The sequence below is a fragment of the Hyunsoonleella sp. 2307UL5-6 genome, from assembly GCF_047345485.1.
Classification (GTDB): domain Bacteria; phylum Bacteroidota; class Bacteroidia; order Flavobacteriales; family Flavobacteriaceae; genus Jejuia.
In genome coordinates this window covers 206801-250434 of record NZ_JBLFEN010000006.1, presented here as the reverse complement: position 1 = coordinate 250434, position 43634 = coordinate 206801, and the positions used below count along the sequence as shown (strand labels likewise).

Sequence of the window (43634 nt, the reverse complement as noted above, 5' to 3'; positions counted from 1 at the left end):
ATAAAAAGACTATTTTGGGTGGTTTAACTGTGGTTTAACTGTGGTTTATTAAGATACTAAAATAAATTCAATACAAAAAAGATATAGCGGATAGCCCGACCCCTTGGGGGAACGCCATGGAAATTTTATAGAAAGAAATTCCATACTAAACCGAAGCGTATTGTAAAGTCTCTATAAGGATAATTTGGTGCGGAGTAATAGTTGTAGCCTGTAAATGCTGAATTAAAATGTTCGGCCTTGAAAAAGATACGGGTTTGTCGGATTTTAGCATTAATAAAAAAGTCTAACCTTGGAAACTCGCCAAATTCTCTTTCGTTTTGCACGAAGAATTCTGCAAGGACAGGATTGTAACCATTCATATAATACTTTGTGAAATAATTTAAGGTTACCCCTGTTTGTAGATGCATGGCTTTTTTAAATAGCTCTGAGCTAAAATACAGGGTGTTTCTTGTGGTGAGTTGCGGTACATTTAATACATTATTATCGTCTTGTACGTTTTGATACAGCACCGTATTGTTTAGAGCAAACTTACCTACACTTATCTCGTTTTCTAACTTAGCTCTTAAGTAATTTATTGTATTGTTATTTTGAAATACACGTATGGATTGACTTTCTGTAACTGTTTCGTCTTGCTTAAAATATACGTAATCTGAAATAGTAGAGTAATCTACCGAGAGATTTACTAGTTGTTTGTATTTTAATTGAAAGGCTACTTGTTGAGTTTCTGTATTATTGAAATTATTTTGCCAATTGTAATCTTGGTAGTTACTTTGATATAAAAGCATATTAAAATTTGGTGCTTTAGAACTGTGATTGATTTTTACTTTTGCAAAAATATCATCTGTTATATTGTATGATGCTTGTCCTATAATATAATTACCTGTAAAATCGCCAATGAGGTTTACGCCAGCTTCTCCTTGAATATTAAAGCCTTTGTAAAACTTACGGTATTTACCTCCTGCTGCGTATATGTTTCCTTTTAAGCGGTTGGTAATGGTATTATTTTGTTGCACCACAATCCTGTTATAGCCATAGTTGTAATGCGTACCACTTATATTTACGCTAAAATTTCCTAACTCATTATTAATATAATTTAAGGCTAATTGATTGTGCAATCTTTCTAAAGTTACGCGATCTCTTAGGTTGGAGCTTCTAAATGCGTCTCCAAATATTGCATTTTGTCTTGTTTGATCGTATTGAAATGATTTATCTTCGAACGAAATTATATGATTTATTGAGAGTTTATAAGTAGATGTTGAATCGTTTAAGGTTTTTGGTAATGCCTTTTTTACCACTTTGTTGAACAAATTATAACCATGGTCTAGATGAAAACGTTTACCTCTAAGTGTATTTTCTGCATCTTCGAAATTGGGGTCGAAAATAGCTCTGTCTAGAAAATCTGGTTCTCCGTTTTCAAAATTAACTATGTCGTCGTCTTGCAACCCTCCATTTTCTTCATTTAGCAAATCTTGCATTACTATATGCCCACGCATATAATAGCGCTTATTTTTTGTTGTATAGTTTGTAGTAAATCTAAAATTTCCTGTACTAGTTAAAATGTGCTGATATTGCCCTAGAGAGCGTTCGCCTTTATAGGCTATTGAAAAATTAAATTGCGGTGATGTGTTTATTGTGAAAAAAGAATCTGCTAATTGCCCCTGCTCAAATGCAGTTTTGTAGAAGAGTTCTGTTAACGGTGTTGGTACTTTATAATAGAAAACATCTTCAATTTCCATATAATTGAAGTGTCTTGCTCTGGCCCCGAATTGCGGTAGGAGAGTTGTGTTTTGAAAGTTATAGGTTAGACTATTATAGCTTTGTCCTAAGTTAGCAAATGGCATTAAACCAAAATTATCTTTACGTAAGTAGTTAAATTTATATTCTTTTTGAATTGATAATGTGGTATCAACAAAGGTGGTATCACTTTCATGAGAAATGATTAAGTACTCTTGGATTTTGGCTTTTTTATCATCGGCATCTCCTTTGGTTAACTTTCCTAATAAACTTTTGGTAGATGTATTTTTACTATTTATTAGTGTAGCAGTACTGTCTTGAGTTTGTTCTGAAGTAGTAGGCTTGGAAACTTTACGAAATGGAGAGTTTTCTGGGTTACCTTGCCCAAAAGCTACCGTAGCGTAAAACACAAAACATAAAACAAAGATTAACTTCTGCATAGATATTTAAAAACGTTGCAAATGTAAATACAAAATATGATAACGTCGTAAAATGAAAAAATTATATTAAATTTTATTTTATTGAGTGTTTTGTATTGCATAAAAAATCCCTACACTGGATATGAGTAGGGATTATATTTATTGTAAACGTAAAATTTTATTTGGTTTTTTTTATCCGAAAAATAGACCGTAAACTCTTATACCACTGTCACTATTAGTGAATGATCCTGATGGATTACTAAAGTTAAAGGTATCACTACTAAATGCTCCATGCCTTGCGAATGTTAAACCGTTTGGTGTTGCAAAAAACTCTATTAATGGTAATATTAGTGGCTCTACTTGACCAGAGGCTCCTCCACCTGGACCATCATAAGTTAAAAATAATCTTCCGTCGCTTATATCACCTCTTAAGAAACAATAAAATAGATTAAATGCTGCACCATCTGCTCTAACTATTTGAACAAACAAAAATGTATCACAATCGTCACTTTCAAAATCTATTGACAGCTGGTATTGAGCTACTTGCCATGTACTACCGAAGGCAGCACCTAAATTAGCCTCTATTTGAGCTAGCATATCATCGTGTGAACCAGAGGTTAGAGGATTATCGCCTAAACTTCTTCTGTATAAAAAGCCTGTAGGACCTAGTTCTTCTAACTCTATTAAATCATTAGGGTTTATAAAAGCAGGTGCATTACTGTAGTAAATACTGGCAGTAGTTCCATCAACAGTAGATACAAACCTTTCTGTAGTCTCATCGTAGATAAAATCTGAATATGAAACGCCTTCGAATTCTAAAGCAGGACTAATAGTTATACCCTCTTCTGTGTAAGCGACACCAAAAGTTAGATTAATAATTTCTGTTTCAGAAAACCCAGATAAATTTGTAAAACGACGTGTTTCATTGTATAACATATCGTACTTAATACCACCATTAGCATTTTCTATTTCAAAAACCTGATATAATTCTGGTTCTGCAATTCTTGGAATTTGATTTCGTAATTGATTAACAGCAGATATACTTTCTGTATCAAAATCTGTAAAATTAGTTGGATATAACACCATTAATGCTGTATCACTGTTTCTTATATCTCTAAAGGTTAATACACCATTATCATTACTAAAAAATTGAAAAACTGAGGTCCCAAAAAAGCCTAAACCTGTTGGAAATCCGTTTATAACTTCGGTAATAGCAGTTGGATCAGTTCCTTTTGTAATGTGATTACGTGTTGTGAATACCAATTCTATAGAAGTACCTAATCGTACTTCATAACTAGAATTTTGTAAATCGATATCATCATTGAAGTCTGATGTTTGCCTTACCGTACCATCTGCATTAAATTGCATGAAAGTTGTAAAGCCACCTCTTTCGTCATTTTTCGTGAAATATACTGCTTTGTAACCGTTAGGTTGAGCCAGCAATAACTCTTGTAATTCATTAATAGCTTGATCTACTCTCTCAGAGGGTGTTTGATCAAAAATATTTTGATCTTCATCATCGCTACACGAGGAGAATACCAAAAAGGATAAAAATAATAGTTTTAAAAAACTATTTTTAGTGATAAGTTTCATATGTAATTTTTTAGTTATTTAACTATATTTCTAATAATGCTTGAAACGACAATTCTTGTAATTCGTAAAAATTTATATTAAATTTTTCTTGATAGTAGTCTACAATGATTCTCTCTTTTTCTCTTATAGATGCTATGGCTTGAGGGTTTGCTATACTGTTTACCAAGTTCTCCCACCTTGTATTAGAACGTGTTAACATGTATGCTACCATTTCAACAAAATCTTCACTAGGTTGACTTGACGCGTAAGCTGAAATATACCCCAACTCTCTAGCCTCTTCATTACTTCTATCTGCCCAAGAAGATGTATAGTTATTTGGATTTACTATATCAAAAACAGGGTCGTAAGGTTCTATTTGATTTAGTATATGTCCATATTCGTGATGAATTGTAGATAACGGGCCAATTATTGAAAACTGTACATCGAAATCATTTGGTATATCTTCCTCATATAAAATACTGTCAAAATCTAGAAGATCTACATTGAATAGTGTTATCCTAGCTCCTTGTTCTGCTATACCTAAAGTGATGGTGTTGCCACCAGGATTAAAATTGAAACCTCCTGCTAAAATAAATTCTCTAGGAGCAATATTTTTAATAAAATTTTCTCCACCTAATTGATTATGTGGCTCTATCCAAACCTTCTTAAGTATCTCTGTTAGTGGTCTAACATTAGCTTCAAAAGGAGGATGTAAAAATCTATCAACATCAGTGTCATTAATATCCCATTTATATTGTATTTCGATATTGTAGGGTTCGACAAAATTATCTCTTAGCCACACATCTAACTCATTAAGCATTGGCGTTGATGTATCAATTTGAGAATCGGTTAGTGATGGCTCATTTTCACATGCTGTAAATGTTAGAGTAAACGCAGCACATAAAAATAAAATACCTGTTACTTTGAAATATATATTTTTCATAGATTAAAAATTTTTAAATAATGTTATCTTGGGTTTGCCTCAATATCAAATGCTTGAGCATCTGGCGGAATTTGTACTGCTCTTCTATTATCGTCTTTTGGTAAAACAATAACATCTATGGTGTTACCACTAACGTTGGCAATTCTGTGCTGCACTTCGATATTATGTCTTTTAATATCAAACCAGCGTAACCCTTCATTATAGAATATTGATTTTCGCATTGTTAATACTAAATTAATATATGATAGACTGTTTGCTGGTAGTGCATAAAAAGGTGTATAAAAATTCTCATCAGTAAAAGCAAAGTCTCCATCTATATCTTCAATATCTGAAGTGGTTAACTCATCAGCACTTGTATACCCTTCAGTTTTTGTAGAAAACATAAGATTTATGTCAGATACGGCATTATCGTATTGTTCCAACATAATATAAGCCTCAGCTCTGTTTAACAAAACTTCATCAGTTGTTAATATCATGAATGTTACGAATGGCAAACCAATACCTGCAGCTTGATTAGTAAACCTAAAATATTCGTTATATTTAATAAGAGTAAGTCCTATATCTCCGCCAAAGGTGAATGTAGGATATGCCCAATCTAATCCTATTGGACTTTCACCAAATAAAGATCGCTCAAGGTTTCTTGTTAATTGATATCTTGCAAGACCTGAGAAAAAAGCTCTGGAATACACTGAACCTCCAGCTACTAATAATAAATTTGAAGGATCGGTAGCTGATGAATATTGCAACCTTACAGCTGCTCCAGGTATATTACTATACAATCCATTAATGTCTCTTAATATAGCTGCTCCCGAACCTCCCAAAGCAGCATTGCTATGTTCTATAACTTTTTGCCATTCTGCGGTATGTAAATAAAACCTAGAAGCAAAAGCATTGGCAGCTTGTTTTGTAAAATGAAAGGTTGGAACATCATAATTATTTTCTATAAGAGGTAAACCTTCCTCTATATCTTGAGCAATTTGCTCGTATACATCAGCTACACTGCCTCGATTGTATTCTTCTATTAAGACTGTTTCTGGAGTAGTAACATAAGGAATACCTAAATCTGTACTAGCAGTATCAGGATTATATCTTTTAGAAAATACACTTACTAGCATAAAATGTGCATAAGCTCTACACAAAAGCGCCTCACCCTTTTGAGTATTAAATTCATCACCTCCACCTAATTCTTCTATAGAAGCTAAAGCTTGATTAGCATTGGCTATTGCCCCATAAGTATCATTCCAATAGTTAGTAGGGGTATCATCATCATCATCATTTAAATCTCTCCAAAAGTACATTTCTTCATTAATCCTAACATCTGATTCAGAGGCTGGACCTTTATCATCTGCATTATCAGACATAGGCTCTAGAAACGAAACATAAGCTGCTTCTGGGTATGCTCCAACTAAAAGTTCAGAAATTTTTTCAGCAGAATCTATTTCAGTTCTATTATCTGGTACTTCTGAAAGCACATCATCACAACTACAAACCAATACAAGTAGTAATAATGGTATTAATTTTAAATATTTTTTCATATTATTTTTTTTTAAAAACCAACATTTAGTGTAAACGTGTAAGAACGTGTAATAGGTGATGCTACACCACCACTATTAAAAAACTCTGGATCTTGACCTCCTAATTTATCATCAGAGTATAATAAAAATAAATTAGTACCCTGTAAATTTAAACGTAAAGAAGATAATCCAATGTTTTTTACTGCGTTACCATTAAAAGTATATCCTATTGATATATTTTTCATTCTAATAAAATCCCCATCAGCAACCCTAGCTGTTGAGAAGTTGTATGCATTATAGGCCCTTGTTATAGCTGTATTACCTACAGATTCTATTAATGATCTCGAGGCAATTGCAGGGATATCAGTAATATTTTCATCTCCTGGTTGTTGCCAACGGTTTACAAATTCTCTTGGAAACACACTTAAATCTGTATAGACAGAAGAATATGATGGATCTAGGCGTATTTTATTTCCTGCAGAAAACGACATAAAGAAACTGAAATTCCAATTTTTATAATTAAAATTATTAGCAAGTCCTCCTGTTATGGTTGGTAGTGAAGGGCCTTCGTACACTAAAAAATCAAGTATATCTTCTGTAGCTTGAAAATCTATACCAGATATAGGATCTACATCTTCGCCAAGATTGAAAGTTGGTACCCCAAATTCGTTTAGGCCTGCAAAATCAAATGAATATAACGCATTACGTTCGGTTCCTATTGCATTACCAGTACCGTTAACTAAAGAGAAAACATTTGGTCTTTGCTGTAAACTTGTTATCTCTTGTTCTATGAAAGAGATGTTAAAGCCTGAGCGCCATTGAAAATCACTTGTATTAACATTAACTGAGTTTAATTGAAACTCTATACCATTGGTAGTCATTTCTGCATTGTTACCTAATTTAACAGACTGTCCCCCAATTCCTGAAGTTCTCACAAAATCTAATAAATCAATACCTCTTCTAGAATAAACATCAAAAATTGCTCTAATACGTTCGTTAAAGAATCCAACTTCTAAACCTAAGTTTAATTCTCTAGTTTGCTCATAAGTAAGCTCAGAGTTTTGTAGATCAGAGATGTTTATGAAGTTTTCTCTATCGTCCAAATTAAATCTATCTGTTATTTCATTCAAAAATATTGCTCTATTATTACTAGCAGCGTCGTTCAATAATCCTGTAACACCATAACTTGGTCTAAATACTAAACTAGAAATTACATCAGAATCTTGAAGAAAACTTTCTTTATGTACATTCCAACGTCCACCAATAGAATACGTTGGCAACCATCTTGAGCTAGAGGATTCTCCAGCTCTATTTGAGCCTTCATAATTACCCGTTACACTTAACACATATTTTCTATCAAAATCGTAGTTAACTTGCATTGCTAAAGACACCTCTCTAGAACGTGTATCTTGAGAAAAGAAATAATCGTTGCCCTCTAAAATGTCTTTTGTAAGAATACCAGGATCTGTAAATATTGCACCACCTCTATCAAATTGGTAGCCGTAACCTGTAAATGATGACGACGATCTGTCTGCGTGTCTATATTCCTGATTAAAATATACGTTCAGGTTATGCACATCATTAAATGTATTATCGTATTGTAATGAGTTCCTGAAAGTATATGCGGTAAGCGTGTTTTTTGTTTCAGTTAAAATACCACCAACAGGCAACACAACACGAGGTAATGCTACAGGATTGTCTGGGTCATTAAATAAAAAGGTATTTGCATTTCTTACTATAGCATTTTCTGCTGCTCTGTAAGCAGATACTCTGTTTGAACTTTCCCTTGCAGAATTTTCACCTATATTTTGTACAAATCTAGCAGAACCCAAAAAGTTATAAGTTAACTTATCATTTAACTCATATTTTATTTGCCCTTGAAATTTAATATCTGTTCTATTAATTTCTAATGAATTATTTTCAACTTCGTTTAAAATATTTATAGGCGCCCAATTTGCTCTGTAAAACTCTAAATCACCATTACCATCTCTAGGGCGTAATGCTCTACTAGTAGTTAAAGAATAGTTGAATGGATTTAAATCGAACTCTCTATTAAAAGCTCCGAAAAAGGTATCATTTTGTCTTGCTAAAGTACCTGGTGCTTTTTGATTTACAACATTGGCACTACCAAGTAAAGTAAATACTAGTTTGTCATCATTAAAATGAAAAGAATTTCTATAATTAGCTGTAACACGTCTTACTCTATCAGCAATTGTCCAACCACCATCAGTAAAATAACCTAATGACGCATAAGTTCTTGTAGTTTTTGAACCGCTAGAAAAACTTATGTTATGGTTTTGAGTAGGTGTCATGTTATATAGCTCTTTAAACCAATCTGTATTTGCTAATTCAAACTGTTGTAAAAAAGATGCTCTTGCCTCGTCTGTATTAGGTATTCCAAATGCACCATTAGATTCTGAAAAATCATTAATTGCATTTGCTCTTATATTATAGATACCACCATTTCGTCCAAATAAAACATCTGGAAACTGTAAAAACCCTTTAGATTCTAGTTCGTTGTAAATTGATACAGTTTCTTGTGAATTAAGAAGGTTGAATTGAGCATATCTAGGTCTATCTCTCATTAAGAAGTCACCATTATAACTAAACGTTGGAGCTTGATCTGCTCCACCTGATTTAGTAGTAATTACGATTACTCCATTTTGAGCTCTAGCACCATACAGAGAAGTAGCTGAGGCATCTCTCAAAATTTCAAAACTTTCAATATCATTAGCATTCAAACCAGCGATAGCTGAACTTAATAAGGTATTAGGATCGCCCGAAACTAAATCAGCAAAAGATACATTTACAATTTGTTCTTGTATTACACCATCTACAATCCATATAGGATCAGCATTTCCTAAAATAGATGCAGACCCTCTAATAGTAATCCTAGGTGCAGCACCAAATGTACCTGTTACGTTTTGCACACTAACACCAGCAGCACGACCTTCTAAAGATTGCGTAATATCAGGTAATCCTGCTAGTTCGATATCTTTGGCTTTAACAGATTGAGACGCTCCCGTAAAGACCTCTCTAGCAATATTTTGATACCCTGTAATAACAACAGTATCTAAAGCTTCTAGATCTTCTTGCATTGTAACATTAACAGTAGTACTAGAGCCAACAGTAATTTGCGCAGTTTTCATACCTACATAGCTGAATTGTAGAACTTCACCCTGATTAGCTTTAATAGCATAATTACCATCAAAATCTGAAATAACACCCCTGTTTGTTCCTGCCACTTGAACAGTAACACCAGTCATAGGCAAGCCAGTTTGGTCTATAATAGTACCTGATACTGTCTTTTCTTGCGCCATGGACAATTGTGTTGTTAACGATAAAAATACCGTCAAAATCCACAGTAATCTAATTTTCATAGAATATAAATTTGAATTAGTTAAGGAGCGAATTTCTTAATATTATCTTAAAGTAGCAAAATTTTGAATTAAAAAATGTTAGGATAATTGAATTTTAACATTTAAAATGTTAGCTTTTTTCAAGAAAACACAGAATTCATTATCATTTTTTTTGCAATAATTACAAAATTGTAATTATTTAATAAAATAAATTAAATTTTTAATAAATAAACACATATAAATACTATGTATGCATAATATTTATAACTAATGCTCTTTTTTATACTTTTACCCCATGTTACAGTTAAAAAAATCAAAATATACAAATGAATGCGGCACAGACGAAGCTGGCCGAGGTTGTTTAGCAGGTCCTGTTACAGCAGCTGCTGTTATATTATCTGATAATTTTAAAAATAAAATTCTTAATGACTCAAAAAAATTGAGCGAATTAAAACGTGATATTTTAAAACCAATTATTGAGACCGAAGCTGTATGCTTTGGTGTTTCTCATGTTTTTGAAAAAGATATAGATAAAATAAACATACTTAATGCCTCTATTTTAGCCATGCATAAAGCTATTGATTTATTGAGCACAACCCCAGAATTTATAATTGTTGATGGCAATAAGTTTAAACCTTACCGTAATATACCCTACGAAACTATAATTAAAGGAGATGGTAAATATTTAAGCATTGCAGCGGCCTCTGTTTTAGCCAAAACATATCGGGATACTTATATGCTTAAAATTCATGAAGAATACCCCATGTATAATTGGAAGAGAAATAAAGGCTACCCTACAAAAGAGCATCGTGAAGCTATTAAAAAGTATGGTGCTACTAAATACCATAGAACATCTTTTAAATTATTACCCGAACAATTAAAGTTAAATTTGTGAGTTTGATTTACCATTCTTTAGGGTTTTGAGTAATGACACAAACTAAATAACATACGTTGCATACTTATTTTTACAACTCATTTTATATTTTAGCTTAAATTTAATGACGCCATGAGATTTTTTTTGTGTTCCCTCCTACTTTTAGTCGCATTAAGTTGTTCCAATTCTAAAAATAAGCAACCTCAACTTATTGATGTTATTCCAAGCAATTCAGAAGTTGTTTTTAAAAGTTCTAATATTGAAAGTTTAAAAACTGCTATTATTAACAATACCTTTATTAACTCATTATCTGATACTAAAGCTTATAAAAATTTAAAGCATCTTTTAAATCCTCTAAAAAAAATTAGCATTGACGGAAACATCTTATTATGCTTTTCTAAGTCTGAATTAGATAGTTTACAATACACCTTAATTACCAAATTTTCAAGTGTAGTATTTCAAACGGATTCATTAAAAAATTATACTGAAGAAAACCTTAAGTATACATCTTATGATATTACAAAATCGACTTTAAATACTCATGAGTTTTATAGTGTAATGGTAGATAGTATTTTTGTTGTATCCTCTTCAAAAGAAATAGTAACAAAAGTTTTTAATAACAAAAGCAATACCTCGCCTTTCAAAAAATTACACAATGTTGTATCTGATAGTGATAACGTATCTGTTTTACTAAAAACTAATAGTGCATTAGCACCTTCCTTTTTTATGGAAAGTGATTTAAAATCGACTCATTTAACTGATTTTATTACGCTAGATGTCGAATTATCTCAAGATGCTATTTTTTTTGACGGTATTGCAAAATCTTTAGATTTATCAACAAAAGTTATTGATATTTTTAAAAACACTATTCCGCAAGAGCATAAAATACAACACATTACACCAGGCAATAGTGATGGTTATTTAAGTTTTACTTTTGATGATTTTAATATTATACACAAAAATATATCTGTATTTCACAATAAAGATTCTACCTCCATTGATGAAACCCTCTTTAATTCTATCATAGAAATAGGTGTTATTTATGAAGATGATAAAAGAGCAGTAGTATTAAACTCGATTGATGCAATTGCAACGCAGGAAGCACTACTAAGCGAACAAAACATTATAGATACTTATAGAAATATTTCTCTATTTGAATTTTCTAAACCTAATCTTTTTCAAGACACTTTTAATCCACTCCTTAATAATATTACGGTTTCAAAATACTGTGTTATTGACAGTTACTTTGTATTTGCTAATAGTATTGAAGCGCTTCAAAATATTATTGCCAATTATAAAAACAAAACTACATTTAGTAGTAAGAGTTCTTTTAAAGAGTTAAGTACAAACTTAAGTAGCGAAAGCTCTTTGGTATTTGTTGCAAAACCTCAGCTTTTAAAACAGGTAATTAAAGATAACTTAAACAAATTGTATGATATAGACTTAAAGCCTTATAACATATCTGCAATACAATTTGTTTATGACACCAATTTTGCGCATATACATGGTGGTATTATTAAAGGGAATAAAAAGCGTGTACAACATTCAATATCTGAGCGTTTTAGCTTAAAACTAGACGCCGACTTGTTAAATACTCCGCAAATAGTAACAAACCACATTACTAACCAGAAGGAAATTATTGTACAAGATATTAATAACAATCTCTACTTAATTTCTAACAAAGGGAACGTAATTTGGAAAAAACAACTTAAAGGTGCATTACTAGGAGAAATATCTCAAATTGACATGTATAAAAACGGAAGGTTACAGCTTGCTTTTGCAACTACAAACAGGGTTTATATTGTAGATAGAAAAGGTAGAGATGTTACACCATTTCCTTTAAAATTTAAAGATGATGTAACACAACCGCTTTCTGTGTTTGATTACGATAAAAACAAAAACTATAGGCTTTTAGTCACTCAAGGTAAAAATGTATTAATGTATGATATTAAAGGAAAAATTGTATCTGGTTTCTCATTTAAATCAACAAAAAACGATATAATAAGTTGCCCCAAACATTTTAGAATTGGCACTAAGGATTATATTGTATTAAAAACAAAAAGCAAGCTATACATTTTAGATAGAGTTGGTAAAACGAGAGTGTCTCCAAAAACTAAAAACATATTTTCTGATGAACCCGTTTTTCTATATCAAAATAAATTTACCACTACAGATAGTAACGGACAATTAATTAGTATAGACACCAGAGGCAATGTATCAAGCATTAATTTAAAACTATCTGCTGCTCATAATTTAGAGACCACCAGTAAAACACGAGTAACATTACATGGTAATAAATTGGGTATAAAAAGCAGAATAATAGAACTAGATTATGGTAATTATACTAGGCCACGTATTTTTTATTTAAATGATAAAATTTATGTTACGATAACCGATTTACAATCCAAAAAGGTGTTTTTATATGATAGCCAAGGAAAATTAATACCAAATTTTCCTGTTTATGGCAACTCTTTAATTACTTTAGATAATATTGATGGAGACCGAAATTTAGAATTCGTTACCAAAGGCGATACTAATTCTATAATATTATATAAGATTAACTAGTTTATTTACAAGTATTTAATTAACATTTAAATGTTAATTAAATTATTTAAAGTCTTTTAATTCTTAGAAACAAATTTTTATATTTATAACACATTTTTAATGAAGCTAAGTTGCTAGATATACACAATTATTATTTTTAATTTAAGTATGATGTGTACTAATTAAAGGCAAAAAACCTGTTTTAATTTAAATATATAACCACCAAAAATACAAGTCCTCGAATCTGGCGTCAAAGTGTTCATGCTTTGGCGCCTTTTTTTTGTGCTCATATCAACTTAATTTAATAGTATTGTAGTAATAATAATTAATATATGATTTCTAGAAAAAACGCTTCTATTTCAAAATTTATAATTCATAAAGTAGGTAATAAATTTAACGATACTAAAAATGCATTCTCAAACAAAACTGTAGATTTTGATGAAGCCAGTTACGATTTAATGCTCCCTTTTCTATTAAGACCTTTTAGCAGTTTAGTGCAAAGTTATCGTTTTGGCCATCATGCCGATATTTCCTTAAACGAAATTAATACCTATTGCACACAACTATTTAATGATGAAGATGTTTTTGAAGATGTTTCAAAACATATAGTAATGCATCTTTATGAGCAGTCTAATTCTGCAAACATTAAAACAGGAGATGTATTAATTGTGATGTTTGAAGGTATAGAATATCGAGATATGACAACTAATGCTATTGGTATTTTTAAAATTGAAAACAAGGTTAATTTCTTTCAAACATATTTAGAAAATAATAGTTATGATGTACTTGTACAAAAAGGCATTAACTCTAAAAAGGTAGATAAAGGCTGTTTAATTTTAAACCAAAGTGATACAGAAGGCAATATTATTTTTAGTATTGATAATAATAGTTATGATGCGCAATACTGGATTAATCATTTCTTAAATATTAAATATGCTGATGATGCAAACAGCCACACGCAACAATATATAGAACTTTGCAAAGACTTCTCTTCAGAAATTATTAAAACATCATACGGTGCTAAAGAACAAAACACATTTTTAGCCAAAACCATTGACTTCTTTAAAGAAAATGAGGTTGTAAATATTGAACGTTTTAAAGATGATTTATTTGAAGAAGATAAACATAAGCGCGAATTTGACAATTACAAAAAGGAATTTGAAGGTGAACAGAATTTAGTAATTAGAAATCAGTTTGATGTTGCTGAGGCAGTAGTAACAAAAGAAAAGCGAAAAATAAAAACTGATATAAAACTAGACACTAATATACAGATTAAACTAGACATTGATGCCCCAGATGCCTCAACCGAATATTTAGAACGTGGTTATGATGACGAAAAAAAGATGAACTACTATAAGGTATTTTTTAATACTGAAAACTAAAATTTAATTTACCTCATTCGCCTTGATGCCCTTTAATATCATCTATGGAATCAATATAATTTTGTGCTTCTTGGTTTAAAATTCTTTTATAAAGTACGCTTATTTCAATAGCTAAAAACACAGCTACAACTAATATTACAACTACAGCTACAAGCGCAATTATTACATTAACAGGAACGTCGCCCTTAAAATTATCAAAGTTTATATAAATAAAATACAAGAAGTAAAGCGAGAAACAAAACAAGATTAACGAGAAAAACAGATTTCCTATCCAAAATAGTTTTCCTGTTAACTCCAAGGTATTAGTTTTCAAACTATAAAATCTCAAGGTTTTTATTTGATAAACAATACTAAGTGCGCCTCCTAAAATTATACCTACTAAAAATAGCATTTCATACTCAAACTTAGCACTTTCAATAACCAGAATACTATAAGTAACTACAGATACAAATGAAACAATCAAAAAACTTAAAATCAATAATGCTATTTTAATCCCTTTTTTTAGTTTCATTTAGATGTCATTGAAAAGTCAGCTTCAAAAAGCGTAGTGAAGTGTTTTAATAACTTATTTTTTATATCTGTTTCATCTACCTTCTCAACACCCAATTCAACATTTAAAGAGGTTACTGCTTTACCCCGAATACCACATGGAATAATATTATCAAAATACCCTAAGTCTGCATTTACATTTAATGCAAAACCATGCATGGTTACCCATCTACTAGCACGCACACCCATAGCGCATATTTTTCGTGCAAAAGGTGTACCTACATCCAACCAAACCCCTGTTTCTCCCGCACTACGTTTTGCGTTTAAACCATATTCTTCTAAAGTAAGAATTATCATTTCTTCTAAAAATCTCAGATACTTATGTATATCTGTAAAAAAATTATCTAAATCTAAAATAGGATAACCCACAATTTGCCCAGGACCATGATACGTTATATCGCCACCTCTATTTATTTTATAAAAGCTTGCGCCTTTACGTTTAAGTTGTGCCTCATTTAATAACAAATTAGTCATATCACCGCTTTTACCTAATGTATACACATGTGGGTGTTCTACAAATAAAAAATGATTTTTAGTTTCTAAATTAGCATCTTCTCGCCTATTTTTTATTTTACTATCAACTATAGCTTTAAACAAAGCTTCTTGGTAATCCCAAGTTTCCTTGTAATCTTTTAATCCTAAGTCTTGTAACGCTATAGTTTTATTCATAGCCTGTAAAATTACGATAATTTTAAATTTTAATTATTAGGATTATTTAAGATTACCAACGCAGCAATAACACCGGGAACCCAGCCACAAAGCCACAATAGAAAAACAATAATTATAGAGCCACAACCTTTACCTATAACTGCTAATGGCGGACAAATGATAGAAAGTATAACTCTCCAAATACTCATAGTGATTTTTTTTAATGATTGATACTATACGTATTTGACGTTACCTTATCTATTTTGTTACATTATCGGCACAACAGATTTTAATTTTACAATACCATAAATTATAGTAGCCTAGTGCTGTGAGGTTATTAATTTACATACTTGTTTTTATATGCTTTTGAATTTCGTGGTTTCGCGCAGCACAACTTCAATAGGTTTGTTGATACTAAACTTTGGCAAAACAACGTATATTTATTACTAAATCGATTAAAAAACACTAAAGATTAAAGGTACAACTGTAGCAATAAACTAAACATAAAAGCTAACTAAGTCCTGAGCCTCTAAAGATTATTAATAATCCATAGAGGTCTTTGTTTTATTCTTAGGTTAAATAATGTAATTTTGCACCTCAAAACAAAAAAAGTAGCATGCAGCTTTCAGAACAAGAATTGGTAAGACGCGACAAACTCGCAAAATTAAAAGACTTAGGCATAAACCCTTATCCTGCAGATTTATTTCCTGTAAAACAAACATCAAAAGATGTTAAAACAAATTTTGATGAGGGTAAAAAAGTAATTATTGCAGGTAGATTAATGTCTCGTCGTATTCAAGGTAATGCAAGTTTTGCAGAATTACAAGATAGCGAAGGAAGAATACAACTTTATTTTAATCGTGATGAAATTTGTAGTGGAGATGATAAAAGCAAATACAATACTATTTATAAAAAGCTTTTAGATATTGGGGATTTTATTGGTGTTGAAGGAGAGCTATTTACAACCAAAGTAGGTGAAAAAACAGTTATGGTAAAAGATTTTACACTATTAAGTAAAGCTTTAAAACCATTACCTCAACCGCGTGTAGATGCAGACGGTAAAGTTCATGATGCATTTACTGACCCAGAACAGCGCTACAGACAACGCTATGCAGATTTAGTGGTAAATCCTCATGTAAAAGATGTTTTTGTAAAGCGTACAAAACTATTTAACGCGATGCGTTCGTTTTTTAATGATGCAGGCTATTTTGAAGTAGAAACCCCTGTATTACAACCTATTGCAGGTGGTGCTGCTGCACGCCCATTTATCACGCATCACAACGCTTTAGATATTCCTTTATATATGCGAATTGCTAACGAGTTGTATTTAAAACGCTTAATTGTTGGCGGTTTTGATGGCGTTTATGAGTTTTCTAAAAACTTTAGAAACGAAGGGATGGACCGTACACACAACCCAGAGTTTACAGCTATGGAAATTTACGTAGCCTATAAGGATTACAACTGGATGATGGATTTCTGTGAGCAGCTTTTAGAACATTGTGCTATTGCTGTAAACGGCACTACTGAAGCTATTTTTGGTGAACATAAGGTAAATTTTAAAGCGCCTTATGTAAGAATAACTATGGCAGACTCTATAAAACATTTTACTGGTTTTGATATCACTGGAAAATCTGAAACTGAAATAAGACAAGCTGCAAAAGACTTAGGTATTGAAGTGGATGATAGTATGGGTAAAGGGAAATTAATAGATGAAATTTTTGGCGAAAAATGTGAAGGCAACTATATACAGCCTACCTTTATTACCGACTACCCCAAAGAAATGAGCCCTTTATGTAAAGAACATCGTGAAAACCCTGAGCTAACAGAACGTTTTGAACTTATGGTTTGTGGTAAAGAAATTGCTAACGCCTACAGTGAACTTAACGACCCAATTGACCAACGTGAGCGTTTTGAGCATCAATTAGAGTTGGCTAAAAAGGGAGACGACGAGGCTACAGCAACCATAGATTATGATTTTTTACGTGCACTAGAATACGGTATGCCTCCAACATCGGGAATGGGTATTGGTATGGATAGGTTAATTATGTTTTTAACCAACAACCAATCTATACAAGAAGTATTGTTTTTCCCGCAAATGAAGCCAGAGAAAAAACCTTTGGCCATAAGCGATGATGCCAAAGCAGTTTTAGAACTACTAACTAAAGCTGAAAAATTAGAATTGGTAAACTTAAAATCACAATCGGGGTTATCTAACAAAAAATGGGATAAAACTATTAAAGAATTAACTAAAAATAGTTTGGCTAAAGTTGAGAAGACTGATGATGGGTTGTTTGTTGAAATACAATAATAAAAAAGTTTACAAAAAATGGCTTATACTTCTACGTATAAGCCATTTTTAAATACTATTTATCCTGAGTTAATGAGTTAATGAGTTAATGAGTTAATGAGTTAATGAGTTAATGAGTTAATCATTGAAAAATTATTTATTTTTTTCATAAAACTTTACCCACCTTTGATAAAGTATATCCTCAGATTTACTAGCCAATTTAACACTTGATTGTTTAGGTAAATTATCTTTTTCTAACTTCAATTCAAATAAAGCTGGCTTTTCCAACTCTACATCTTCTAATAAAAAAACCAATATTACATCACAATAAGCATCAGACAACGTATTGTAAGTATCAACCTCATTGGTTTCTAAATTATGGAAGTCAAATTTTAGTGTATTATCATTTACATAATAAATTCCAGCATATTTAATATTACTTTTATCTACCAACCAATTATTATCATACTCGCTATACTCAACACAAAAAGATGCTGAAATAATAGTATCATAATTGAAGTTTCTTAGAGTCTTTTTTAAGATGTTTTTACCTTCCATTTGAGAAACAAAAACTGAAGCCATAGGGATTGTATCAATACCCACCTTTACTTTTGTAAACTTTTTAGCGGTTGCCAATGTGTCTTTAATAATTATTAATTGTGATTTTCTGTGTATAACTTGACGTCCACTATTAACTTTAGTTTTACACGATATCAGAAAAATAAAAAAAAAGAATATAAACTTATGTAACATTCTAATTAAAAATTACGTTTTGTTTTATGGTTAGCGAGATTATTAAACTCTTGAACACAAAAAAATTGTTTAGTTAATTAAAGCCTGTAAAATACTAAATCCTATCTGTTTTTATAGTATAAAACTTATTTCAAATATTCTTTATTAAAAAGAATATAATCTTCTGAGAAAATATTAAATGATTCTTATAAGTTAGTGATTTTTCGCTAAATAATTGAGCATAAACAAACTTAAAATAATCCTTTTATGGATATAAACACTTCTTGCATATAACAAATCAATAATGACTATTTTAGTTGAAAATAAATCTTAAAATAACCAGATGACGTAATTAAAAAGAAGGAGGGGTTTTTATAATTACGTGTGTTTTAAAATCAATAATTAAATTATTTAACAAAAACAAAGCCGATAGTTTTATGAAGATACTATCGGCTTTTTGTCTTAACTAAACTAAACTTAAACTAAACTCACATAAATAGACGATATATTTTCAAATTCCTTACATATATTTAGAAATATTTAACTTTTTTTATTAAAAATCACCATTTATGTGTTTTATTTCATTAAAACAAGAGTCAATATCTAGAATATACTATTTATGAATTCAATTATTCTTTATAGAAAATAGCAAAAAATTATAGTTTGCAATTAGTATCGTAAATCTTTTATGTAGTTATACTTATAGTAAAAGACACTTACTCATTCACCTAATTTTTTAATTAAATTTTAAAGCCTCGTAATCAATATAATTACGAGGCTTTGGGTTACTAACCAATCATCAAAACAACCCTTAGTGTTTTTTTGATTTTTAATATCCTTTAAAATTATTTCTCCTCACTTTCCTGTCTGTCTATAAATTGCACATCTCTTGTGTTTTTTTGAACCGCAATAGCTGCGAAAAGACTGAGTAGGAATGACATGCTATAAAACCCCTTTTCACTCAATAATAAATCGGCATTCCACAACCCAACAACTAAAAGTACGATAGAGGTTATAGTTGTAAACCAACTGATACTGTAATAAATATCGGTTACAGGAATATCTTCCATTTTATCACGTACTGCTTTTTGAACAGAAATAACAGAAAACAATCCAAAAAGAAGAATTGTAAAATAATACCCTTTTTCATTAAGCAACATATCTGCATTCCACAATCCAATACAATACGAGGTCATACCTACTAAAAGTGCAGACCATGATGCACCTATAAATGCTGATGTTGGTTTTTGGTCATAAACCTTGTTCGCTTTTTTTACTTTGGTTTTTTTTAAATCTTCATCAACTGAAACTGTTGTTTGATAATTCATAATTTTTGTTTTAATGATTATGAGGCAAAATTGGGTAACATTTTTGGATTCATAAACTCAATATTTTATAAAAACTGACGACTTATTTTATCAAATAACTATATATTAGCATTATATTTATGACATCTTATAAATTAATAATGACGATTAAATGAATAATTTAAAAGAGATAGTTTCTGCTTTTTCAAAAGAAGAACAACAAGGTTTCATATCATATTTAAAAAAAAAGAACAAGCGAAAGGATAATAAAAACATCCTGCTTTTTAAGTTACTGCTTAATGAAGATTTAAGCTCAGACACCATTTGTATGACACTTTATAACTCTAACAAAAAAGGTGCTTATCATGCTTTAAGAAAGCGTTTATTCCAATCTATCATAAATTTTTCAGCAAATACTAGCTTAGAAGAGGAAAACTCAATTCAAATGGAGTCAATTCGCTATATTTTAGCTGCTCGCAATTACCTGCAACAGAAACATTATAAAACGGCCTACAAAATCTTAAATAAAGCTGAAGCTATTGCAACAGATCATCATTTGTTTCCAATACTTAACGAAATATATAGTACAAAAATTCAGTTTGCACATGCTTTACCCAATATAAATTTAGATGATATTATTAATCGATTTAACCATAATAGAGAAAAGTACCATTTAGAAGACAGACTAAACATTATTTATTCTAAAATAAAGTACAAAATAACACACGGCAATACATCTGATTTTAAAACTATACTTGATGAGACACTTAAAGAATACCAATTTGATGGTGTTAACAAACTCTCTTTTAAATCTCTATACCAACTTATTAGTATTGTGACTATTTCGGCGTTTGCAACAAATGATATTTTAAATATTGAAACTTTTTTGATGGATACTTATAATACTATACTACATCGAAAAGACAAAGACAAGCAACCCTATTATCATATTCAAATTCTATATCATATAGCAAATACTCTATTTAGAAATAAAAAATTTAAAACTTCAGAGGTGTACTTACAACAGATGTATCATTTAATGCTTCAACATAAAAATAAATATTACAACACCTTTAAACTTAAACACCTACTAATTAAGTCATTAAACCTTAACTATTCGAACAAACAAGCTGAGGCCATTAATATTATTAAGCCATTTTTAAATAAAAAACACACAGATATTGCATCTGTTTTAGATATACATCTTAGCTTAGTAATGTTTTATTTTCAAAATAATGACTTAAAAAAAGCACATCAAATACTAGCCAAATTTTACCATAGTGATACATGGTATACTGAAAAATCGGATATTGAATGGGTTATAAAAAAGAATTTAATTGAGATACTTTTACATATTGATTTAGGCAATACCAATGTTATAGAATCTAAGCTTCTAAGTTTTAAAAGACGTTATTTTGAGTATTTAAAATCTATCCACCAACAACGCGTTATAGATTATTTAAGCCTTGTGGAAACTTATTATAAAAACCCTGAAACTATAACAACAGAAGAATTTAAAACTTTAGTTGAAAATTCTTTTGAATGGATAGAACCAAAACAAGAAGATATTTTTGTAATGAGTTTTTTCGCGTGGTTAAAAAGTAAAATGACTAAAAAACCACTATACAATACCACCATGGAACTTATAACAATAAGTGGACAACAAGAAAATTAAAATATTTTATATTTGCTTAATGCCCAAAAAAGCCTTAACCATTTTTTGTATACTATCTAGCCTACTTTGCTTTACCCAAAAGCAAGATAGTTTGGTTTTTAAAAACGGTATAGAACGACCTAGTATTTTATCTACTCATCATTTCGGGATTTTTAGCTCTAGAATAAATCAAAAATATAAAATTACACCTGTAAAACAACCAACTGTTTCTGCAAATTATACCAGTGGCAATACCTTTCACCCTTTTGTTGAAGCCTATTTCCCAAAAGACCCTATTGTTAGAGAGCAACAACGCGAAAGACTATGGTACCAAAGAAACTTTAACTTTATAGACCAAGAAACTACACCTGCCGATTACATGAATATAGTTATTGATGCAATTATTAAAGAATTTAGAATTGATTATAATTTCGCATTATCAAAAGTGCACGAATTAGATATAACTTTAAGATCGTATTTAATAACTAAAGGCAAGCACCCCTTTTCTATTTTTACTAGTGATGAAACTATCGAATGGTTTCATAGTAATGTAGCTGGTGGAGAAGACCCTTTTGGAAGACGATTTTACGGTTTAAACCAAGTAAACTTTGAATACTTAGATAGAAACGGAAGGACACTCTCACTAAATGCTAACGATTTTTTTGTTGGCGGCGTAGAGATAAACCACTTGTACTATCCTGATTTTCTTAAAAATAAAAAACGCCAAATTTATTTTAATTTAGGGCATCACATAGGCGTTAATACCTCTAGATTTAATACATCATTAGATTATGGTATTTCTATAAACGGTATTAAAAGAGTAGTACTAAAAAACAAAAACGAATTTAATATTGGCATAGGCTCTAGTTTACTTAGAAAGAACTTTGTGAATTTTAAATCTGACAATATAGATTTAGGTAATAATGCTCTATTAGCAACTATAGAAAGCCACGTTGAGTTTACCAAATACACAAAAAAAGGAAACTACAATGCCTTTGGTATTAATTATCGCATTCAGTCACGTTTTAATAAAAAAGATGAAGAAGGTTATTATAAACTTTTGGGGAAATGGCAAGAAATTAATGGTGGTTGGCACAATGGAGTAGCAACACTTTACAATGCCTTATCTGATTGGAGTTTAATTTACACCTACGGCAACCCTAACTACAAGGTTTCATTATTTCTTAAACAAGATTTACTTGTTAATAATGCACCCGACTTTCAAACAGGTATTAATTTACAGATTCCAATTTCAAAGTAAATCAACTCCATATCACACCTACAATATTACAAGATACACCCCAAAACAGTTAAAGTATTATTAATTTAGAGGGGATACACCTTATAAATAGTAGCGATATAACTAATTTTACTGTAAAATTTAAATTTTATTTTATTTTGAAACATTACATTAAAGTACTGTGTCTATCAGCTACGATATTACTATCAGCATGTGGCACTTCAAAAAAAGCAACAAAAGCTGCGGCTCAAAAAAAAGCTATGTTAGCCAAAAATGAAGCTTCTAAAAAACAAAAAAAAGGAGCTATTCAACCTTACAGTAAAATAATTACAAAAGCTACTAAAACAGACGACGGGTTATTTAAAGTTCACAAAACAGATGGTCAATTTCTTTATGAAATACCAGACTCTCTTTTAGGGAGAGAAATGCTAATGGTTACACGTATTGCTAAAACTGCTAGCGGACTAGGGTTTGGTGGCGGAAAAGAAAACACACAAGTACTGAGGTGGGAGAAAAAAAATAAAAAAATACTGCTTAGGGTAGTATCGCACAATGTGGTAGCAGACAAAAATCTACCAGTACATCAAGCTGTTGTAAATTCTAATTTTGAGCCTGTTTTATACACATTCCCAATACAAGCATTTAGTAAAGATTCTACTTCTACTGTAATTGATATTAGTGATTTATTCAAAAAAGATGTAAAGGCATTAGGCTTAAGTTCTCGCTACAGAAAACGCTACAAGGTATCCCGATTAGATGATAACAAATCGTTTATAGAATCTATAAAAAGTTACCCTTTAAATATCGAAGCGCGCCATGTTAAGACATACAATGCTTCTGAGCCACCATCTAACTCTAGTACTGGCACAATTTCTATAGAAATTAATAACTCTATGGTATTACTCCCAAAAACCCCAATGAAACGCCGCTATTTTGATGAACGCGTTGGCTGGTTTACAAGTAGCCAAATTGATTATGGAACTGATGCTCAAAAAAGTGAGACACTTACTTATTTAGACCGTTGGAGACTTGAAGTTAAGGACGAAGATATAGAGAAGTTTAAACGTGGTGAGTTGGTAGAACCAAAAAAACAGATTGTGTATTATGTAGACAGAGCTACACCAAAAAAATGGAGAAAATACTTAAAACAAGGTATCGAAGATTGGCAGGTTGCTTTTGAAGCTGCCGGCTTTAAAAATGCCATTATTGCTAAAGAGCCGCCAAGTATAGAGGAAGACCCAGAATGGACTCCTGAAGATGTACGCTACTCGGTAGTACGCTATCTTGCCTCTCCTATACCCAACGCAAACGGCCCTCACGTTAGCGATCCACGATCTGGAGAAATTTTAGAGTCTGATATCAACTGGTATCATAATGTAATGAGTTTGGTAAATGGTTGGTTTTTTGTACAAACAGCCGCATCTAATCCTGAAGCAAGAACTGCAGAATTTAGCGATGAAGTTATGGGCGAATTAATACGTTTTGTTTCTGCTCATGAAGTTGGACATACTCTAGGATTGCCACATAACATGGGAAGTAGTGCTGCGTATAAAGTTGAAGATTTACGCAACGCAGAGTTTACACAAAAATACGGAACAGCGCCATCCATTATGGACTATGCACGCTTTAATTATATAGCGCAACCAGAAGACAAGGGTGTAGCATTATTTCCTAACGTTGGTATCTATGATAAATATGCTATTGCTTGGGGCTATAAACCCATTTTAAACAAAACTGCTAAAGAAGAAAAGCAAACACTAAATAGCTGGATATTAAAACATGCTGGAGACCCATTATACAGGTTTGGACACCAACAAGTAGGAAATGTAGTAGACCCAAGTTCTCAAACAGAAGATTTAGGTGATAATGCTATTTTAGCTAGTAATTATGGTATAAAAAACTTAGAGAGAATAGTACCTAACTTAATAGAATGGACAACTAAAGACGGGTATGATTATACCGATTTAAAAAAGATGTACGGACATGTTATTTCGCAATTTAATCGCTATATGGGCCATGTTTCAAATAACATAGGTGGCATTTATGAAAACTACAAAACTGCCGATCAAGACGGTGCTGTTTATACTTATGTTGATAAAACACATCAAAAAAACTGTTTAAAATTTATTAATGAGCAACTATTTACAACTCCTGAATGGCTTATTGATACAAACATTTTTAATAAAATTGAATTTACAGGATCAGTAGAACGTGTGAGAGCCATACAAGCCAGAACATTAAATAATATTTTAAGTTTAGATAAAATGGCTAGAATGATTGAAAATGAATCTTTAAATAATCAAAAAGCTTACACTGTTACAGAAATGATGCGTGATTTAAGAAACGGTGTTTGGTCTGAGTTAAATACAGGTCGTAATATTGATACTTATAGACGAAATTTACAACGCGCACACATTGACAGATTAGCGTATTTAATGACAGCAGAAACACCTAAAACCAGACGTATTAGCTCACGATACATTAAAACCACACCTGTTACAACTAGTCAATCTGATATTAGAGCCGTAGTTAGAGCTGAGTTAAACACTCTAAAACAAAGAATAAATTCTCGTATTAGTGGTAAAAATGCAATGAGTAGAATTCACTTAAAAGATATCATTGAGAGGATTAATACAATTCTCGATCCTAAATAATATTAAAGTATATTTTAGTTTAAAGAGGCTGTCTGAAAAGACAGTCTTTTTTTTGTTAAAACACAGTTAAAATAAAATAGACTTTAAACCATTATACATTTTAGGAGTCCAAGCATTGAACGTATAAATAATTTAAGACATGAAAAAACTTATAATGATTGCAATTGCAATTTGCACAATACAAATTACAACTGCACAAGAACCAAACAACAAAAGAAATGCAATGGCTAACCTAACGCCTGAAGAAGTTGCAACCTTGAAAACAAAAAAAATGGTATTACATTTAGATTTAAACGATGCACAACAGGATGACATCTATAAAATAAACCTAGAGCAAGCCAAAATGCGAAAAACTCACATGGCTGAAAGAAAAGCAAGAAAACAAAGCGGTGCAGCAGGTAAACCTTCAAAAGAAGAGCGCTTAGCTATTGCAAATAAAAGATTAGATCATCAAATTGAGGTTAAAGCTAAAATGAAAAAGATTTTAAGTGATGAACAGTATGCTAAATGGGAAGCATCTATGGCTAAAAGAGAGGGTAAAATGAAACACAAAGGCAAGAAAAAGCGTGGTAATAAAAAAGCATAAATAAACGTTTGAGTTTTATTTATTTTAGTGATTTTTTGGTAAAGAAGCACCTTTTTTCAAGGTGCTTTTTTTTATATATTTTTTGCCACTTTATTTACCGCATTTATTGTAAAATCTAAATCCTCGTAAGTTAAAGCATCAGTAAGAAACCAGGTTTCAAAAGCACTAGGTGCAATATACACACCTTCTTTTAACATGCCGTGAAAAAATTTTTTAAACGTACCATTATTACCTTTAGCCGCAGATGTAAAGTCATAAACTTCACCTTCATCAAAATGCACCGAAATCATAGAACCAACACGATTAATGGTGTGCACAATATCATGGTCTGATAAAACTTTAGCCATACCTTTATGTAAATATTCGGTTTTTTTAGCTAACCGATCAAACACTGCTGCATCTGTATTAAGCGCTGTTAACATTGCTAATCCTGCTGCCATTGCCAATGGATTCCCACTAAGAGTACCTGCTTGATACACCGGACCTAAAGGCGCTAAATGATTCATTATCTCATTTCTAGCAGCAAAGGCTCCAACAGGCAAACCACCACCTATAACTTTACCAAAACAAACGATATCAGCATCTATTCCATATAATTCTTGAGTACCACCTTTGGCAAGCCTAAATCCTGTCATTACTTCATCAAAAACTAATAAAATTTTATTGGTATCGCACAATCGTTTTAATGCGCTTAAAAACTCCTTTTTTGGAGGAATACACCCCATATTTCCTGCTACAGGCTCTATTATTACGCATGCTATTTCATTTTTATTAGCATTAATTAAAGTTTCTACACTGTTAATGTGGTTATAATCTGCCAATAAGGTATCTTTAGCAGTACCTTGTGTTACTCCAGGACTATTGGGTGTACCAAAAGTACTTGCACCACTTCCTGCTTGAATTAAAAAAGAATCTGAATGTCCATGATAGCAACCTGCAAACTTTATTATCTTATCTTTTCCAGTATACCCACGCGCTAAACGAACAGCACTCATACAAGCTTCAGTACCAGAATTCACAAAACGAATTTTATCAATATTTGGCACCATATCAACAGCTAATTCTGCAATTTTGGTTTCAATTTCGGTAGGCATTCCAAAAGATGTTCCTTTTTTTGCTTTTTCTACAACTGCATTAACTACAGGTTCGTAAGCATGCCCCAATATCATTGGTCCCCATGAATTAATATAGTCAATTAAACGATTTCCATCTTCATCATATAAATAAGCACCTTTTGCTTCTTTTACAAAAACTGGTGTACCACCAACACCTTTAAATGCTCGTACTGGTGAGTTTACACCGCCAGGAATCACCTTTTCTGCTTCAGCAAACAATGCGCTACTTCGCTTATAAATCATAATTATTTTATTCTATTTTATTATCAAAACCTGTCCTATTGCTAAACCGGTACCTGTTATATTATTTGCATTTTGTATCGCTTTTACCGAAGTATTATAGCGCTTAGAAATACCATACAAAGTATCACCTTTTACAACAACGTGTTTTTGTATTTTCTCTTCAGTCTTAAACTTACGTTTAGCTGTATTTACACCAAGTACCTCATCATCATACTTGTACAACTCATACCTTTCTATGAGACTAATAAGTTTTTGGGGGTATTTTTTATCAGTTGCATAACCTGCAGCTCTTAAACCTCTTGCCCACTCCTTGTAATTAGAAACATTTAAATCAAATAAACTTGCATAACGTTTTCTTGAGGTTAAAAACAAAGAGTGATCTCTAAATGAATATTTAGCACTATTATATTTTCTAAAACACTCCCCTTTTGCATCGTCATCATGATAAATTTTAGCACCTGTCCATGTATGGCATTTTATACCAAAATGGTTATTTGCTTCTACCGACAGACGTCCTTTTCCAGAGGCTGACTCTAATATTCCTTGCGCCAAGGTAATACTAGCAGGAATATTATATAACGTCATTTCTTTTTGTGCAATAGCTGCAAAGGTTTCAATATATTCCTGAGTAGAATTTATTTTAGAAACCACTGGAGTAGCACCCTCTTGTTGTCCTACAGGTTGTTTTTTATTAACTACAACTTGTTCCGTTTGTTTCGTTTTAGTTTTCTTAGTAACAACTGTTTTCTTAGACCCACAACTAAAAATTAAAAAACTAAGCAGTACTATTAAAAATGACTTTTTCATCTAACTTGTATTAAAGGCAATTGTTTTTTCTTTAAAATAGCATTCATACCATCTATCCCTTGTAGACCACCAGTATGAATTGCTAAAATTTTTGAACCTTCGGGAAAATAATTTTTCTGAATCAAATCTAAAACACCATACATCATTTTACCTGTATATACAGGATCTAATTGAATATTGTAATCTATTTTAAATTGATTTATAAATGTTATTAATTCTGAATTTACTTTAGCATACCCACCAAAATGATAATCAGTTATTAAATCCCAATTTTTATGTGTTACAAATTTACTAATATCTTGATGTAAAAACGAACCTTTTAGCGCTGGAAAACCTAAAACTTGTAGACTAGGTTTTAAACAATTAATAAGTCCAGAAATAGTACCACCTGTTCCTACTGCACAACATACTACATCAAAATCGTTATCATTTTTATTCAAAATTTCTTCACACCCTTTTACAGCTAGTGCATTTGTACCGCCCTCAGGTATAAGATAAAAATTTTCAAACTCATTTTTCAATTCGGTTAAAAATAATTGAGACGATTTTTCTCTATACTTAGCTCTGGATACAAATTTAAATTGCATCCCATTTTTTTTAGCAAAACTTAAAGTTGGATTACTCTCTATTTTATATTGAAGTTCCTCACCACGAATAACACCTATAGTATTAAAACCTAATATATTCCCAGCAGAAGCTACAGCTGCTATATGATTAGAAAATGCACCACCAAAAGTTAGCAAAATAGTACAACCTGATGCTTTAGCCTCCTTTAAATTGTATTTTAATTTTCGATATTTATTGCCAGATACAAATGGATGCAATTGGTCTTCTCTTTTTAAAAAAAGTTCTACACCAGTGTTATTTACAAGGTTAATCTGTTGATTTTTAGAGTTTTCAAAATCAAACTGTATCATGCTTTTATATACATTAAAAACGCCCAAAACTTTCTATGCTTCAAGTAATTCAAATCATAATCTCTAGCATAAGCCTCTCTTTCAAAAGAAATAGTCTTATAAGCAATATGCCAATTTTTGAAATATAGTAGCCTAATAAAAAACTCGATTATGTACCACACATAAAATGGAATAATCAACAACTCTAACTGTTGTTGTAAATGAATTTTCTCATGATTTATTAGAGTTTTACTTGACTTAAGATCTTTATGATTTAAAAATATAAAAGGAAATATAGATATTCCTGTATACCCTTTTGGAACCAAATATTTAAAAACTAAAACCATCGTATCAAATTACGGCAAAAATTAAACCACAAAATAATTCTTTAAAATTAAATATCTTTGTTATCTATGAAAAAGATTATACCGCTTGAAGATGGCGATTACTACTTAACACCCGAAGGCTATCGTTGTTTTACAGAACAGTACCATTTAAAACGCGGGTATTGTTGCGAAAGTGGCTGCAGGCATTGCCCATATGGCTATAACACTAATAAAAGCGCAATAAAACGCTGATTTTCACACAATATGGTACGATTCTTGATGTATTATTAAAATACCAAAGAGAGATGCTTTATTGAAAGCAGAACATTAAATAAAATATTTTTGCTATGAAAAAATTACTTAAAACCCTTCCGCTTTTAGCCCTATTAATTGTTGTAAGCTCATGTTCATCTGTTCGTGTATCAACAGATTATGATAGAAAAACAGAATTTGACTCATTTAAAACTTTTGCCTTTTTTAAAACAGGTATTGATAAAGCCGAAATTAATGATATCGATAAACGCCGTATACTACGAGCTATTGAAACAGAATTATTAGCTAAAGGTTTCACAAAATCTGAAGATCCAGATATATTAGTTAGCATATTTACAAAATCTAACCAACGCGTAGACGTTTACAACAACGCCTGGGGCAATGGCGCTTGGGGTTGGGGTGGTTTTGGCTTTGGAGGCTTTGGCTGGGGCGGTTTTGGACCTGGTTGGGGTTGGGGTTGGAACCAACCTGCAGTTTCCACTCAAGTTGAAGGTGTACTTTTTGTAGACCTTATTAATGCGAAGAAAAAAGAACTTGTTTGGCAAGGTATGGGTACAGGATACTTAGCAAAAAAAACGGATAAAAAAATTGAACGTATTAACGAGTTTGTTTCTAAAATAATGGAACAATACCCACCTGAGGTAGAAAAATAAAATAGTAAAGCGACTCGATTGAGTCGCTTTTTTTATGCAAAACTGATTTTTAATTAAATTTTAAAATTAATGCATCGTAAGATGATGTCAAATAAATTAAAGTTTTCTGAAAGACTTGCATAGAAAGAATCACCCTAGCATTAGTATTGCTGAAAACGCAATCCAGAAGTTGAACGACTTATTGATGATGGGTTGGAGATTGTTAGAATATATTTAATAATGGGGGGTTAAAAATTAAACCTTACTAATGGTGTAAGCGTAATTGCCTCTACACCGTTTAAAGAATATGATAATTTAGCTCTTAAAGACACATTTATTGAGTTATTCTCAAACAACCGATACCCGAGTGCTATTGCCAACCCTAAATCATCACTAGACCTACCCGGATTGCCTAGTTCAAAACCGTTAGGTTCTTGATCTAAAATAGGGTTAAAATAAAAAATGGTAAAAGCACTCATAGTAAGATCTAATCCATTATCAAAAAACTTACCATATTGCAATTCTATATATTGTATTTCATCTTCTAATCGATAATCATCAAAAACCAAAACTCTATCTTCATCTAAAACACCTGTACCATTCAAAATATTAGTATAAGATTGCATAGTAAAACCTAAACCTATAAAGCGTCTATTTTTAAATACATACTTGGTGGCAATTTCAATATTTTTACCAATTAAGGGTGTACTAAACTCAACTCCTCTTAATAGCTGAAAGTCATTTTTTTCAGTATCACCTGTTAAAGCTATTCCATAACCAAATTCAAACTGAAACCTTTTATATTGATCTTGTGCATTAGATACTCCCGTTAAAATCAAACTAAATATTGCTATGGGAATTATATTTAAAAATTTCATATTTATAACTTATAATTAAGGTTAAAAACTAAACTATAAAAATTAGCTTGTATAGGTTGTGTAAACACTTTTTTATTATGAATTTCGAAAAAAGCAAATGCATTAATCCCAATGGCTATTTTCTCCCATAACCAATATCTAAATGAAAAACCTGGTGTAGTAAAAGGTCTGTTAATACTATCTTTTCTTAACGCTGTGTCCACACGAGTTATTTCTCCAGTTTCTGAATTAAACCCTAACGAATCGAATTTTTGTACTTCTGCATTGGAACTATAAACACCAAAACCTAAATAAATAGAAAATTCTGTTTTAGGAGTATTAACAAAGTAAAAATGTCCCTTAATACCAGCAGCATAAGTTTCTAGTTTTTCCCAATTAAAAAAAAAACTTTCATTCCTATTTAAGTACTCTAAGACTTGAGAATTACTATTAAAAAATGATTTTGTGTTATTAGTGTATGATCTATTTATAAAAACTTCATAAGCAAAATCGTTACTCAAAATATGTTTATATCCAATTTCTAAAACATTGTTATTTTTTTGCTCAAATACATCTGGAAAATAAGCAATTCCTGCATTTAGTATTAAACTCTTTTTATGATTAGACTTAAATTCTTGAGCCGACAAAGCATAAATAAATGATAGATAAAGTAATGAAGTTAGGTATATTTTCATATTATAAAATGACACACTCTTCTGTAAATAAAAATACAAAAGAGTGTTTTATTATTGTAAAATTAATCTATATCAGTATAATAATGTCGTAATGTGTATTCAAATATGCCAGCTTGTTTTACGTTGTAATTTACATTATCAACTTCATCCCATATTTTTTCCCCAGTGACACCTGTTCCAACAATAGTAGATAATATTTGTCGTCTTGACAATGCTCTTTTTTCTCTAAACTTAGCGGCACCAACCTCTACTTTAACTTTTGTAGTAATTGTTCGTTCTGCAGAAGGTTTAGGCTCTCCGTCTTCTAATTTAAAACCAGCTTTAATAGTTAGTTCAGCACTAGCAGATGCCTTTAAATGGTGCTTTGAAAATATAAAGAAAGCTTGCTCATTTTCAGATAAATTCCAATCATCATCAAACTCAGTATTTGCATCTCTCCAATATTTTTTCTTTGCTGCTCGTCTTGTTATTTTTAAGTCTGCTACTAAATAAGTATTAGGTTCTGGAATAATTATGCCATTTTCAATTTTAACTTTCCCATCAGCTGACCCTCTATGTATCTCCAATTTTTGGTGAGTAGCTCCAAATCCCAACCACTTTTTCCCTTTTACTCTAAATCGTCTAAGCCTAGTACTTAAAATATCTTTTTGTTCAACAGTAGTATGATCTACATTATAGGTTAGGAGTTTTGGTAAATTTTCATCATCTAAAGGGTCTGGTGGACTTATAGGACCTCCTGGACCTGGACCTCCTGGGCCTTTAGACACACAATCATCTCCAGATATACTTCTATAATTTAATTTATCACAAGGATCCATTGGTTTCACAACATAAGTTTTATTGTCTTCAATAAAATCATCATTTATTTCCACAGCTACTGGTTCATTTAAAGTTTTTGAATATTGAGTATTTGTGAATTTGTAAGCTTCGTTAGTTTTGGTAAAATACGATGGCTCATATGATACATAAAAAAAAATCTTCGTTTACAGTATTTTCCAACTCTTTATAAGGCACATAAATCTCCAAATGTTCGTTTGCTATATTATCAAGAATGTAATTTATTACACTTTCATCATTTAAAGACTTATTATTTACATTTAATTTATCTATTAAATGAGTTAAAACTTTACTATTATTCTTTATTTCAGATTTTAATTGTGATACAAATACATTTTGCTTCAAATTTTTTGCAAATATAAATTGTTCTATTTCATTCTCTCTAAGCCCCTCTTCTTTACCTAGTAAATAAGACAAACTTATTTTATCGCCAAATTGAGATAGAGGCTTCATTTCACTATCTAAATACTCTAAAACTTTAGGCTTATTAAGTGTATATCCTATTAGTTTAGAATAATCATTTAAAATTGCGTCATGCTCATTTTTTTTTGAAGTATCGAAAATGGCTTCAAAATTATCAATTTTATTAATTGTTAAATCAGTATTTTCTTCTTTAGAACAAGACAAAACACTTACGATAAGTAAGATTATCAAAAAATTTTTCATTTTATTTTAGGTTAATGATTTATAGCACAAGTGTTAACACCTACAAAACCTTATTATTCTGGGTATTAAATTGCGAAAAAAATCAATAGATCTATTTTAAAAATTGTAAGACCTAATTAAACATTAATTTAAGTTTGTATTTGAGTTTAATATTTATCTTGTCTTCTAATAAATATAAACTGATTACTGTCTAAAGGGATGTCTAAACCCAAATAAAAAATCAGCGCTGATTGTGCTGTACAACGTATCTTTTAATTATGATTTGCTTAGACATTAACACATCTATAAGTAAAAGACTTCATAAACGTATGAAAAAAAAAAAAGAAAGAAAGAAAAAAATCAGAAAAGGCGAAAAAAAAATTCTTTTGTAATAAAATAAATGTATTTAAGATGAGGTAAAACCGTAAAGCAAAAGAATGATTGAATACTTAATCAAAAATCACAAAACAAAAACATAAAATATTTGGTGTTTTAATTAACGAAGTTAACGTTATACTTCGCAAAATACACAGATTAAGCTATCTAAAACGCTTAAGCGTTTTCTTAGTAAACTCGCTTAACACCAATCTACCACTTATTTTTGCGCGTTCCTCTAAAAGCATGTCCCAATTTTCAGTATCCTTCCACATTACTTTTTTCATTTCAGTTAAAGCTTCAGGGTTATAACTAGCTAATTTTTCGGCTAGTGTTTTTACCGCAATATCTAAGTTTTCTACAGTATCAAAAACATCAGCATATAGGCCTTTATCTTTTGCAAACTGCCAAGAAAAAAAGGTTTCTGCATCTATACTCATTTGAGACATGGCTATGTTACCAATTTTTCGAGACACTGCAGGCTCTATTACAAAAGGGCCAATACCAATACTTAACTCGCTTAAACGGATGGATGCGTATGTTGTGGCTAAACAATAATCGGTTGCTGCAGCTAAACCAACACCACCACCAACAGTTTTACCTTGTACACGACCAATAATTAACTTTGGGCATTTGCGCATAGCATTGATAACATTTGCAAAACCTGAGAAAAACTGCTTACCTTTTTCTTCTGTATCTATAGCTATAACTTCGTTAAAACTAGCGCCTGCACAAAACGTTCTATCGCCACCACTTTTTAAAACAATAACCTTTACAGCATGGTTTACTCCGGCACTATTAATAGTTTTCTCTAATTGCAACAATACATCACTTGGTAGTGAATTTCTGCTGGGGTGAAAAAACTCAATATATCCAACACTATTTTCTATTGAAAGCGTTACATATGGCTCCATATATTCCTGTTTTTTAATGGTTGAATATACCTAAAAATAATGTAATTCAATACGAAATAATAACACCAAATATTAAAATATTAGTAACTTTATAAAAAGTTAAAAGCAATGGGATTATTAAGTTTTTTCTTCAAAAACAATTCAAACAAAATAAAAGCATTTTTAGATAAAGGTGCTGTAATTTTAGATGTAAGAACCCAACGAGAATGGGATGAAGGCCATATTACAAATGCCATACACATACCTTTAAGTGATTTAAAACATCATATAGAAGACATTAAAAAATTAAACAAACCAGTAATTGCGCATTGTAAGAGCGGTGTACGTTCTGCAAAGGCAACAAAAGTTTTAAAACTTTATGATATTGAAGCTATTAATGGTGGTGGGTTAGCTGATTTAAAATTAATTATAAAATAACAGCATCTAGTGTTTCCTGATTTAAAATAGGGGTTTCGTTGTATTTTAACGTCCAACCTAATGAATTTGTTAAGATGTAAAACTTAGATAATTCACTAATCAATCTATTTTTAGCATTGGTTTTTATATCAGAATTCTCAATTTTTTTAGATAATGCTTCTTTTACTGTTTTATTAATGGCGTTGTAATCTTTGGCTTCAAACGGGTTTAAATAATCGGCTTGCACGTCATAATATTCTAAATCTGGGTGTATTTTAATCTCTTCTGCAGGAATATTTGTAATAGTTAACGTTTTATTAGCGGTATCAATAGCATATTCAATTTTACTTAAATCGTAAGCCACTGTAACCTCAGCATTTACAACCACTAAAGCCTTTTTTTCGGCCGATAATAAATCGCCAAAAACATCTTTAGAATTTTTATAAGTAAACACTTCACTAAAATGTCCTTCGGTAACCACTAATTTCCCAACATTTTGTATTTGTTCTTGAATAAGTGTAGAGCTTTCTTTTAAAAAAGTATGCTCTTGCTTTTTATCACCACAATATTTAAATGCAAAAAGTATAACAAGTGTAACTACTACACCAAATAGAATTTTTTTCATGTTCTAATTTAGACATAAAATCTAAATTCTAAAAGTAAAAAAATTGGGCATAAAAAAAACATCAGTTTCCTTCGACATAAGAAGTCTAACTAATGTAATTATGTTACCCCCCGATAACACTGTAAAATTATACTATTATTTTACTTTTTAAGTTACCCAATTGTTAATATAGCTTTAAATTAAGTTGTTTTTTTTGCCTTTTGTACTAACACTTATTAATGTAACTAAAGTTAATACATATTATAAAAACGAAAAACACCAACAACTCAATGTTTATAACAGAAGAGTGATTGATGTTTTATGTATAAACTGATTAATAGCATATACAATTTATATTATTTTGTTTAACCATTTACTCTTTTTCGATTAACAGTTTAAAAAAAAGATTAAACGTAACAATTTGATTATCAAAGTAAAAAACACTAACAAATAATGTTGCAGTTTATTAAGTAACTAACTCTAAACTTTGGTAGTAATTACTCAAAAAAAGTTTTTATGTGATTCAAACATATAACATAATGAAAGTAATACGAAGAATTACGTATATTTAAAATACAATATGCGGAAATTGGTTAGAAATTGACTGCTTTTTAGTTTCTAATTTTTGAAGAAAATACTGATTTGCAGTAGAGTTTGGATTAAACGGTTTGTGAGCCATATCCCTTTGTATTCCCTCAATAGCATCCATAGTTTTGTCACAGGTCTCTGAAAGCCAAACGCTTTTAAATCTATTCCAAATATAATTAATAGCTAATGAGCTTGGATGAATCATATCATCATTATAGAAACGGTAATCGCGAAGTTCGTCCATCATAATCTCATACGATGGAAAATAATGAGATTGTTTTTTTTCGATTGAGGTCTTTTGATTTAGGAATTCATGAATACCTGAAATTAAATGTGCTTTACTTTGCATATTCTCCACAACACCATCTTTTAAATGACGTACTGGAGACACTGTAAAAATTACAGATACTTTAGAGTTTACAGACTTAATAATCTCTGAAATTTTGTGTAATGAATTTAAAATATCATTAATAGATAACAATTCCTTCTTGAATTGTTTTTGAGATACTTTATGGCAATTAGCAACAATATGTCCTGTTTTTACATCTCGATACACCCATGCAGTACCAAGCGTAATTATAATATGAGAAGCTGTTTTTAATTTTGAAGCAGTTACCTTAATCTGTGTGTTAAGTTGCTGTATAATGTTATCTTTTGAAGTACTACTTAATTTTGAATGTGCATCAAAACACTGCCATTGTTCATTATTAAAAAAAACATCCGTATCACTATATACTTTGCCTTCAACTGCATTTGATACTAAATTTTCGATAGCTTTAGGTTGAAATAAAATACCAAATGGATTTTGAATATTTTGAAACTTGAAATACTCCAGTTTATCGCCAATATTTTCTGAAAAACATGATCCAATCAATAAAATATCAGAATTATAGTCTATCAAATTTTTAGACTGCTTTACTAATTTTATTTTGGTTTGAAGATTCATATATTTTTCTCGCAAAGGCGCCAAGACGCAAAGATTTCTAGAGTTTGTTTACTATTCTTGTTATGCCATTCTTAATAAAAACTTCATTAAAATTTATTAATAAACCTAACTTCAATTCTGCAATTTTCAAATAGGTTAATAACTGCTTTGGATGAACTGGCTCTAATTTTTTAACTGATTTCAACTCAACTATAACTTTATTCTCCACAATCAAATCAGCACGAAAGCCTGCTTCCATTTGAATACCCTTATAATAAACAGGAAGATCAATTTGACGCTTAAACGCTATTCCTTATTGTTTAAGTTAATAACACAGTACTTCTTCGTACACAGATTCTAATAATCCTGGACCAAGCTCAACATGAATATGATAACTCTTATCTACTATCATTTTAGCTATTTCGTTTTCTGTCATATACACTTTTTCTTTTCTCGCAAAGGCGCTAAGACGCAAAGGGATGTGTTTGTATTTAAAACTATTCTTAAATCATCAATATTAGAAATATTTAATTACGCTTTTACACGTGATTAACACATATATTTTGTCTCTTAAAGCATCGCATCAATCCCCGAGCTTAAATAATTAAAAAAACTAATTCTTATCAATGAAAACCAACAAATAAAGGATTCCAAATACTCATTCCACTTCCTGAGCAATCAATTATAACCTTATCTTTTTGCGTCTTCGCGCCTTTGCGAGAGATTTTTAACCAAGATAATTTTTTGCAAGAGAAAGTGCCTCATCAATTCCTTGAGGATTCTTACCACCAGCAGTAGCAAAAAATGGTTGTCCACCACCACCACCTTGGATGTGTTTTCCTAATTCACGAACCACTTGTCCTGCATTTAAATCCTTACTAGCCACTAATTCTTTTGAGATATAACACGATAACAATGCCTTACCGTTTTGTTCTGTAGCTAATAATAGGAATAAATTATTAAACTGGCTCCCTAATTCAAAAGCCACATCTTTTAATCCACCAGCGTCTAAATCTAATTTCTTAGCTAAAAATTGTACACCATTAATATCTTGAAGTTCCTTTTTAAGTTCTCCTTTAATATTTTTGGCTTTATCCTTTAATAAATCATCTATCTGTTTTTGCAAGTTTGCATTGTCTTCTTGTAATTTTTGAAGTGCTTTTACAGGTTCTTTTGTATTGTTTAAAAGATCTTTCATTTGAAAAAATATGCTGTTATTTTCTTGGTAAAAATCTTTAACAGCATCATTAGTAATGGCTTCAATACGTCTAATTCCTGATGCAACAGCACCTTCTGAAACTATTTTGAAATGCCAAATATCGGCCGTATTATCTACATGTGTACCACCACAAAGTTCTATAGATTTACCAAAACGGATAGATCGTACGGTATCTCCATACTTTTCACCAAACAAACTCATAGCACCATCAGCAATTGCTACTTCTTTTGGCACATTTCGTTTTTCAATTAAAGGCAATTTTCCTTCTATTCTTCGGTTTACAAATTGTTCTACATCGCGTAATTCATCAACAGTCAATTTAGAAAAATGAGAAAAATCAAAACGTAAATATTTAGAATGTACAGCACTACCCTTCTGCTCAACATGTGTTCCTAAAACTTCACGTAATGCTTGATGTAACAAATGTGTTGCTGTATGGTTACACTCTGTTCTGTAACGCTGTTTAGTATCTACAACTGCCTTGAAAGTGTTATTTAAATGAACTGGCAAATTCTTTGAAAAATGTATAATTACATTATTTTCTTTCTTCGTATCTAAAATATAAACCACATCGCCATGTGTATCTTCTAAATATCCCTTATCGCCTACTTGCCCACCACCTTCAGGATAAAACGGTGTTACGTTAAATACCAACTGATACATATCACCTTCTTTTTTAGAAGATACCTTTCTATACCGTGTTAATTTAGCGTTAGCTTCTAAAGTATCATAGCCTACAAATTCTTCTTTAGCGTCTTCAACTAAAATAGTCCAATCGTCGGTAGACATTTCACTGGCAGCTCTAGATCGTGCTTTTTGTTGTTGTAATTGGCTTTCAAACCCTTGTTCATCAAGTTTTAATCCTTTTTCAGAAAGAATTAATGCTGTTAAATCTATAGGAAAACCATAAGTATCATAAAGCTCAAAAGCTTTTTCACCAGAAACTGTATCACCCTTAGCGTCTTTAACAATACGATTTAAAAGCACCAAACCTTGATCTAGAGTTCTTAAAAACGATTGCTCTTCTTCTTTAATTACGTTTTCAATAAGTTGTTTTTGCGCTTTCAATTCTGGAAATGCAGCTCCCATTTGTTTACTTAAAACATCTACTAATCTATATATAAAAGGTTCTTTTTTATCTAAAAACGTAAAACCATAACGTACAGCACGTCTTAAAATACGCCTGATAACATAACCAGCGCCTGTATTACTAGGCAACTGCCCATCGGCAATTGAAAATGCTACGGCACGCACATGATCAGAAATTACACGTATGGCAACATCTGCTTTATCCTCTTTGTTATACTGGGTATTTGTTATGGTTTCAATTTCTTTAATTATTGGTGTAAACACATCCGTATCATAATTAGATTGTACACCTTGTAGTACCATACATAGGCGTTCAAAACCCATACCCGTGTCAATATGTTTATTTGGCAATGTCTCTAAAGTTCCGTTTGCTTTACGGTTGTATTGCATAAATACCAAATTCCAAATTTCTACAACCTGCGGATGATCCATATTTACCAAAGTTTTTCCATCAATTTTGGCTTTTTCTTCTGCGGAGCGAATATCTACATGAATTTCACTACAAGGGCCACAAGGTCCTTGCTCTCCCATTTCCCAAAAATTATCTTTTTTATCACCTTTTAAAATGCGGTCTTCGGTTATATGTACTTTCCAAAAATCATAGGCCTCTGTATCCATTTTGGTACCATCTTCTTCATCACCTTCAAAAACAGTAACATAAAGTATATCTTTGTCTATACCATAAACTTCGGTAAGTAATTCCCAAGCCCAGGCAATGGCCTCTTTTTTAAAATAATCACCAAAACTCCAATTACCTAACATTTCAAAAAGTGTATGATGGTAAGTATCATACCCCACTTCTTCTAAATCGTTATGCTTACCAGAAACACGCAAACACTTTTGTGTATCAGTAATTCTATTATTTTTTGGTTGGGCATTTCCTAAAAAGTATTCTTTAAAAGGTGCCATCCCAGAGTTAACAAACATAAGGGTGGGATCATCTTTTAAAACCATAGGTGCAGATGAGACTATGCTATGTTGTTTACTTTCAAAAAAACTTAAAAATTTAGATCTTACGTCTTGAGATTTCATGGCTGTAAATATGCTATTCTTCGTTAAATTATAGTTTTTATAAAACAATTTCTATCTTTACTCACTAGCACAAATTTTATTTTTTTGTGTTTTGAGCACCTATTTTTAATAATTACTAATTAATATCATTAATAATTTTTAGTAGGTTTAGTCGTTTAGCTATTAAATTTAACGTGTTGTTATTGTCTTTAATGAGCTGCAAAAATAGCATAATTTAAGTAATGAGTAAGGTAAAATATTATTACGATTCAGAATCGCTTTCCTATCGGAAAATTGAGCGTAAAAAGCGAAAAACATTCAAGTTTATTATGGTTTTTCTCTTAGCCTCTGCGCTTTTCGCTTTTTTATTTGTATTTATTGCTGGTCATTATTTTGAATCTCCAAAGGAAAAAGCGCTTAAACGAGAGCTTACCAACATGCAATTACAGTTTGATTTATTAAATAAAAAAATGAGTGAAGCTGAAACTGTTTTAGCAAATATTGAAGATAGAGACAATAATATTTATCGAGTTTATTTTGAGGCCAACCCTATACCAGAAGAACAAAGACGTGCTGGTTTTGGAGGGATAAACCGCTATAAGAATTTAGAGGGCTATGATAATTCTTCACTAATCGCTGAAACAAGTCAACGTTTGGATGTTTTACAAAAACAAATTGTAGTACAATCTAAATCGCTTGATGAAATAGCAATTTTAGCCGAAGAAAAAGAAAAATTATTAGCCGCAATTCCCGCAATACAACCTGTAAGTAATAAAGATTTAACACGAATGGCTTCTGGCTATGGTATGCGTACGGATCCTTTTACAAAAGCAAGAAAAATGCATAAAGGGATGGATTTTACTGCACCAAGAGGCACTCCAATTTATGCTAGTGGCGACGGAAAAGTAATAAGAGCAGATTCTGGATCTAGCGGTTATGGCAAGCACATACGTATAGACCATGGTTTTGGTTACGTTAGCTTATACGCACATTTATACAAATACAATGTGCGAAAAAACCAGAAAGTAAAACGAGGAGATTTAATAGGCTTTGTTGGAAGTACTGGTCGTTCTGAAGCGCCTCATTTACATTATGAAATACGTAAGGATGGCAATAACATAAACCCCATAAACTTTTATTATGGAAGTTTAACACCAGAGGAATTTAATAAGTTATTAGAACACGCCTCGTTAGAAAATCAATCTTTAGACTAATGCACATAGATTTACCTGAAAAACGATATTATGGTATTGGCGAAGTCGCCAAGGCTTTTGGCGTAAACACATCGTTAATTAGATTTTGGGAAAAGGAGTTTGACATTCTAAAACCTAAAAAAAACGCTAAAGGCAATAGAAAGTTTACACCAGAAGATATAAAAAATCTTAAATTTATTTACCATCTCGTAAAAGAAAGAGGTTTTACTTTAGAAGGCGCTAAAACGCACTTAAAAGAAGAAAAAAAACAAGCACTTAGTAATTTTGAAATTGTTAGTAAGTTAGAAAATATTAAGAATCAACTTATCCAGATTAAAGAACATCTTTAAACTTACTTTTAATTATTCTAAAGGCCAAAACTTCAAATATATTAGTTTATTATTTACTTTTATACCAACTTAAAGTAACTTTTTAAATACTTTTGAGTCTAACTATTAACTAACATTTATTAAATTTTTTTTATTATGAAAAAATGGATTTTACCCGTTGTGATTATTTTAATCCTCGGGATTTTTGGGGTTAAAACCTACAATTCTTTGATAGGTCTTGATGAAAACGTAAATGAAGCATGGGGAAAGGTAGAAAGTTCATACCAGAGACGATCTGATTTAATTGGCAACCTAGTTAAAACCGTGCAAGGTGCTGCAGACTTTGAAAGAGGAACGCTTAAAGACGTTATAGAAGCAAGAGCAAAAGCAACATCAATGAATATTGATCCTTCTAATTTAACACAAGAACAAATAGCGAAATTTAGCGAAGTACAGAGCGGCTTATCTGGTGCATTAAAAAGTCTTTTAGTAACTGTAGAGCGCTACCCTGACCTAAAAGCGAATAAAAATTTCCTTGAATTACAATCTCAATTAGAGGGTACTGAAAACAGAATAAATGTTGTGAGAGACAGGTTTAATGAAACTGTAAAGCCTTACAATGCAACTATTAGGTCTTTTCCAAATAATTTATTTGCAGGGTTTATGGGCTTTGATAAAAAAGCATATTTTGAATCTGATGCTGGTGCAGATAAAGCGCCTGATGTTGATTTTGATTTCAAATAATTTTTAGATTTAATTTGTGATTATCCTAATATGTCTAAAATTGAAGATTTTCTTTCTGTTGAAGAAGAACAAGAAATTGTTGAAGCCATACGCGTAGCAGAATTAAATACTTCTGGCGAAATTCGTGTGCATATAGAAAAAACATCACAAGGCGATGCTACTCATCGTGCTTTGGAGTTATTTCATATATTAAAAATGGATAACACCAAACTTCAAAATGCTGTTTTAATTTATGTTGCTGTTGATGACAAAACTTTTGTAATTTATGGTGACAAAGGTATTAATGCGCTTGTAGAAACCGATTTTTGGGATAGCACAAAGGATGCAATACAATCTCATTTTAAAAAAGAACACTTTAAGCAAGGCTTAATTGAAGGCATTTTAAAATCTGGAGAACAATTAAAAAAGTACTTCCCTTATGAAAGTGATGACACCAATGAGTTGACTAACGAAATTTCTAAAGGATAGGTTTTAGTATGGAGTATTTAGTATTCAGTTCGCAGTCGCAGTTTAAGATAAACAATAAAAATCTTTTTGCTTTACTACTTATATTTTTTTCTTTAAGTAGTGCTTTTGCTCAGTATAATATTCCTGAAAAGCCTTCAAAAGCAAATCCAGATGCGGTTTATGATTATTACAAACTATTGTCTCCTTCTGAAAAAAATCAGCTAGAACAAAAATTAATTAAATATTCGGATACCACTTCAACTCAAATTGTAGTCGCTATTATAGCTTCAACCGAAGGTGAAAACATAAACTACCTAGGTGCCCAATGGGGACAAAAGTGGGGTATCGGACAAGCAAAAGAGGATAATGGTGTTCTTATTTTATTGGCAAGAGACGACCGAAGGATTGCTATAAATACAGGATATGGTATGGAGCATTTATTAACCGATGCTATGTCTAAACGTATTATAGAAAGA

38 protein-coding genes and 1 pseudogene (1 of these 39 cut by a window edge) are annotated in these 43634 nt (G+C 31.1%); 16 read left to right on the top strand and 23 right to left on the bottom strand.

Translation table 11 applies throughout. From position 1 onward, the window contains the following. Positions 1-125: 125 nt before the first annotated feature. From ACKGJY_RS12815 to ACKGJY_RS12795, 5 genes are all read right to left on the bottom strand, one after another. Positions 126-2174, bottom strand: coding sequence for a putative porin (locus ACKGJY_RS12815; RefSeq protein WP_413974296.1), 2049 nt, complete (start codon positions 2172-2174; stop codon positions 126-128). A 171-nt stretch (positions 2175-2345) separates the two neighbouring features. Beyond that, a complete protein-coding gene (locus ACKGJY_RS12810) occupies positions 2346-3746 on the bottom strand; it encodes a DUF4302 domain-containing protein (protein ID WP_413974295.1) in 1401 nt (466 codons plus the stop codon). Positions 3747-3768: 22 nt separating this feature from the next. Then, a complete protein-coding gene (locus ACKGJY_RS12805; RefSeq protein WP_413974294.1) occupies positions 3769-4668 on the bottom strand; it encodes a substrate import-associated zinc metallohydrolase lipoprotein in 900 nt (299 codons plus the stop codon). Positions 4669-4691: 23 nt separating this feature from the next. Further along, a complete protein-coding gene (locus ACKGJY_RS12800; protein WP_413974293.1) occupies positions 4692-6203 on the bottom strand; it encodes a RagB/SusD family nutrient uptake outer membrane protein in 1512 nt (503 codons plus the stop codon). Positions 6204-6214: 11 nt separating this feature from the next. Next, on the bottom strand, positions 6215-9562 hold the full coding sequence (locus tag ACKGJY_RS12795; protein ID WP_413974292.1) for a SusC/RagA family TonB-linked outer membrane protein: 3348 nt from the start codon (positions 9560-9562) through the stop codon (positions 6215-6217). Positions 9563-9836: 274 nt separating this feature from the next. On the opposite strand from ACKGJY_RS12795, the gene ACKGJY_RS12790 reads away from it, so the two are divergent. From ACKGJY_RS12790 to ACKGJY_RS12780, 3 genes are all read left to right on the top strand, one after another. Beyond that, a complete protein-coding gene (locus tag ACKGJY_RS12790) occupies positions 9837-10436 on the top strand; it encodes a ribonuclease HII (RefSeq protein WP_413974291.1) in 600 nt (199 codons plus the stop codon). Between the two features lie 111 nt (positions 10437-10547). Next, positions 10548-12980: a ribonuclease HII gene (locus ACKGJY_RS12785; protein ID WP_413974290.1), complete on the top strand. Its 2433-nt coding sequence runs from the start codon at positions 10548-10550 to the stop codon at positions 12978-12980. A 311-nt stretch (positions 12981-13291) separates the two neighbouring features. Continuing rightward, positions 13292-14341, top strand: a complete 1050-nt coding sequence (locus ACKGJY_RS12780) for a nucleoid-associated protein (RefSeq protein ID WP_413974289.1) — start codon at positions 13292-13294, stop codon at positions 14339-14341. Positions 14342-14354: 13 nt separating this feature from the next. Here the strand turns inward: ACKGJY_RS12780 and ACKGJY_RS12775 are convergent, their stop codons facing one another. The 3 genes from ACKGJY_RS12775 to ACKGJY_RS12765 are packed head-to-tail and all read right to left on the bottom strand — an operon-like array spanning position 14355 to position 15747. Beyond that, positions 14355-14852 (bottom strand): hypothetical protein, encoded by a 498-nt coding sequence (locus ACKGJY_RS12775; protein WP_413974288.1) that lies wholly within the window; start codon positions 14850-14852, stop codon positions 14355-14357. Next, positions 14849-15559 (bottom strand): lipoyl(octanoyl) transferase LipB, encoded by a 711-nt coding sequence (gene lipB, locus ACKGJY_RS12770; RefSeq protein WP_413974287.1) that lies wholly within the window; start codon positions 15557-15559, stop codon positions 14849-14851. Before lipB ends, ACKGJY_RS12775 begins: the two co-directional genes overlap by 4 nt. Positions 15560-15588: 29 nt before the next feature. Further along, a complete protein-coding gene (locus tag ACKGJY_RS12765) occupies positions 15589-15747 on the bottom strand; it encodes a YqaE/Pmp3 family membrane protein (protein ID WP_413974286.1) in 159 nt (52 codons plus the stop codon). A gap of 407 nt (positions 15748-16154) precedes the next feature. Here ACKGJY_RS12765 and lysS point away from each other — a divergent pair, with 407 nt between their 5' ends. Beyond that, entirely contained in the window at positions 16155-17846 is a 1692-nt protein-coding gene (gene lysS / locus ACKGJY_RS12760) for a lysine--tRNA ligase (protein ID WP_413974285.1), read from the top strand. Between the two features lie 132 nt (positions 17847-17978). On the opposite strand, the gene ACKGJY_RS12755 is transcribed toward lysS, so the two are convergent. Continuing rightward, entirely contained in the window at positions 17979-18461 is a 483-nt protein-coding gene (locus tag ACKGJY_RS12755; protein WP_413974284.1) for a hypothetical protein, read from the bottom strand. A 941-nt stretch (positions 18462-19402) separates the two neighbouring features. Then, positions 19403-19885 (bottom strand): inner membrane protein YiaA, encoded by a 483-nt coding sequence (gene yiaA / locus ACKGJY_RS12750; protein WP_413974283.1) that lies wholly within the window; start codon positions 19883-19885, stop codon positions 19403-19405. 151 nt (positions 19886-20036) lie between these two features. Here yiaA and ACKGJY_RS12745 point away from each other — a divergent pair, with 151 nt between their 5' ends. The 4 genes from ACKGJY_RS12745 (at position 20037) to ACKGJY_RS12730 (ending at position 25998) form a co-directional block, all read left to right on the top strand. Further along, the gene (locus ACKGJY_RS12745; RefSeq protein ID WP_413974282.1) at positions 20037-21539 is read left to right on the top strand and encodes a hypothetical protein; all 1503 of its coding nucleotides are present in this window, start codon (positions 20037-20039) and stop codon (positions 21537-21539) included. A gap of 19 nt (positions 21540-21558) precedes the next feature. Beyond that, complete coding sequence (locus ACKGJY_RS12740; RefSeq protein WP_413974281.1) at positions 21559-22779, top strand: hypothetical protein; 1221 nt, start codon at positions 21559-21561, stop codon at positions 22777-22779. Positions 22780-22916: 137 nt separating this feature from the next. Then, complete coding sequence (locus tag ACKGJY_RS12735; RefSeq protein WP_413974280.1) at positions 22917-25412, top strand: zinc-dependent metalloprotease; 2496 nt, start codon at positions 22917-22919, stop codon at positions 25410-25412. A 139-nt stretch (positions 25413-25551) separates the two neighbouring features. Then, entirely contained in the window at positions 25552-25998 is a 447-nt protein-coding gene (locus ACKGJY_RS12730; RefSeq protein ID WP_413974279.1) for a hypothetical protein, read from the top strand. A gap of 71 nt (positions 25999-26069) precedes the next feature. Here ACKGJY_RS12730 and hemL read toward each other — a convergent pair whose 3' ends face one another. Genes hemL through ACKGJY_RS12710 form a run of 4 tightly spaced genes read right to left on the bottom strand, consistent with a single transcriptional unit; the run spans position 26070 to position 29406 of the window. Next, the gene (gene hemL, locus ACKGJY_RS12725) at positions 26070-27356 is read right to left on the bottom strand and encodes a glutamate-1-semialdehyde 2,1-aminomutase (protein WP_413974278.1); all 1287 of its coding nucleotides are present in this window, start codon (positions 27354-27356) and stop codon (positions 26070-26072) included. Between the two features lie 12 nt (positions 27357-27368). Next, positions 27369-28163 carry a glucosaminidase domain-containing protein gene (locus ACKGJY_RS12720; RefSeq protein ID WP_413974277.1) on the bottom strand — a complete coding sequence of 265 codons (795 nt, stop codon included), beginning with the start codon at positions 28161-28163 and terminating at the stop codon, positions 27369-27371. Further along, positions 28160-29080, bottom strand: a complete 921-nt coding sequence (locus tag ACKGJY_RS12715; protein ID WP_413974276.1) for a 1-aminocyclopropane-1-carboxylate deaminase/D-cysteine desulfhydrase — start codon at positions 29078-29080, stop codon at positions 28160-28162. Before ACKGJY_RS12715 ends, ACKGJY_RS12720 begins: the two co-directional genes overlap by 4 nt. Further along, complete coding sequence (locus ACKGJY_RS12710; RefSeq protein WP_413974275.1) at positions 29077-29406, bottom strand: hypothetical protein; 330 nt, start codon at positions 29404-29406, stop codon at positions 29077-29079. The genes ACKGJY_RS12715 and ACKGJY_RS12710 overlap by 4 nt, the downstream gene beginning before the upstream one ends. A gap of 66 nt (positions 29407-29472) precedes the next feature. On the opposite strand from ACKGJY_RS12710, the gene ACKGJY_RS12705 reads away from it, so the two are divergent. Together ACKGJY_RS12705 and ACKGJY_RS12700 are read left to right on the top strand one after the other, a co-directional pair. Continuing rightward, positions 29473-29637, top strand: a complete 165-nt coding sequence (locus tag ACKGJY_RS12705; RefSeq protein ID WP_413974274.1) for a DUF5522 domain-containing protein — start codon at positions 29473-29475, stop codon at positions 29635-29637. A gap of 95 nt (positions 29638-29732) precedes the next feature. Further along, on the top strand, positions 29733-30311 hold the full coding sequence (locus tag ACKGJY_RS12700) for a DUF4136 domain-containing protein (RefSeq protein ID WP_413974273.1): 579 nt from the start codon (positions 29733-29735) through the stop codon (positions 30309-30311). Positions 30312-30538: 227 nt separating this feature from the next. On the opposite strand, the gene ACKGJY_RS12695 is transcribed toward ACKGJY_RS12700, so the two are convergent. From ACKGJY_RS12695 to ACKGJY_RS12675, 5 genes are all read right to left on the bottom strand, one after another. Next, the gene (locus tag ACKGJY_RS12695) at positions 30539-31168 is read right to left on the bottom strand and encodes a hypothetical protein (RefSeq protein WP_413974272.1); all 630 of its coding nucleotides are present in this window, start codon (positions 31166-31168) and stop codon (positions 30539-30541) included. Between the two features lie 2 nt (positions 31169-31170). Beyond that, the gene (locus ACKGJY_RS12690) at positions 31171-31842 is read right to left on the bottom strand and encodes a hypothetical protein (protein WP_413974271.1); all 672 of its coding nucleotides are present in this window, start codon (positions 31840-31842) and stop codon (positions 31171-31173) included. A gap of 62 nt (positions 31843-31904) precedes the next feature. After that, positions 31905-32714 (bottom strand): hypothetical protein, encoded by an 810-nt coding sequence (locus tag ACKGJY_RS12685; RefSeq protein ID WP_413974270.1) that lies wholly within the window; start codon positions 32712-32714, stop codon positions 31905-31907. A gap of 82 nt (positions 32715-32796) precedes the next feature. Continuing rightward, on the bottom strand, positions 32797-33345 hold the full coding sequence (locus ACKGJY_RS12680; RefSeq protein ID WP_413974269.1) for a hypothetical protein: 549 nt from the start codon (positions 33343-33345) through the stop codon (positions 32797-32799). A 518-nt stretch (positions 33346-33863) separates the two neighbouring features. Continuing rightward, on the bottom strand, positions 33864-34613 hold the full coding sequence (locus tag ACKGJY_RS12675; RefSeq protein ID WP_413974268.1) for an enoyl-CoA hydratase/isomerase family protein: 750 nt from the start codon (positions 34611-34613) through the stop codon (positions 33864-33866). Positions 34614-34721: 108 nt separating this feature from the next. Here ACKGJY_RS12675 and ACKGJY_RS12670 point away from each other — a divergent pair, with 108 nt between their 5' ends. Then, complete coding sequence (locus ACKGJY_RS12670) at positions 34722-35030, top strand: rhodanese-like domain-containing protein (protein ID WP_413974267.1); 309 nt, start codon at positions 34722-34724, stop codon at positions 35028-35030. On the opposite strand, the gene ACKGJY_RS12665 is transcribed toward ACKGJY_RS12670, so the two are convergent. The 4 genes and pseudogenes from ACKGJY_RS12665 to alaS all read right to left on the bottom strand — a co-directional run bounded on the left by ACKGJY_RS12665 (position 35020) and on the right by alaS (position 40466). Further along, the gene (locus tag ACKGJY_RS12665; protein ID WP_413974266.1) at positions 35020-35634 is read right to left on the bottom strand and encodes a DUF4230 domain-containing protein; all 615 of its coding nucleotides are present in this window, start codon (positions 35632-35634) and stop codon (positions 35020-35022) included. The genes ACKGJY_RS12670 and ACKGJY_RS12665 overlap by 11 nt on opposite strands. Positions 35635-36181: 547 nt before the next feature. Next, entirely contained in the window at positions 36182-37147 is a 966-nt protein-coding gene (locus ACKGJY_RS12660) for a GSCFA domain-containing protein (protein ID WP_413974265.1), read from the bottom strand. 37 nt (positions 37148-37184) lie between these two features. Beyond that, positions 37185-37538 (bottom strand): annotated as a pseudogene (locus ACKGJY_RS12655) (GxxExxY protein). Positions 37539-37853: 315 nt separating this feature from the next. After that, on the bottom strand, positions 37854-40466 hold the full coding sequence (alaS, locus tag ACKGJY_RS12650) for an alanine--tRNA ligase (RefSeq protein WP_413974264.1): 2613 nt from the start codon (positions 40464-40466) through the stop codon (positions 37854-37856). A 221-nt stretch (positions 40467-40687) separates the two neighbouring features. Between alaS and ACKGJY_RS12645 the strand changes: the two genes are divergently transcribed. The 5 genes from ACKGJY_RS12645 to ACKGJY_RS12625 all read left to right on the top strand — a co-directional run. Beyond that, positions 40688-41659 carry a M23 family metallopeptidase gene (locus ACKGJY_RS12645; protein ID WP_413974263.1) on the top strand — a complete coding sequence of 324 codons (972 nt, stop codon included), beginning with the start codon at positions 40688-40690 and terminating at the stop codon, positions 41657-41659. Beyond that, entirely contained in the window at positions 41659-41988 is a 330-nt protein-coding gene (locus ACKGJY_RS12640; protein WP_413974262.1) for a MerR family transcriptional regulator, read from the top strand. The genes ACKGJY_RS12645 and ACKGJY_RS12640 overlap by 1 nt, the downstream gene beginning before the upstream one ends. Positions 41989-42123: 135 nt before the next feature. Continuing rightward, on the top strand, positions 42124-42711 hold the full coding sequence (locus ACKGJY_RS12635) for a LemA family protein (protein WP_413974261.1): 588 nt from the start codon (positions 42124-42126) through the stop codon (positions 42709-42711). A 30-nt stretch (positions 42712-42741) separates the two neighbouring features. Then, entirely contained in the window at positions 42742-43179 is a 438-nt protein-coding gene (locus ACKGJY_RS12630) for a TPM domain-containing protein (protein WP_413974260.1), read from the top strand. An 8-nt stretch (positions 43180-43187) separates the two neighbouring features. After that, on the top strand, positions 43188-43634 hold the 5' portion of the coding sequence (locus ACKGJY_RS12625) for a TPM domain-containing protein (protein WP_413974259.1). 414 nt of this gene lie beyond the right edge of the window; the window shows 447 of its 861 coding nt (coding positions 1-447); its start codon is at positions 43188-43190; its stop codon lies off the right edge, out of view.

Bases quoted from the DNA above. Each gene is read 5' to 3' on its own strand.
- ACKGJY_RS12690 (WP_413974271.1), bottom strand. From the start codon at position 31,842: ATGAAAATATACCTAACTTCATTACTTTATCTATCATTTATTTATGCT.
- yiaA (WP_413974283.1), bottom strand. From the start codon at position 19,885: ATGAATTATCAAACAACAGTTTCAGTTGATGAAGATTTAAAAAAAACC.
- ACKGJY_RS12695 (WP_413974272.1), bottom strand. From the start codon at position 31,168: ATGAAATTTTTAAATATAATTCCCATAGCAATATTTAGTTTGATTTTA.
- ACKGJY_RS12705 (WP_413974274.1), top strand. From the start codon at position 29,473: ATGAAAAAGATTATACCGCTTGAAGATGGCGATTACTACTTAACACCC.
- ACKGJY_RS12785 (WP_413974290.1), top strand. From the start codon at position 10,548: ATGAGATTTTTTTTGTGTTCCCTCCTACTTTTAGTCGCATTAAGTTGT.
- ACKGJY_RS12740 (WP_413974281.1), top strand. From the start codon at position 21,559: ATGCCCAAAAAAGCCTTAACCATTTTTTGTATACTATCTAGCCTACTT.
- ACKGJY_RS12790 (WP_413974291.1), top strand. From the start codon at position 9,837: ATGTTACAGTTAAAAAAATCAAAATATACAAATGAATGCGGCACAGAC.
- ACKGJY_RS12730 (WP_413974279.1), top strand. From the start codon at position 25,552: ATGAAAAAACTTATAATGATTGCAATTGCAATTTGCACAATACAAATT.
- ACKGJY_RS12665 (WP_413974266.1), bottom strand. From the start codon at position 35,634: ATGAAAAAAATTCTATTTGGTGTAGTAGTTACACTTGTTATACTTTTT.
- ACKGJY_RS12805 (WP_413974294.1), bottom strand. From the start codon at position 4,668: ATGAAAAATATATATTTCAAAGTAACAGGTATTTTATTTTTATGTGCT.
- ACKGJY_RS12745 (WP_413974282.1), top strand. From the start codon at position 20,037: ATGAATAATTTAAAAGAGATAGTTTCTGCTTTTTCAAAAGAAGAACAA.
- ACKGJY_RS12630 (WP_413974260.1), top strand. From the start codon at position 42,742: ATGTCTAAAATTGAAGATTTTCTTTCTGTTGAAGAAGAACAAGAAATT.
- ACKGJY_RS12640 (WP_413974262.1), top strand. From the start codon at position 41,659: ATGCACATAGATTTACCTGAAAAACGATATTATGGTATTGGCGAAGTC.
- ACKGJY_RS12800 (WP_413974293.1), bottom strand. From the start codon at position 6,203: ATGAAAAAATATTTAAAATTAATACCATTATTACTACTTGTATTGGTT.
- ACKGJY_RS12710 (WP_413974275.1), bottom strand. From the start codon at position 29,406: ATGGTTTTAGTTTTTAAATATTTGGTTCCAAAAGGGTATACAGGAATA.
- ACKGJY_RS12645 (WP_413974263.1), top strand. From the start codon at position 40,688: ATGAGTAAGGTAAAATATTATTACGATTCAGAATCGCTTTCCTATCGG.
- alaS (WP_413974264.1), bottom strand. From the start codon at position 40,466: ATGAAATCTCAAGACGTAAGATCTAAATTTTTAAGTTTTTTTGAAAGT.
- ACKGJY_RS12815 (WP_413974296.1), bottom strand. From the start codon at position 2,174: ATGCAGAAGTTAATCTTTGTTTTATGTTTTGTGTTTTACGCTACGGTA.
- ACKGJY_RS12635 (WP_413974261.1), top strand. From the start codon at position 42,124: ATGAAAAAATGGATTTTACCCGTTGTGATTATTTTAATCCTCGGGATT.
- ACKGJY_RS12810 (WP_413974295.1), bottom strand. From the start codon at position 3,746: ATGAAACTTATCACTAAAAATAGTTTTTTAAAACTATTATTTTTATCC.
- ACKGJY_RS12700 (WP_413974273.1), top strand. From the start codon at position 29,733: ATGAAAAAATTACTTAAAACCCTTCCGCTTTTAGCCCTATTAATTGTT.
- ACKGJY_RS12780 (WP_413974289.1), top strand. From the start codon at position 13,292: ATGATTTCTAGAAAAAACGCTTCTATTTCAAAATTTATAATTCATAAA.
- ACKGJY_RS12775 (WP_413974288.1), bottom strand. From the start codon at position 14,852: ATGAAACTAAAAAAAGGGATTAAAATAGCATTATTGATTTTAAGTTTT.
- ACKGJY_RS12660 (WP_413974265.1), bottom strand. From the start codon at position 37,147: ATGAATCTTCAAACCAAAATAAAATTAGTAAAGCAGTCTAAAAATTTG.
- lipB (WP_413974287.1), bottom strand. From the start codon at position 15,559: ATGAATAAAACTATAGCGTTACAAGACTTAGGATTAAAAGATTACAAG.
- ACKGJY_RS12720 (WP_413974277.1), bottom strand. From the start codon at position 28,163: ATGAAAAAGTCATTTTTAATAGTACTGCTTAGTTTTTTAATTTTTAGT.
- ACKGJY_RS12680 (WP_413974269.1), bottom strand. From the start codon at position 33,345: ATGAAAAATTTTTTGATAATCTTACTTATCGTAAGTGTTTTGTCTTGT.
- hemL (WP_413974278.1), bottom strand. From the start codon at position 27,356: ATGATTTATAAGCGAAGTAGCGCATTGTTTGCTGAAGCAGAAAAGGTG.
- lysS (WP_413974285.1), top strand. From the start codon at position 16,155: ATGCAGCTTTCAGAACAAGAATTGGTAAGACGCGACAAACTCGCAAAA.
- ACKGJY_RS12715 (WP_413974276.1), bottom strand. From the start codon at position 29,080: ATGATACAGTTTGATTTTGAAAACTCTAAAAATCAACAGATTAACCTT.
- ACKGJY_RS12670 (WP_413974267.1), top strand. From the start codon at position 34,722: ATGGGATTATTAAGTTTTTTCTTCAAAAACAATTCAAACAAAATAAAA.
- ACKGJY_RS12675 (WP_413974268.1), bottom strand. From the start codon at position 34,613: ATGGAGCCATATGTAACGCTTTCAATAGAAAATAGTGTTGGATATATT.
- ACKGJY_RS12765 (WP_413974286.1), bottom strand. From the start codon at position 15,747: ATGAGTATTTGGAGAGTTATACTTTCTATCATTTGTCCGCCATTAGCA.
- ACKGJY_RS12795 (WP_413974292.1), bottom strand. From the start codon at position 9,562: ATGAAAATTAGATTACTGTGGATTTTGACGGTATTTTTATCGTTAACA.